The sequence below is a fragment of the Psychrobacter sp. genome, assembly GCF_030454045.1.
Classification (GTDB): domain Bacteria; phylum Pseudomonadota; class Gammaproteobacteria; order Pseudomonadales; family Moraxellaceae; genus Psychrobacter.
On record NZ_JAKDJE010000008.1, the window covers coordinates 1 to 57,671 of the forward strand.

Annotated in this window: 49 protein-coding genes (1 of these 49 running past the window's edge); 33 read left to right on the forward strand and 16 right to left on the reverse strand. The window is 43.2% G+C overall.

The window, feature by feature from the left end; translation table 11 throughout:
* The first annotated feature begins 109 nt into the window (after positions 1-109).
* The 10 genes from L0G63_RS02665 to kdsB all read left to right on the forward strand — a co-directional run bounded on the left by L0G63_RS02665 (position 110) and on the right by kdsB (position 12,782).
* Positions 110-1,237 (forward strand): CDP-glycerol glycerophosphotransferase family protein, encoded by a 1,128-nt coding sequence (locus L0G63_RS02665; RefSeq protein WP_301449270.1) that lies wholly within the window; start codon positions 110-112, stop codon positions 1,235-1,237.
* Entirely contained in the window at positions 1,227-3,692 is a 2,466-nt protein-coding gene (locus L0G63_RS02670) for a hypothetical protein (RefSeq protein WP_301449271.1), read from the forward strand. Before L0G63_RS02665 ends, L0G63_RS02670 begins: the two co-directional genes overlap by 11 nt.
* 32 nt (positions 3,693-3,724) lie before the next feature.
* Positions 3,725-5,371 carry a glycosyltransferase gene (locus L0G63_RS02675; protein ID WP_301449272.1) on the forward strand — a complete coding sequence of 549 codons (1,647 nt, stop codon included), beginning with the start codon at positions 3,725-3,727 and terminating at the stop codon, positions 5,369-5,371.
* A 55-nt stretch (positions 5,372-5,426) separates the two neighbouring features.
* Positions 5,427-6,596, forward strand: a complete 1,170-nt coding sequence (locus L0G63_RS02680) for a DUF563 domain-containing protein (protein WP_301449273.1) — start codon at positions 5,427-5,429, stop codon at positions 6,594-6,596.
* A 34-nt stretch (positions 6,597-6,630) separates the two neighbouring features.
* Positions 6,631-7,029 carry an HAD hydrolase family protein gene (locus tag L0G63_RS02685; protein ID WP_301449274.1) on the forward strand — a complete coding sequence of 133 codons (399 nt, stop codon included), beginning with the start codon at positions 6,631-6,633 and terminating at the stop codon, positions 7,027-7,029.
* 8 nt (positions 7,030-7,037) lie between these two features.
* Entirely contained in the window at positions 7,038-8,618 is a 1,581-nt protein-coding gene (locus L0G63_RS02690; protein ID WP_301449275.1) for a hypothetical protein, read from the forward strand.
* A 9-nt stretch (positions 8,619-8,627) separates the two neighbouring features.
* A complete protein-coding gene (locus tag L0G63_RS02695; RefSeq protein WP_301449276.1) occupies positions 8,628-9,353 on the forward strand; it encodes a glycosyltransferase family 2 protein in 726 nt (241 codons plus the stop codon).
* A gap of 285 nt (positions 9,354-9,638) precedes the next feature.
* Positions 9,639-10,607: an SIS domain-containing protein gene (locus tag L0G63_RS02700; protein WP_301449277.1), complete on the forward strand. Its 969-nt coding sequence runs from the start codon at positions 9,639-9,641 to the stop codon at positions 10,605-10,607.
* Positions 10,608-10,642: 35 nt separating this feature from the next.
* A complete protein-coding gene (gene kdsA, locus L0G63_RS02705; protein WP_301449278.1) occupies positions 10,643-11,482 on the forward strand; it encodes a 3-deoxy-8-phosphooctulonate synthase in 840 nt (279 codons plus the stop codon).
* Positions 11,483-11,504: 22 nt separating this feature from the next.
* A complete protein-coding gene (gene kdsB, locus L0G63_RS02710; protein WP_301449279.1) occupies positions 11,505-12,782 on the forward strand; it encodes a 3-deoxy-manno-octulosonate cytidylyltransferase in 1,278 nt (425 codons plus the stop codon).
* On the opposite strand, the gene L0G63_RS02715 is transcribed toward kdsB, so the two are convergent.
* Positions 12,761-13,741 (reverse strand): hypothetical protein, encoded by a 981-nt coding sequence (locus L0G63_RS02715; protein WP_301449280.1) that lies wholly within the window; start codon positions 13,739-13,741, stop codon positions 12,761-12,763. The genes kdsB and L0G63_RS02715 overlap by 22 nt on opposite strands.
* A gap of 215 nt (positions 13,742-13,956) precedes the next feature.
* Between L0G63_RS02715 and galE the strand changes: the two genes are divergently transcribed.
* The 4 genes from galE to L0G63_RS02735 all read left to right on the forward strand — a co-directional run bounded on the left by galE (position 13,957) and on the right by L0G63_RS02735 (position 19,044).
* Positions 13,957-15,000: a UDP-glucose 4-epimerase GalE gene (gene galE / locus L0G63_RS02720; protein ID WP_301449281.1), complete on the forward strand. Its 1,044-nt coding sequence runs from the start codon at positions 13,957-13,959 to the stop codon at positions 14,998-15,000.
* A gap of 73 nt (positions 15,001-15,073) precedes the next feature.
* Complete coding sequence (locus L0G63_RS02725) at positions 15,074-15,949, forward strand: UTP--glucose-1-phosphate uridylyltransferase (protein ID WP_301449282.1); 876 nt, start codon at positions 15,074-15,076, stop codon at positions 15,947-15,949.
* 3 nt (positions 15,950-15,952) lie between these two features.
* Positions 15,953-17,629: a glucose-6-phosphate isomerase gene (gene pgi / locus L0G63_RS02730; RefSeq protein WP_301449283.1), complete on the forward strand. Its 1,677-nt coding sequence runs from the start codon at positions 15,953-15,955 to the stop codon at positions 17,627-17,629.
* A 32-nt stretch (positions 17,630-17,661) separates the two neighbouring features.
* Positions 17,662-19,044 (forward strand): UDP-glucose/GDP-mannose dehydrogenase family protein, encoded by a 1,383-nt coding sequence (locus L0G63_RS02735; RefSeq protein WP_301449284.1) that lies wholly within the window; start codon positions 17,662-17,664, stop codon positions 19,042-19,044.
* A 71-nt stretch (positions 19,045-19,115) separates the two neighbouring features.
* Here the strand turns inward: L0G63_RS02735 and L0G63_RS02740 are convergent, their stop codons facing one another.
* Positions 19,116-20,603, reverse strand: coding sequence for a phosphomannomutase CpsG (locus L0G63_RS02740; RefSeq protein ID WP_301449285.1), 1,488 nt, complete (start codon positions 20,601-20,603; stop codon positions 19,116-19,118).
* Positions 20,604-20,837: 234 nt separating this feature from the next.
* Between L0G63_RS02740 and mazG the strand changes: the two genes are divergently transcribed.
* The 8 genes from mazG (at position 20,838) to yjgA (ending at position 28,394) form a co-directional block, all read left to right on the forward strand.
* A complete protein-coding gene (gene mazG, locus L0G63_RS02745; RefSeq protein WP_301449286.1) occupies positions 20,838-21,704 on the forward strand; it encodes a nucleoside triphosphate pyrophosphohydrolase in 867 nt (288 codons plus the stop codon).
* Between the two features lie 58 nt (positions 21,705-21,762).
* The gene (locus tag L0G63_RS02750; RefSeq protein WP_301449287.1) at positions 21,763-22,062 is read left to right on the forward strand and encodes a ComEA family DNA-binding protein; all 300 of its coding nucleotides are present in this window, start codon (positions 21,763-21,765) and stop codon (positions 22,060-22,062) included.
* A gap of 166 nt (positions 22,063-22,228) precedes the next feature.
* Positions 22,229-24,418, forward strand: coding sequence for a polynucleotide adenylyltransferase PcnB (gene pcnB, locus L0G63_RS02755; RefSeq protein WP_301449288.1), 2,190 nt, complete (start codon positions 22,229-22,231; stop codon positions 24,416-24,418).
* Position 24,419: 1 nt separating this feature from the next.
* Positions 24,420-24,944 carry a 2-amino-4-hydroxy-6-hydroxymethyldihydropteridine diphosphokinase gene (folK, locus tag L0G63_RS02760; RefSeq protein ID WP_301449289.1) on the forward strand — a complete coding sequence of 175 codons (525 nt, stop codon included), beginning with the start codon at positions 24,420-24,422 and terminating at the stop codon, positions 24,942-24,944.
* Positions 24,945-25,061: 117 nt separating this feature from the next.
* Complete coding sequence (gene panB, locus L0G63_RS02765; protein WP_301449290.1) at positions 25,062-25,862, forward strand: 3-methyl-2-oxobutanoate hydroxymethyltransferase; 801 nt, start codon at positions 25,062-25,064, stop codon at positions 25,860-25,862.
* Positions 25,863-25,914: 52 nt separating this feature from the next.
* Positions 25,915-26,826: a pantoate--beta-alanine ligase gene (gene panC / locus L0G63_RS02770; protein ID WP_301449291.1), complete on the forward strand. Its 912-nt coding sequence runs from the start codon at positions 25,915-25,917 to the stop codon at positions 26,824-26,826.
* A gap of 85 nt (positions 26,827-26,911) precedes the next feature.
* Complete coding sequence (rapZ, locus tag L0G63_RS02775; RefSeq protein WP_301449317.1) at positions 26,912-27,832, forward strand: RNase adapter RapZ; 921 nt, start codon at positions 26,912-26,914, stop codon at positions 27,830-27,832.
* Between the two features lie 49 nt (positions 27,833-27,881).
* Positions 27,882-28,394 (forward strand): ribosome biogenesis factor YjgA, encoded by a 513-nt coding sequence (yjgA, locus tag L0G63_RS02780; RefSeq protein ID WP_058023984.1) that lies wholly within the window; start codon positions 27,882-27,884, stop codon positions 28,392-28,394.
* 97 nt (positions 28,395-28,491) lie between these two features.
* Here yjgA and L0G63_RS02785 read toward each other — a convergent pair whose 3' ends face one another.
* Positions 28,492-29,112, reverse strand: a complete 621-nt coding sequence (locus tag L0G63_RS02785; protein WP_301449292.1) for a thiol:disulfide interchange protein DsbA/DsbL — start codon at positions 29,110-29,112, stop codon at positions 28,492-28,494.
* Between the two features lie 500 nt (positions 29,113-29,612).
* On the opposite strand from L0G63_RS02785, the gene ubiG reads away from it, so the two are divergent.
* The 4 genes from ubiG to L0G63_RS02805 all read left to right on the forward strand — a co-directional run bounded on the left by ubiG (position 29,613) and on the right by L0G63_RS02805 (position 32,589).
* Positions 29,613-30,461, forward strand: coding sequence for a bifunctional 2-polyprenyl-6-hydroxyphenol methylase/3-demethylubiquinol 3-O-methyltransferase UbiG (gene ubiG, locus L0G63_RS02790; RefSeq protein WP_301449293.1), 849 nt, complete (start codon positions 29,613-29,615; stop codon positions 30,459-30,461).
* A 69-nt stretch (positions 30,462-30,530) separates the two neighbouring features.
* The gene (locus tag L0G63_RS02795; RefSeq protein WP_301449294.1) at positions 30,531-31,241 is read left to right on the forward strand and encodes an HAD family hydrolase; all 711 of its coding nucleotides are present in this window, start codon (positions 30,531-30,533) and stop codon (positions 31,239-31,241) included.
* A 200-nt stretch (positions 31,242-31,441) separates the two neighbouring features.
* Entirely contained in the window at positions 31,442-32,179 is a 738-nt protein-coding gene (locus tag L0G63_RS02800; protein WP_301449318.1) for a YciK family oxidoreductase, read from the forward strand.
* A 143-nt stretch (positions 32,180-32,322) separates the two neighbouring features.
* On the forward strand, positions 32,323-32,589 hold the full coding sequence (locus tag L0G63_RS02805) for a DksA/TraR family C4-type zinc finger protein (protein ID WP_301449295.1): 267 nt from the start codon (positions 32,323-32,325) through the stop codon (positions 32,587-32,589).
* Between the two features lie 116 nt (positions 32,590-32,705).
* On the opposite strand, the gene L0G63_RS02810 is transcribed toward L0G63_RS02805, so the two are convergent.
* Positions 32,706-33,923, reverse strand: a complete 1,218-nt coding sequence (locus L0G63_RS02810; RefSeq protein WP_301449296.1) for a GTP-binding protein — start codon at positions 33,921-33,923, stop codon at positions 32,706-32,708.
* 79 nt (positions 33,924-34,002) lie between these two features.
* Positions 34,003-34,761, reverse strand: coding sequence for a two-component system response regulator OmpR (gene ompR, locus L0G63_RS02815; protein ID WP_058023990.1), 759 nt, complete (start codon positions 34,759-34,761; stop codon positions 34,003-34,005).
* Positions 34,762-35,137: 376 nt separating this feature from the next.
* Between ompR and L0G63_RS02820 the strand changes: the two genes are divergently transcribed.
* Positions 35,138-37,651 (forward strand): Tex family protein, encoded by a 2,514-nt coding sequence (locus tag L0G63_RS02820; protein WP_301449297.1) that lies wholly within the window; start codon positions 35,138-35,140, stop codon positions 37,649-37,651.
* A 131-nt stretch (positions 37,652-37,782) separates the two neighbouring features.
* Here L0G63_RS02820 and L0G63_RS02825 read toward each other — a convergent pair whose 3' ends face one another.
* The 3 genes from L0G63_RS02825 to L0G63_RS02835 all read right to left on the reverse strand — a co-directional run bounded on the left by L0G63_RS02825 (position 37,783) and on the right by L0G63_RS02835 (position 41,192).
* Positions 37,783-38,343, reverse strand: a complete 561-nt coding sequence (locus L0G63_RS02825; RefSeq protein WP_301449298.1) for a hypothetical protein — start codon at positions 38,341-38,343, stop codon at positions 37,783-37,785.
* A gap of 216 nt (positions 38,344-38,559) precedes the next feature.
* Positions 38,560-39,399, reverse strand: coding sequence for a hypothetical protein (locus tag L0G63_RS02830; protein WP_301449299.1), 840 nt, complete (start codon positions 39,397-39,399; stop codon positions 38,560-38,562).
* Positions 39,400-39,905: 506 nt separating this feature from the next.
* Complete coding sequence (locus L0G63_RS02835) at positions 39,906-41,192, reverse strand: trans-acting enoyl reductase family protein (protein ID WP_301449300.1); 1,287 nt, start codon at positions 41,190-41,192, stop codon at positions 39,906-39,908.
* Positions 41,193-41,599: 407 nt separating this feature from the next.
* Here L0G63_RS02835 and L0G63_RS02840 point away from each other — a divergent pair, with 407 nt between their 5' ends.
* Positions 41,600-41,755, forward strand: a complete 156-nt coding sequence (locus L0G63_RS02840) for a DUF1328 domain-containing protein (protein WP_021814049.1) — start codon at positions 41,600-41,602, stop codon at positions 41,753-41,755.
* Positions 41,756-41,862: 107 nt separating this feature from the next.
* Here L0G63_RS02840 and L0G63_RS02845 read toward each other — a convergent pair whose 3' ends face one another.
* From L0G63_RS02845 to L0G63_RS02860, 4 genes are all read right to left on the reverse strand, one after another.
* Positions 41,863-42,156, reverse strand: coding sequence for a 4a-hydroxytetrahydrobiopterin dehydratase (locus L0G63_RS02845; protein WP_058024891.1), 294 nt, complete (start codon positions 42,154-42,156; stop codon positions 41,863-41,865).
* 109 nt (positions 42,157-42,265) lie between these two features.
* Positions 42,266-42,559, reverse strand: a complete 294-nt coding sequence (locus L0G63_RS02850) for a GNAT family N-acetyltransferase (RefSeq protein WP_301449301.1) — start codon at positions 42,557-42,559, stop codon at positions 42,266-42,268.
* 224 nt (positions 42,560-42,783) lie between these two features.
* Positions 42,784-44,148 carry an acyl-CoA desaturase gene (locus tag L0G63_RS02855; RefSeq protein ID WP_301449302.1) on the reverse strand — a complete coding sequence of 455 codons (1,365 nt, stop codon included), beginning with the start codon at positions 44,146-44,148 and terminating at the stop codon, positions 42,784-42,786.
* 160 nt (positions 44,149-44,308) lie between these two features.
* On the reverse strand, positions 44,309-45,502 hold the full coding sequence (locus tag L0G63_RS02860; RefSeq protein ID WP_301449303.1) for a flavin reductase family protein: 1,194 nt from the start codon (positions 45,500-45,502) through the stop codon (positions 44,309-44,311).
* A 445-nt stretch (positions 45,503-45,947) separates the two neighbouring features.
* Here L0G63_RS02860 and ettA point away from each other — a divergent pair, with 445 nt between their 5' ends.
* Positions 45,948-47,609, forward strand: a complete 1,662-nt coding sequence (ettA, locus tag L0G63_RS02865) for an energy-dependent translational throttle protein EttA (protein WP_301449304.1) — start codon at positions 45,948-45,950, stop codon at positions 47,607-47,609.
* A 101-nt stretch (positions 47,610-47,710) separates the two neighbouring features.
* On the opposite strand, the gene plsB is transcribed toward ettA, so the two are convergent.
* The gene (gene plsB, locus L0G63_RS02870) at positions 47,711-50,515 is read right to left on the reverse strand and encodes a glycerol-3-phosphate 1-O-acyltransferase PlsB (protein WP_301449305.1); all 2,805 of its coding nucleotides are present in this window, start codon (positions 50,513-50,515) and stop codon (positions 47,711-47,713) included.
* Positions 50,516-50,763: 248 nt separating this feature from the next.
* Here plsB and ybaK point away from each other — a divergent pair, with 248 nt between their 5' ends.
* Both ybaK and L0G63_RS02880 read left to right on the forward strand, forming a co-directional pair.
* Positions 50,764-51,252 (forward strand): Cys-tRNA(Pro) deacylase, encoded by a 489-nt coding sequence (ybaK, locus tag L0G63_RS02875; protein ID WP_301449306.1) that lies wholly within the window; start codon positions 50,764-50,766, stop codon positions 51,250-51,252.
* 88 nt (positions 51,253-51,340) lie between these two features.
* Positions 51,341-51,715 carry a 5-carboxymethyl-2-hydroxymuconate Delta-isomerase gene (locus tag L0G63_RS02880; protein WP_301449307.1) on the forward strand — a complete coding sequence of 125 codons (375 nt, stop codon included), beginning with the start codon at positions 51,341-51,343 and terminating at the stop codon, positions 51,713-51,715.
* A 100-nt stretch (positions 51,716-51,815) separates the two neighbouring features.
* On the opposite strand, the gene L0G63_RS02885 is transcribed toward L0G63_RS02880, so the two are convergent.
* The gene (locus L0G63_RS02885) at positions 51,816-52,292 is read right to left on the reverse strand and encodes a hypothetical protein (protein WP_301449308.1); all 477 of its coding nucleotides are present in this window, start codon (positions 52,290-52,292) and stop codon (positions 51,816-51,818) included.
* Positions 52,293-52,422: 130 nt separating this feature from the next.
* Positions 52,423-54,243: an acyl-CoA dehydrogenase C-terminal domain-containing protein gene (locus tag L0G63_RS02890; protein WP_301449309.1), complete on the reverse strand. Its 1,821-nt coding sequence runs from the start codon at positions 54,241-54,243 to the stop codon at positions 52,423-52,425.
* Between the two features lie 384 nt (positions 54,244-54,627).
* Here L0G63_RS02890 and L0G63_RS02895 point away from each other — a divergent pair, with 384 nt between their 5' ends.
* Positions 54,628-55,752 carry an FUSC family protein gene (locus L0G63_RS02895; protein ID WP_301449310.1) on the forward strand — a complete coding sequence of 375 codons (1,125 nt, stop codon included), beginning with the start codon at positions 54,628-54,630 and terminating at the stop codon, positions 55,750-55,752.
* A gap of 113 nt (positions 55,753-55,865) precedes the next feature.
* Here L0G63_RS02895 and aroE read toward each other — a convergent pair whose 3' ends face one another.
* Positions 55,866-56,732, reverse strand: coding sequence for a shikimate dehydrogenase (gene aroE, locus L0G63_RS02900; protein ID WP_301449311.1), 867 nt, complete (start codon positions 56,730-56,732; stop codon positions 55,866-55,868).
* A 422-nt stretch (positions 56,733-57,154) separates the two neighbouring features.
* Here aroE and L0G63_RS02905 point away from each other — a divergent pair, with 422 nt between their 5' ends.
* Positions 57,155-57,671, forward strand: the 5' portion of a protein-coding gene (locus tag L0G63_RS02905; RefSeq protein ID WP_301449312.1) for a hypothetical protein. Its footprint extends 113 nt past the window's final position; only the first 517 of its 630 coding nucleotides appear in the window; its start codon is at positions 57,155-57,157; its stop codon lies off the right edge, out of view.

Below are 57,671 nucleotides of genomic sequence, written 5' to 3' on the forward strand. Positions count from 1 at the left end.
GGAACATTATAATTTGTAAAAATGTTATTAATATTTAAAGAGTAGATCAAACAATCAGAGCTTAGAATTAGCCTGTTTAAAAACAAAGAAACTTTGGAGTTTTACAAGAATGAATAAGTACAAAATAGCATTTATAGGCTGGAATCCTTTTCAATTTATACATATTAAATTATTAGCTAGCAAAATTCCAGGAAGCGTTTTTATATTAGAGAAGAGAAGGGATCATCTTAATGATTTTACAAAAGAAATTCTAACCAATCAAGAAGTTCCTGTTGTCGTTTGGGAGACTGGAAAGATTAAAGAATTAGATGGCGTTTTTGACGTTATTGTATGTCAAACGATGTTTCTACACTTACCATTATTTGAGAAAACAAAAATTGTAATGCTTCAATATGGTTATGCTAAAGAGCCACACAACTATGGCACATGGAGAGCGTTAGCAGATTTATGTCTTGTATACGGATCCTATCCAGAAAAGAAATTATCTACTTATGCGCCATCTGAGGCTGTTGGTAATCCTAGATTACAGTTATGGTATGATGAAGATTTCCATCTGATTGCAAAAAATAAGTATATTCATAGTATAGATGATGGTTTGCTAACAGTCTTATATATGCCAACTTGGGGAGAGTTGTCTAGTATAGATGAGTATATAGGTGCAGTTCTTGGTTTATCTGAACGTTATAATGTACTCGTTAAATTGCATCACAATACAGATCTTTTGGAAGATGGTAGATTAGAAAAAATAGAAACTGATAGGATACATTTCTTTGGTTCCAATGACGATGCTCTAGAACTTCTTAGTATTTCTGATATCGTCATTTCTGATTATAGTGGTGCGATTTTCGATGCTATTCATTGCGAAAAACCAGTTGTTCTTTTAGATAAGAATGAAAATGAAATTTTAGAAGAAGCTAAGATTGATACGCATAGTCTAGAGTTTAATAGAAGAGATGAGCTCGGATATAGAGTAGCTAGACCATCTGATCTGATTGACGGTATAAAACATATAGAAGAAAATTATGATTATATAGTTGGTGAGAAAAAAGCTATAAAATCTGAATTATATGAATATAGTGAAAACTCTGTAGAGAAATGTATTGAAGCGATAAACAGTCTAATATCTGGTGATATCGTGCGTAATCAAATGCAGTCTTATATCCATGATTCAGTAAAAGAGCTATACCAGTTAAAACGTCAATACAATATTTTAAAGAAGAGTAAAAATGGCAGATAAATCACTTTTTAGTATGTTTTCTATACTTAATATTAAAAATGTTCATCCTGATTCTATTAATGATAAAGTTTTGAATGTTTTACCATTAGATAAGATAAAGCTAGTTTATAAATTAGCTATCAGAACAAATAATAGTGTATTACAGGAAAAATGTATTGCACACGCTAGGAGAAGGTTCCCTCAGAATACTTTTAGCTATATCGAAGAGGCAAAAACTAAAATCAAGTACGAAAAATTTAACGAAGCTTGGGAAATTCTAAACAAAGCCCCCCATAATAAAGAAATTGATGCATTAAAGAAAAATGTAGCATCAAAGAGAAATGTAGCATTAGCTGACAAGGAAAAACCATCTTTAGCTTATCTTGATATTGCTGAGTTAGAAGGTTCTACATTGAGTAAACTGAAAAAAGTCCACAGCTCAGCTGTTGATGCAAATAATGTGAGATTACAAGAAGAGTGTATAGCAAGGGCGATAACTGATTTTCCTCAACATACTTTCGGTTATGTTGAAGAAGCGAAAATTCAAATACAACGTAGGCAGTTTAATGACGCTTGGAAGGTCTTGACTAAATCACCTAACAGTAAAACAGTTGAGTCATTAAAACAGAAGATCCTTTCTCATGATGGTGCCCATCTAACTACTATGCTAGAAGAAGAAATTATGAGAATAAGTAAATTAATTAAATTAAAGCCTTTAAACTCTAAGTACTATGACGATTATATTTTATTTCTAAGCAAATTGGGTAGGAATAAAGAGGTTGAAAAATTAATCAAATGGCTCCCAGTTGATGTAGATTCTTTTACCATGAAAACTAGGTTTGCCATTATTGCAGGCTATGTAGATTTAGGAGATCAAAAAAGCGCTTTAGATCACCTACTTTTGATGCAAAAGAAATACATGATGGATAGAAGGGTTTTACATAGAATATCCGATATATATAAGTTCGATAAACAGACAGATAGAGCCTATTCGTATCTGTTGCTTGGTGAACAGACCTATCCAATTTATGGTGCGATCAGAAGATTAACTTTTGAGTCTGATCACAATATGATCGACAATGGGAATGAGACTCTAGATAGAGTACTAGATTTTAAAGAAGCCGAGTTGGCAAGATTTCTTAGCATGATTAACAGGGTGTCTTGTTTTTACCCTGAGAGAAAGGATGAACTTGTTGAATGTAGGATAAAAGTTAGAAGGGTTATTATACAAAATATACTTAAGAACAATAGTGAATTTAATAAAAATCTTAAGTTTTTACTTGCTAATAGATGGTTCGCCGACGCAATGGAGTTTATGAGCCAAGGCTTAGAACTTGGTTTTCATCTTGATGAGAACGTATCAGCACTATATAAAAAAATAGAAAAAAACCTTGTTTATAGTGACTCGAAAAACATTATAGCTTGGCTAGAAATAGCAGATCAAAATGAAAGGTCTGATGTTTTGCTAGGAATGATGAATGGCTTTCCAGTTGATGTTAATAAAATAGAAAGAGAAGCTGTAAAAATTGAACTGTTTATACCTAGTGCTTTTTTTACTCCGCCAGAAAAAGAAAAGCCGTCATTTAAGACAGCGCAGGAATATTTTAGAGAAATATGCGAAATAGTATCGTCATATGAAGATATAATAATTATTCCAAGACATCAGTATCACTGGAAAAACGTATCTAGAAAAACAGATTTTAAGGCTATTAGCTATCATACTTTCAATGAAGTGGATAACCCTAACTGGTTGCATGTGCAAGAGTCTACACTGGCAGGTCGTTGCTCTGTTGATACGAAAGGGTTTGCAGGTTATGCCAAAATGGCGACTGATTTTTCAGAGATCGAAGAGTATACAAGTAATATTGACCAATCTACTTTAGATGAAAATTTTAACTATTTGTATCAAGAATACGTCGTTAATAACGTATCTAAATATCATCAAAATGAGAAAGTATTTGTCTCCGAAGGTGAGTATGTATTTGTAGCACTTCAGGTTCTAACAGACATAGTAGCAGATATCGCATTTTTTGATGGGATACAAATGCTCAAAACGATTGCTGAATATTATAAGAATACAGCTACTAAGGTGGTTGTAAAGCGTCATCCTTACTGTAACTCACTTAGTATGCAGTTATTGATTGAAAATCTGTTGAATGAAGGTGCTATCATAGTTTCAGATGCCTCAATTCATAGTATTATAGAAAATGCTAACGCTGTATTTGTCGTCAACTCAGGTGTTGGATTTGAAGCTCTTATGCACTTAAAACCTGTGATAGTATGCGGACAATGTGATTATGAATATGCGGTATCTAGCCAAGTAAAAACCCCACAGGAATTGTTACAGTATCTAGAGAAAGATGAGTTTTTAATTGATACGCAAAAAGTGAAAAAACTGCTGTATTATTATGCAAACGTATATAACCCAAAATTAGATGAGTTGCCAGCGCTTTTAAAAAAATGGATTTATATTTAACAATTTTAATGTTTTCTTACTAAGGTAGCGCTATGAAAGTTATATCGGTTTTAAATAAGATATCTGAGAAATCAGGTGGCATGACAAGAATTTCAATGCATAGAACTGAGTCCTTTGTAGATACTGGTGTTGACTCGGCTGTTGTTACTTTAGCTCTTGACAATAAACTGAATGATACAATAAATAACTTAATTTCTATTTCGACAATTAGTACTAAATTGAAAGTTATTAATTTCTATAGCTCTTTGTCTTATGCTTATAAGCATGGTGTGGATTTATCAGCGGTATTCTCTATTCATCATCAAAAAAGCTTAATGGAGAAAGTAAAAAAAATAAGAATAAACCCAAGAGATTCTAATTCAACTCTAATTAAATACTTTACTTCTAGTAATGATTTGTTTCTTGAAGAATATCTTAATGAAGATAATGTTTGTACTTGTGTGTTGTACTACCATCCACAAAAAGGCTGCTTACAATTTCCTTCAAAAAGTTCAATCCACGCTCATTGGTTATCAGAACTCAAGGGCACTTCAGATTGTTACTATATTGCAGATGCTATAAGGATGGCAAAGTCTGTTTGTATGGTCTCAGATAAGAATGCTTATAAAATATTGGTGGCTCATGGCAACCACTTATTAATGCCAAGAACTGTAGGCTCAAAAATAAACCCAATATATAACAATGTTTTTAACTACAACAAGTTGTGTGATGCTTTCGTACTCCTTACTAATCATCAACGCGAAGATATAGAAGCTCAATTTGATATTAATAATTGCTATGTGATACCTAATCCTGTTAAGAGTGTTAATAATGAGCAATTAGATAAAAATTCAGAAAATTTTGCTATTATTCTTACACGACTAGCGAGCGTTAAGCAAATCGACAAAATGATTAAAGCCTTTAGTCATATAGTGTCTGCAAATAAAAATGCCATTTTAGAGATATGGGGAGATGGTGATGAGCGAGATAATCTTGAAGCTTTAGTCAAAAAAAGTAAATTAGAGAATAATGTCAAGTTTATGGGGTTTTCCATAAATCCTCATAGAGAGCTATCTCGTGCTACCGTGACATTGAGTATGTCTTCAGCTGAAGGATTTCCAGGTAGTATGGTCGAAGCCTTAGCATGCGGCACACCCGTAGTATCCACCAAAACCAAATATGGACCAACCGATATTATCACAGATGGCAAAGATGGTTTTTTGGTCAACAATGAAAAAGAGTTTATAGAAAAGGTTTCATATCTATTAAACAATCCAGATATAGCTTATGAAATGGGGAGAAATGGTATAGCTAGCTCTTCAAGATTTTCGTCTAACCAGATAATCAATAAGTGGATGAGTTTGTTTAGTGAGTTAAAAGAAACTAAAGCTCATGAAAGTGGATATGAATTTTCTGGAAAGATAATCAAGAATACTATTGGAACGAAGCTAGGGTGGATTTATTTAGATAAAGATATAAAAAAAGCAGCTTCTCTTGAAGCCTCTGGTTCAATATTCATTAAAAATATTGATAAGAATAAAGAATTTGGTGGAGTTTGTGAGTTAGAGTCACAAGTTTATGATATTGAGAAAGTAAACTTTGATACTAAAAAAGAGGTTTACCGCTTTAGAGTAATTTACAAAGGCGAAATTTACAAAGGTAGTATTCCTGCTAAAAGTATAGAGTTTGTTGTTTTATAGCAAGTCTACTTATAGTCAGCTCAAAATAAAATTGAAGGTAAACATGATATACACATTGTTAGACAAATCTGAAACCAGACGTGTTGAACCTACTGAAGTGAACGGTGATCTGAAATGCTACTTACAAAGGTTAAATCATTATAGGATTAAAGTTAGTTCTTTCGAAGAGCATTGCTTTGAGAGGGAAATTTGTGATTATCGGCATAATTACCAACCAAGAACCTCTAAAAGAGTAAAGAAGATAGATTCATTTGATTTGATCAAGTTTAATAATGCTATATGTTTTGGTGATGGAGCGATAAAGACAGCTAATAAAAAAATTTTTTTAAGTCATATGCTGAATGAAAGTATATTTTATCCATTAGATAAGATTCGGTTTAATGGTTTCAAAGGTCTTATTAAAAATAGGCTAGGATTAGAGCTTCTAGGTGATGGATACGTAAAACTAAACGATAATATTAATAATTACTCATATACTAACGAAACTGTATTACTAATGACACGGTTAAAAGATAATTCGTATAGCCACTTTGTTTGGGATACGATACCATTACTAGCCTACCGTGATTTTCTAAGGAAAGAGCTGGGAGAAGATGTAAAGATATTGATACCATATGAATCAATATCTTCTTTTAAATTAGAATTTTTGATGAGGTTAGGTGTAAAAAAATCAGACTTAATCGTTAAGCCTTTATCAATATCAATGTTATTCAAAAATATATATGTTGGAAGCCGTACGTCAACTAATAATGTTTCGATTTCAGACTTTTCTTTACCTGTTCTAACAAGTTTAAGATTAGAGAAAAGAAAAACGAATAAAAAAAATCTATATTATTTTGATCGGAATGATGAGCGAAAGGGTATTCGAACAATTATAAATGAGTCAAAGATTATAGATATTTGCAAGAAGCATGGCTTAGAAATAAAAACTCCAGGAAAAATGACTTTATCAGAAAAACAAGAAATATTTTCACAAGCTGATTTAATAGTTGGGCAATATGGTGGAGGAATGCAAAATCATTTTCTATGTAACTCTGGGACTCATATCTTGTTACTGCAAAGTGAAAATTTTTTCCGAGAAATTCATTATAATACAGCGACAAGATTAAATCATTATGTAACATCCATTATAGGTCCTGCTCTCTCTACGGGTAATAACAGTGATTTTAGTATCGATGATGCTGTTTTTGAGCGCGAACTAGTTAAAATACTCGGAAAATTGTAGTTTATATTTACTTAACCTAAAATGGATAATCTGAATGAAGAGGTTAATTGTTGATTTAGATGGTACTGTGACGTTGGGTAATACATCCGACTATATAAATGTATTGCCTAACCTAGAGCTAATTAAATCTTTGAATAAGTATCAACAAGATGGCTTTACTATTGTAATAGCAACAGCAAGAAACATGCGTACTTATGAGGGTAATGTAGGGAAAATTAATATTCACACTTTACCTACTATCATTGAATGGCTAAATAAACACGATGTTCCTTATGATGAAATTATTATCGGTAAACCTTGGTGTGGCAATGAAGGGTTTTATATTGATGATAAATCTATTCGACCTTCTGAATTTACTTCAATGGGTTATGAAGAGATTATGCAGCTATTAGCAAAAGAAAATTCGTATACTGATAGTGGCAACGAACTCTAGGTATTAATATGTTTTTAATTATGTCAGGTGCTTATATAGGCCAAGAATTACAATCTGAATTCGGGAGAATTCCTCCTAGTTTTTTACCTTTAGGGAATAGACGACTTTTTCAGCATCAAGTGAAGCTCGCACCTGTTAATACAAAGATTTACCTTTCTGTTCCTGAGAGCTACCTTATTTCTCAGACAGATCTTAAATCATTATCTGAAAACCAGGTTGAAATATTAGCATTACCTGATAGTTTAACATTAGGCGAATCACTAATTGCAGCGCTTAACATATCCGAGCATAATTTTAGCAAGCCATTACACCTATTATTTGGAGATACTTTATTTAGTAAGCTGCCTGAGGGAGATAATTTTGCTTCACTTTCAACGGTTGAAGAGAATTACCATTGGGCTCTAGCGACTGAAGATGAAAATAATTGGTTACAACAAGCACAAGGTGACTTAGATATTAATGGTAGCCAAATTGTAAATGGTTACTTTAAATTCTCAGAACCTCGTGCATTATTAAGAGCATTAACCAAGTCTAACTGGAACTTTTTGGATGGTGTAAATTATTATCGTAAATTGACAGCTTTTTCTAGTCAATTATCTGATGACTGGTTGGACTTTGGACATGTCAATACTTACTACTCATCAAAAGTTAACTTTACAACGCAACGAGCTTTTAATGATTTGGCGATAACCTCTTCTTGGATTGAAAAGTCTAGCAGTAAAGATATTAAAATTGTAGCGGAGTCTAATTGGTTTGCTAAGCTACCTTACTCTTTACGCCGTTATATCCCTCAATATTTAGGTGAAGAAAACAATAATGGGCGTACAAGTTACCGCTTAGAGTATCTGCATAATACCACATTAAATGAGTTATACGTTTTTTCAGAACTTCCTCAAAAAGTATGGAAGCGTATTCTAAATGAGTGTGTTGATTTTCTTCTTGCATGCAGCCAAGAGAAAGCGCCAGATGGTGCTTTAGCTAACTTACTCCCAGAGCTTTTTGGTAAAAAAACTAACCAAAGACTTGAGGAGTTTTGTACTTTAAGAGGCTATAAGTTGGGACAGCTATGGAATTATGAAAATGATTTGGTGTCATTAAATGATATCTTATTATTATCTAATCAAAATCTTCCTTTTGATGATAATAATATCTCTATTTTACACGGTGATCTTTGTTTTAGTAACGTGCTGTATGACTTCCGCTCCAATAGAATTAAAGTCATTGATCCACGTGGCTTAACACCTGATGGTCAATTATCAAATTATGGGCATGTTTATTACGATATCGCTAAATTGTCACATTCTGTTATTGGATTGTATGATTGGATCATTGCTGGGTATTATCATGTTGATATTTCTGAACAGAATATAACACTTTCTATTGATACTAACAGAAAAGAGCATGGAACTCAGACCTACTTCATTGATTTGATTTATAAAAAATTTGGAATTTCTGAGGAAAATATTATTGCAATGCAAATACAATTGTTTTTATCTATGTTGCCTTTACATAGCGACGATCCAAAGCGTCAAGATGCCTTTTTTGCTAATGCATTCCGCCTTTATAAAAGACTGAAAGAATTAAAATAGGTAATAATTATGATTGTTATTCCAATGGCAGGTTTAAGTTCTCGCTTTTTTAAAGCGGGTTATGAACTACCAAAGTATATGTTAGAAGCACATGGTGAAAGTTTATTTGATCATTCAATAAAAAGCTTTCAAGCATATTTTGAAAATATCCGCTTTGTTTTTATTGTAAGAGATGTGTTTAATACTCCTGAGTTTGTTAAGCAAAGGGCTGTTGCCTTAAACATAAAAGATTATGACATTGTAGTGTTGAATGAAGAAACAAGAGGTCAAGCCGAGACGGTTACTTTAGGCCTAAGTAGTTACCGTGAGGGTATTGAACCTATTACAATTTTTAATATCGATACATTTAGACCAAGTTTTGAATATCCTAACTTAGAGCAACTTGGCGACGGGTATTTAGAGGTATTTAAAGGATCTGGTGATAATTGGTCTTTTGTTCGCCCCATAAGTGATAGCAGTACACAAGTAGACTTAACAACAGAAAAGAATCCTATTTCTGACCTATGTTGTACTGGCTTATATCATTTTAAGAGTATCCAAGATTACTTTGAGGCTTACGACTACTATCTTTCTATTCCAAAAGAACGGTGGGAGAAAGGGGAGTTGTATGTTGCCCCTCTATACAATTACCTAATAAAAAAAGGGAAAAATATTCATTTTCATAGAATCGATAATGATGACGTCATATTCTGCGGCACTCCGTCGGAATATACTTCATTTGTTGAAAAGGTATAGAGCTTGTTGTTCTATAGCAAATCTACACAACAACTAAAAAATATGGCAGTGAGGGTTTTCAAAAAACCAGAGATCTATTATTAAACTATTATAGTCGATACACTCTAAAAATGTCATAGCGCTACTGGGATGAATTTTGCGCAGCCTCTGGGAACGCAGCACGCAAGTAAAATTTATACCAGTAGCGCGTTTAAATCTATAACAGTTTTACATTCAGCTAACTATATAAGAAATATGAGCAGGTAGCCTGAGAGTAAATAAATTTAACAAAATGGGGAAGTTGTAGTGCATCTACAAACTAATAAATATTTAACATCTGCTCAAAGAACTTTTGACATTGAGCTTAAAGCATTGGCATTGTTACAGATAGATTTAGATCAGAGGTTTACGTTGGCTTGTCAGACCATCTTGAGCTGTCAAGGACGTCTAATCATTACGGGAATGGGTAAGTCAGGTTTAGTAGGTCGTAAAATAGCGGCGACGATGGCTTCTACTGGTACCCCAGCTTTTTTTGTCCATCCTGGTGAAGCCGGTCACGGCGACCTCGGGATGATCGTAAAGGGTGATGTCGTTTTAGCGATATCCAACTCAGGTAATAGCGATGAGATCAATGTCTTATTGCCTGTGATTAAAAAACTAGACTTACCTTTAATAAGTATCACTAAAAATTTATCAGGTCGATTAGCTCAAGAAGCAGACGTAGCTTTGACACTTGGCGACTTCGAAGAAGCATGTCCAATGGGTCTAGCACCTACCTCTAGCACCACAGCGACGATGGTACTGGGCGATGCACTGGCTATCGCATTGCTTGAAGCCCGCGGCTTTAAGTCAGAGGACTTTGCCCTATCGCATCCTGCGGGTGCGCTGGGTAAAAAACTCTTGACCCATGTTTCTGATCTTATGAAATCCGGTGATGAGATTCCTTTGGTGACAGGAAAGACCAGTATCATCGAAGCCCTATTTGAGATTACCGAAAAACGACTCGGTATGACTGTGGTCGTAGATGACAAAAATCGTTATGGGGTACTGACAGATGGTGATATCCGTCGACTGCTCACAACGAATCAAGATATGAGCCAACCTATTGCCAGTGTCATGAAGACAGCACCGATTACTACTTCTCCTGATATAAAAGCCTCAAAAGCCCTTGATATTATGAGACAAAAAAAAGTAAACCAGCTTATTGTTTTAGATAATGATGTACTAGTTGGTGTGCTGGCCTTACGTGACTTGGTTCAGGCTGGTATTAATTAAAAGTGACTAGTATTTTATAGTCTTGAGGAACACAAATGAAAATTACGGAAAACATAACAGTTGGCAATGATAAGCCTTTTGTATTATTTGGTGGTATCAACGTCATAGAGTCACGAGACCTAGCTCTAACAGCATGCGAAGCGTATGTGGAAATTACGCAAAAGCTTGGTATACCCTATGTATTTAAAGCCAGTTTTGATAAAGCGAATAGATCATCTATTCATTCGTTTCGTGGCCCAGGTATGGATGAAGGTCTAAAGATCTTACAAGAAGTTAAAGATACTTTTAATGTACCAGTGATATCTGATGTGCATGAGGTTTATCAGTGCCAGCCAGCAGCCGAAGTGATTGATATTTTGCAACTGCCTGCCTTTTTGGCACGTCAGACAGATTTGGTAAAAGCGTTAGCAGAGACTGGGCGACCAATTAATATCAAAAAGCCGCAGTTTCTCAGCCCAGAGCAGATGAAAAATATCATCAATAAGTTCAATGAAATGGGTAATGATAAACTCATGCTATGTGAGCGAGGTAGCTGTTTTGGTTATGATAATCTAGTGGTCGATATGCTAGGTCTGGGCGTAATGAAGCGTATCAGTAATGACTTACCCATTATCTTTGATGTGACGCATTCATTGCAGACTAGAAGTGCAGGCAGTGACGCATCAGGCGGCCGCCGAGATCAAATTATCGAGTTGGCCCGCTCAGGGATGGCAGCTGGTCTTGCAGGCTTGTTTTTGGAAGCCCACCCGACCCCTGATGCTGCTAAATGTGATGGTCCGAGTGCTTTGCCACTTGATAAGCTAGAGCCTTTCTTACAACAAATGAAACAAATCGATGACTTGGTCAAGTCACTGCCTGATTTAGATATTCAATAAAAGCGCCTTAAAGGTATATTAAATGCAGTCTGTTGCTATCGTTATCCCCGCACGTTATTCGTCTTCACGCTTTCCTGGTAAGCCGCTTGCAGATATTTTGGGTAAGCCCATGATTCAGCACGTGTATGAAAAAGCGGCATCTATAAAAAACGCCACCGTCGTTGTAGCCACTGATGACGACAGGATTCTGTCGGTAGTGCATAGTTTCGGTGGTAAAGGTATGATGACCAGACCAGATCATGCTTCAGGTACTGACAGGCTGGTAGAAGTCATGAATGAGATAGATGCTGATTTATATATCAATTTACAAGGTGATGAACCTTTGGTTCGTGTAGAGGATCTTGAGCTGCTTATTCAAGCCATGACAGCAGACAGATCCATTGAAGTGGGAACGCTGTACCATGCTATCAATGAACGCCAAGCTCAAGATCCCAATACCGTTAAAGTGGTGACATCACATAGCGGCCGTGCATGTTACTTTAGTCGCTCTCCAATACCTTTTATTCGAAACAATGAGATACAAACTAACTATAAGCAGCACGTTGGTGTATATGCCTATCGCAAGTCTGTTCTAGAACGATATACGCAGTTGCCTGAATCTAATGTCGAATCAGCAGAACAATTAGAACAATTAAGATTATTAGATAGCGATATAGATATTTATGCATTTGAAGTAATGAAGACAGGGCCTGGTGTAGATACCCCTGAAGATCTTCAAAAAGTAATCGCTATTCTTCAAGGTAAACAGTCAGAGAGTGAAAAGTCTTTACTCTCTAATACCGAACTTGTTATTACCGATATTGATGGCGTATTAACAGATGGTGGTATTTACTATGATGAACATGGTGAATGTATCAAGCGCTTCCATGTGCGCGATGGTCTAGGTATAAAACTGTTGCAACAGGCAGGTATTCAAGTAGCAGTATTATCAGGTAAAGATTCAAAGCCATTAAGGAAGAGGATTTCTGACTTGGGCATTGATATCTTTATGCTAGGTATCAAAGATAAAGAAGTAGCCTGTAAGGAAATTATTCAGCGGGCAGGCACTACCAAAGTGAATACTGTGTATATCGGTGATGACACCATTGATTTACCAGCTTTCATCAGTTGTGGTGTTGCAGTGGCTGTCGCTGATGCTCCTGAATACGTCAAAGCTAAATGTGATTTAGTGCTGGAGACCAAGGGTGGTTTTGGCGCTTTGCGTGAAATAGCTGATAAAATTTTGATTGAGCAAGGTAACTTTAAGTTGCTCGATGACCCTTCAACATTCCTAAAGGTTCATGCAGCTGTAACACAGTAATTATATTGGCAGTATAAGTAACACAGTAAAAAATATTTAAACTTCTCACAGTTGTTTTGACAAAGAGAGTGATAAAAAGGTCGCCCTAATACGGTGACCTTTTTTCCTCTCAGTAACGCCTCAAATCCACCTAGTGACGTAATCGTATAGACGTGATCGATGGTTTCTAATGCATCCACCAAATGAATAGATTGGGTAAGGATTAGACATTCTAAATTGTTTAAAGTGTCAATAAGAGAAGTATCGTCTAACGTCATCGGATGTGGTTTTACGATGATTTGCGCATCAGGATTGTCGTCGATGGCCTGATTGACCACATCCAGCAATGTGATACCTTCACCGCCACCGTATTTTAATGAATCATCATGCGGCACTTGTCCTAGTACCAATACCCGCTTCTTAGTTTTCACCCCATAGATGGGTGCGACATCGACATAAGGCTGATGATTGTATTTGCTCACCCGATGCGAGATATAATAATCTAGCATTTCTTGCGCCCATTCCTCATCATAGCTGTCTTGCTCAAAGTCAAAATTAGCGATGAGGTCAGTCAGGTCATTAGGTCTAGTGGTATCGAAGTAGGGCGCTTGACTGTCCATCACGATAGAGAGTGGTGGAGTATTGCTATCATCATCAGGCCCTGAACGAATAAAACCATCCTCTAAGAAGAAAACATCCAGCCCGTGCTCACGGGCATAGTCAATCAAATAATCAGGCGCTTTATAGCCCCAGATATAGACGACAGGATTGACCCGACTGATAAAGGGTTTGAGCCACTGTTCAAAATAGCGCTGAGTAAAGTGCCGCTGAATCTGGATATGAAAGGACTCAAACACCCAGTCTCCCACCATATCTCGCCACGGCCACATACCGACGACCAAGGCTAACCGTTGTTCAGGCTGGCGATAGTGTTTGTAGTAGCCTGAGAGTAGTGGCTGGATATAGGCTTCAAATTTCATAATATAATGGATAGCTTGAGTAGGTAGAAGACAAATACCAGTATAACGTGCTTCAACCACAATGTGCTAAAGTCAGCTTTGATCTTTATGGCATTTATAGCTGGCGATAGCTGTATATAAGCTATTGATGTTGGTAATATTGATTGGTTACCAGTATAGTTGCATTTATAATCAAAAAAATGAAATAACACACAATAAAATTGTTGGTACTGTCTATGAAACAAAAAATCCTCGTCACAGGCGGCGCAGGCTACATCGGTTCTCATACTTGTATAGCCTTGCATCAGGCAGGCTACGAGATAGTTGTTTATGACAATCTATCTAATAGTAGCCGTGAAGCGATCAATCGTATCTCTCACCTTATCGGCAAGTCTATTGAGTTTATTAAGGGTGACATCCGTGATGTCAAGGCATTAAGACAAGTGTTCGACGCGCATCAATTCTTCGGTGTCATACATTTTGCGGGATTAAAAGCCGTCGGTGAATCCGTCGCCAAGCCCTTACTTTATTATAATAACAACGTCGGTGGCACCATCACCTTACTCGAAGTCATGGCAGAGTACGACGTTAAAAACCTCGTGTTTTCCTCATCAGCTACGGTTTATGGTGATCCTGAGACACTGCCTATCGATGAGACTGCCCCGCGCTCCTGTACCAATCCCTATGGTCAGAGCAAACTGACCGTCGAGCATATCCTAGAAGATCTAGCAGTCTCCGATACTAGCTGGAGTCTAATCTCTCTGAGATATTTTAATCCAGTAGGCGCGCATCCATCAGGGCAGATCGGCGAAGACCCAAACGACATTCCAAACAATCTCATGCCCTATATCTCGCAAGTCGCTGTCGGTAAGCTGGAGAAACTGAGCATCTTTGGTAATGACTATCCGACCATCGATGGCACGGGCGTGCGGGACTTTATCCATGTCACTGATCTGGCATCCGGTCATGTCGCGGCATTGAATTATTTACAGCAGCAAGTTCATGTACAGCAAAGCTCAGCAGGGTTTTTGCCTATTAATTTAGGGACTGGCACAGGTACGTCGGTGTTAGAGCTGGTTAATGCCTTTACTGACATCACCGGGCAACGCGTGCCGTATCAGTTTGTCGCGCGGCGTGCCGGAGATATCGCCAGCTGCTATGCCAGTGCCGATAAAGCCAAAGCGTTACTGGGCTGGCAAGCTAAGCTGTCTGTCGCGGAGATGTGTGCAGATACCTGGCGCTGGCAAAGTCAAAATCCGAGTGGCTATAATAGCCACTGAACGAAATGTACTCAGTACGAGTAAAACCCTATCGTGCTTCTACTTTATAATAAATCGATTTGAATAAACCACTATGAAAAACATCATCCACGCCGTTATCCCCGTCGCAGGCTTTGGCACCCGTATGCTGCCATTGTCAAAATCCGTACCCAAAGAGCTGCTGCCGCTTGGCAATCGTCCCGCTATCCATTACGTGGTTGAAGAGGCCATCGCTGCTGGTATCAAACATATTGTCTTGGTTGGTCATGCGCAAAAAAGCGCGATTGAAAACTACTTTGATATCAATGCCGAATTGGATAGTCAATTACGTCACAAAGGCAAAGATAAGTTGGCTGATAGCTTAAATTGGTTGCCAGAAGACGTAACAGTATCGATGATACGTCAAGGTAAAGCGTTAGGTTTGGGTCATGCGATACTAGCGGCACGTCCTATCATTGGCGAACACGACTTTGCTGTATTATTACCTGATGTCGTGCTTGACCCATTTACCACTGATATGTCTGCTGATAACTTAGCTTTTATGCTGGATGCTTTTGCCAAAGATGCGCACTCACAGATATTAGTCGAGTCAGTAGCTGACGAACATGTACATAAATATGGTATTGCTCAATTAAGTAAAGACTATAGTGATATCGAAGATCAAGTAGAAGTGAATGCCAGTTTTGAAGTTGCTGGTTTTGTGGAAAAGCCAAATCTGGCTGATGCACCTTCTAGGCTCGCGGTCGTTGGTCGTTACGTTTTTAATAATCAAATATTCGATTATTTAGCTAATACCAAAGCCTCGGTCGGTGGTGAGATTCAGTTAACTGATGCGATTGATGCCTTGATTAGCGGGTACGGAGTAAATGTCACGACCATGCGTGGAAACAGCTATGATGCAGGAGATATGCGCTCATACATGCAGGCGTTTATCTACTTTGCCGAGCGCCAACTCGCGGATGATAAGTAACCCATGGACGATAGACAGCAAGATAGCGCTTATCGCAGCGCCCGCCACTCGGTATATTGGTCGCAGCTACAGAGTGTAGCGGCGCAGCGCTGGTCGGTGGCGGATTTGTTTGCGCAAGATGCCACGCGCGCCACGCGTTTTAGTACGCGGGCAGGGGCGCTATACATGGATTATAGCAAGCAGTGTATCGATACGTCGGTGTTATCCGCTCTGTTAGGACTTGCTGATAGCTGCGATCTATCGGCTCGTATTGAGGCGCTGCTACAAGGCGCGATGGTCAATACCAGCGAGCAGCGCGCGGCACTGCATACAGCGCTACGTCTGCCAGCGACCGCCGCGCTACAGGTCGGCGAGCAAGACGTGGTGGCTGATGTGCATCACAGTTTGGCGCAGGTGGCTCGCCTATCAGCGCGGGTACGCAATGGCACGTGGCGTGGGTTTTCGGGCAAGGCCATGACTGATGTGGTCAATATCGGTGTCGGCGGCTCAGATCTTGGGCCTTTGATGGCGACGACGGCGCTTGATGAATGGGCTGATACCGATATCGACGTGCATTTTGTCTCCAACATGGACGGCACCCAGCTAGATAACCTACTCAAGCACCTCAATCCTGAGACCACTTTATTTATTATCTCGTCCAAATCCTTTGGTACGGTAGACACCTTATCCAATGCTAAGACCGCCTTATCATGGCTGCTCGCTACTGCCAAGCGCCATGCAGGGACAGAGGGCAGTGTGCTGCGTCGGCATTTCATCGGTATCTCTGCCAGTAGCGAAAAGATGCGCGCGTGGGGGATCCATCCTGAGCATCAGCTACAGCTATGGGAGTGGGTCGGCGGGCGGTTTTCGATGTGGTCGGCGATCGGCCTTGCGCTGGCCATTCGGATTGGGATGGCAGGGTTTAAGGCGCTATTGGCAGGCGCGCACAGTATGGATGAGCACTTTGCTCAGGCTGATTTTGCAGAGAATTTACCGGTGTTATTGGGTTTGATTGCTGTTTGGAACAGTACTTTTTTACGCGTCAATGCCCACACGGTACTGCCTTATGATGGGCGTTTGAGCTATCTGCCAAGCTACTTAACCCAGCTGGAGATGGAGAGTAATGGTAAGTCGGTGACGCAGTATGGTGATCATATTGATTATGATACTTGTCCGATTCTGTGGGGCGAAATTGGTTCAAACGCTCAGCATGCGTTTTATCAGCTGCTACATCAAGGCACGCAGCAAGTCTCTTGTGATTTTATCGCTTGCGTACGTCGCTATAGTGATCAAGCGCAAAATACGTCATTACAGCAACAGCATGAACTATCTTTAGCCAATTGTCTGGCGCAAAGTCGGGTATTGGCATTTGGCAATGCTGCGGTTAGGGATAGATCAAACACGGGTGTTGAGCGGATATCTAGTGCCGATAAATACAAATATTACCGTGGTAATCAACCCTCAACGACCGTGCTAATTGATGAGCTGACGCCTCATAGTTTGGGTGCGCTGATTGCGCTTTATGAGCACAAAGTTTATGTGATGGCCAGCATTTGGGATATTAACCCGTTTGATCAATGGGGCGTTGAGATGGGTAAGCAGATGGCGGAGTCTGTATATCATGCCATGCAAGACGAGCGTGAAGGGCAGTTTGATAGCTCCACCGATCAGCTACTACGCCACATCAATCAGCTGTCTTAAAGCCTATAATCATCAGTTTACAAGGTAACACCATGAGCACGGATAATAGTGATAAGCGTTCATCTGACCCGCGGGGCTGGCAAGCAAAGCCAGTAAAGGAACCTAATGTCTGTGTGCTGGTCGGCCATAGTATCGAGGCCATCACCAGTGCGGTGGTGCTGGCAAGCCTCGGTCAGTGCGTGCATCTGTATGCGGATAAAGTCCTACTGGCTCAGCAGATACAGCAATATGGCTTTGAGCATCACTTGCAGGCGCTATGGCAAATGTATGAGCAGCAGCAAGTTATTATCAGTAAGTCATTACCAGCGAATGCCGATACATTAATAACACGCTATGAAGCCGCCGATCATAACGAAACCAATGCTCAAAGCACGGTGACGCTCTATTGGTTGTTTTTAGACAGTATTAAGTCTGCGTGGACAGAAGATGGTTGGATTCGGGCTTTTAATCAAAGCCATCAGCAGGCGCTACCTGTAATAATGAGCGGAATTGAGGAATTAGGCGCTGTCTCAGCACTATCTGAGCGTCTACAGCGAGCGTGGGTCTATTATGTACCGTTTGTTTTTTTGCAAGATGGTGATGCTTATAACTCCATGTTAAACCCTGCGCTATGGTTGCTGGGCGAAAAAACAGCGAACAGCAGCCAACATTTAGACGTCTTGAACCCATTAATGCAGCATGCTCGCGCTGCTCACCATGCCGATATTGCAACGATAGAGTTTGCTCGTAGCAGTATCATGGCCATGCTGGCAACTCGAGTGAGTTTTATGAATGAAATGTCTCGCTTGGCCGATAGTCAACAAGTGGATATTAGCCAAGTCAGCCGTATCATGGGCTTAGATCAGCGGGTGGGCAGTAGTTACTTACAAGCAGGGTGGGGCTTTGGTGGCAACACTCTGCCAAGTGAGCTGCAGCAATTGCAGCAGTCGAGCCAAGCGCGTAGCCTAGATATGCCGCTCTTAGAGTCGGTCATACACATCAATGAAGATCAAAAAGAGCTGATATTCCGTAAGTTTTGGCAGTACTTTGATGGGTTTATCGATAATAAAACCGTCATGATCTGGGGCGGCAGTTATAAAGCAGGCTCAGGACGCACCTCAGGCTCGGCCATTCATCCGTTACTCGCTTTACTATGGTCGTACAATATCCGCACACTGGTCTATAGTGATAAAGCGCAACATGAGCTGACTGTGCTGTATGGGCAGCAGCCGCTGCTGGAGCTGGTTACCCAGCCTTATCAGCATCTAGCAGAGGCGCAGGCTATTTTTATCATCAGTTGGTCGCCGCGCGATCAGTTAGATATTGGCAAAATCAATCAGTACGCCATGCCGATCTTTGATGCGCAAAATGCCATGAGCCGCTCACAAATTGCAGCCTTGGTAGGGAGCTATATGGGCATCGGTCGTGCGAAATAAAGGCACGCTCATATTCACTAGCGAGCCTTTATTATCTGACCATTAACACTCTTTGTACCAAGGTAAAGGCTTTATGCTGGCATCGCCCCTTGTGCCGCCAGCCACTGCTCGATCTCTTGTATCTTATCCGCCAAAAGTGGCTGATCACCGCGCGTTTCGATATTGAGCCGAATGAGCGGCTCGGTATTAGAAGCGCGCAAATTAAAGCGCCAGTAGCCAAAGTCGAGGCTTAGGCCGTCAAGGGTGGTTTTGCTGGGGTTTTGGCTGCGATACTTGTCTTCAATGGCTTTAATAATAGCGGGCGCGTCATTTGTGGTTAGGCGAAAGTTCATCTCCCCTGAGCTGGGGTAGGCATTGATATAGCCGGTGACCAGCTCCGACAGCGTCTTACCGGTGATGGATAGCAGTTCAATGGTCAGTAGCCACGGAATCATGCCGCTGTCGCAATAGAAGAAGTCGCGGAAGTAGTGATGTGCCGACATCTCGCCGCCATAGACCGCGCCCGACTCGCGCATGACTTGCTTGATAAAGGAGTGCCCAGACTTGCTGATGACCGCCTCACCTTGATGCGCGTCAATCACCGCTTCGGTGTTGTATATCACTCGTGGGTCATAGACGATTGACTCGTTTGGATATTTATTTAAAAAGGCCTGTGCCAGCATACCCACCACATAGCTACCATCGATAAACTCGCCTGTCTCGTCGAACAAAAAACACCGATCAAAATCGCCATCAAAGGCAATACCCAGATCAGCTTTGTGAGTCAAAACCGCTTGCTGCGTCGCGGCTCGGTTGGCGGTAATCATCGGATTGGGGATGCCGTTGGGGAAGCTGCCATCTGGTGTATGATGCAATTTAACCACTTCAATCGGTGCACCTGCTTGTGATAGCTTATCAATTAACAAGTCAACGACTGGACCTGCGCTGCCATTGCCAGAGTTGATGACCAGTTTAAGCGGCTTTAATTTATCAACATCGATAAAAGTCATGACATGATCGATATAAGCACTTTTATCAGTCAATAATTGCAACTTTCCTAATTGGGTACTGGTAGCAAAATTCCCTGATTCTGCCAATACTTGAATCTCTGCCAGACCATCATCAGCACTGATGGGTTTTGAGTGTTCTTTGACCAGTTTGAGGCCATTATAGTTGATAGGGTTGTGACTGGCTGTCACTTCAATGCCGCCCAATGCTTGATAATGACTGGTGGCAAAATACACCTCTTCTGTCCCTGTCATACCTAGGTCAATCACATCAATCCCTGCATCCATGATACCTTTGATAGCCGCTTGTTTTAATTGCTCACTAGAATGTCGAATATCACTACCAATGACAATAGCTGGTTTTAGGTCTGTCATATCATTGTTTTGGGTGTTAGCAGAGGCCTGATAGCGCTGATATAAAATCTGTGCAAAAGATCGTCCAATCCGATAAGCAATATCTTCATCGAGATTGACGCCAAGCTCACCGCGTATATCATACGCTTTGAACGAGTTGATAGTCATGGGGCTAAACGCCATCGCAGGCTGGTAGGGAAGGGGCGCGGAAATCGACATAATAATGAAATTCCTTACTGGTGAGCTGTCATAAAGTAGATAGCCTTATTATAAGACAACGAGGATTCAATGATACACTAACGGCTACATGAGTTAAGTAAGTCTCAATAGTTTAGACTCAAATTTATAGCGATTTATGGCTAAGCAGTACGTCATGCTGAGTAATAAGACAGTAGCCTTTGAACCAAAAACACGAGCAAGTAGCCTAAAAGACAAAAGATAAGAGCATTCCTTATGAGTATTTTAAATAACAATGTCACCGTACCCGCGCCTGTAGAGGATACACCAGAAGCAAGCGGCGAGCTTGATGATCTGCTGGCTTTGATGGCTCGTCTACGAGCAGATTGTCCGTGGGATAGGAAACAGACCAATCATAGCCTGATTCCTTATGCTATCGAAGAGGCCTATGAGCTGGGCGAAGCGGTGCAAAGCGATGATGATGAAGATATCAAAGGCGAGTTGGGTGATGTCCTGTTACAAGTCATCTTTCACTGTCAAATGTATGCTGAGCAAGGCCGTTTTGACATGAGCGATGTTATTGCTACCTTGCAAGAAAAACTGGTTCGCCGTCATCCCCATGTTTTTGAAGCGGAAACGCTCAAGGATGATGCGGCAGTAAAAATACGCTGGGATGAAATCAAGCTCGAGGAGCAGCTGGCACGCGAGGCACGTGGCAAGCCGCAGCGCCGCTTAGATAACGTGAAAGCCGGTAGTGCTCTCATGCAGGCACAGGATGTACAAAAACAAGCGTCAACGCTGGGTTTTGATTGGGAGGGTATTGCTGGTGCCGTCGAAAAGCTAGATGAAGAGATTGCCGAGCTAAAACATGAGCTGACGAACAAATCCAAAGCGGAGACTAAGGCCAATATCAGAGAGGTAGAAAAGGAATTAGGCGACTGTATATTTGCGCTCGTCAATGTTGCCCGCAAACTGAACCTTGATGCAGAAGCGGCTACCTTAACCTGTGTGCATAAATTTAAATCACGCTTTGGCTATATCGAAGCGCAATTAGCCGCAAGTGGTAAGCGTTTGGAGGACAGCGACACTACCGAAATGGATGCATTGTGGGAAGCGGCGAAACAACATGAACGCTCATCATAAAATCTCGTCTCGCAGCTACACAGCAATGTCTATTTTCGGTCTTTTATGGGCTCTGCTGATGCTTAATAGTGCCCACGCTGCTCCTTGTTTTGACAACCCTCAGCGCGCTTACGATTATCTGTTGGCACAAGAAAATGCCAAAATACAGGCACGAGATGAAGCCACCGTAAATATCAATCGTGCCAGTGAAGGCGAGCTGGTATCGCTAAATGGTATTGGCAGCAGTAAAGCCCAAGCAATTATTTTATATCGTGACATGTTTGGTGAATTCAAAACAGTAGATGAGTTGGCAAAAGTGAAAGGTATTGGTGCAAAAACGATTGAGAAAAATCGAAGACGTTTAAGTGTGCAAGACTAATAGCAGTATTTTGCATTAATCAATCCCAATATTGACAAAATAGCATGTAAGTAAATGTCATAACACACCCAGCACGTGCAAAATTTGTTAAACTAGCGGGTACATCCGCCTGATAAACGCTGTGTTATTCAGGGGTGGTTAAAGAATACCGGCGAGGAGTAGATGCATGGCCGAGCGTGCCGCCAAGCAGTTAGAACTGAATAAATCTGAATTACCCAATTCCATTACTGAAGTGATTGCCACATTGACCCGAGCTGGGTTCGATGCGTATATCGTTGGCGGTGGTGTGCGTGATACCTTATTGGGTCTGCGCCCAAAAGACTTTGACGCTGTGACTGATGCCAAGCCGCATGAAATCAAAGATGTCTTTGGTAAGCGTTGCCGCATTATTGGTCGTCGCTTTCAGTTGGCGCATGTGTACTCAGGTCGCGAATTGATTGAAGTGGCTACCTTTCGTGGGCCCCCAACGAGAAATGCCAATACCAACCAAGACGGTATGATCCTGCGCGACAATGTCTGGGGCGATATCAAACAAGATTTTGCTCGTCGTGATTTTTCTATCAACGCGCTTTATTATCAACCGCTCAAAGGCGTGGTGCATGATTTTTGTGGTGCGCTTGAAGACATCGATAATAGAATTATTCGTCTACTGGGTCATGCGCCAGTGCGTATCGAAGAAGATCCGGTAAGATTATTACGTGCCCTTCGATTCAAAGCCAAATTGGGCTTTGAGTTTGATGAGGCGTTGTCGGATCAATTTCATGATGGTAATTGGGCGCTGCTTGAGCAGATATCGCCACATCGTCTCTATGATGAAACACAGAAGATGTTTACCGGTGGTTATCTAGTACCATTGCTGCCATTATTGTTTGAGTCTGGGGCGATCGATAGCCTCATCATTTACCCGCCAGCCGAGCCAAGTGCCTTAGTCAATCAAGTGGCAATCAATACCGATAAGCGTATCGCCGCAGGCAAAAGCATCAATCCGGCGTTCTTTTATGCCGCGCTATTGTGGGAGAACTATCTGCATCAGCTGGCAAAAGCCAAAAAGCGCAATATGCCATTTGCTGAAGCACAAATGCATGCCGCGGGCAAAGTTATTGACCGTCAGCGTATTAAAACCGCCATTCCTAAGTTTGCTGAGCAGTTTATTCGCGATATCTGGATATTGCAGCCAAAACTGGCCGCACCGCGTAGCAAGCAAATTGTTCAGCTCTCTGAACATCCCCGTTTTCGCGCAGGTTTCGACTTTTTATTATTGCGTGAACAGTGTGGTGACGCGGAGCACCCACTGTCAGAATCGACGAATGATATGGGCGAGTGGTGGCAGACGTATCAGACATTGTCTGAGCGAGAGCAGCAGCAAGCGATTAATGATTTTGATGAAAATATCCGCCGCGGCGCTTATAAAAAAGGGCAGCGTGGTCGCGGGCGCAATCGTCAAAAACCAGAAGCCAATGCCACTGATAACGTAGCGTCTAATCAAAACAGCACGAAGCAAAACCGCGCCAGTGAGAGTGCTGAACAAGGCAGAAAGGATCAGACAATGGTAAACGACTCGTCAAATATCCCAGCACGTCGTCGTCGCGCGGCCAGTCAGACCAAAAATACTGGTAAAGAATATGATACGCAGCAAGTCAAGCAAGACAGTAATGAGCTTGCTCAGCTACAACAGCTATCGCTTGCCAGTAATAACCAAGCGATAAACAAACGCCATCACTCTAAGCCTGCGCCACTGTTTGTGATAGAGCACGAAAAAGTCGTACCGCCGCTACAGAAGCAACTATCAGATGAGCAAGCATCGCAGCCGACACGTACGAATACTACTGTGCAGACGCAAACATCGACAGGTAGCAAGGCACAAAAGCAAACGGATAAAGCTGATCGTGCAGATAAAACGCAGATGTCGCGAAATGATTTTTCAGAGGTTAAGGTATCATCTGATCAGGCAAGGCCAACTCGCTCAATCGCGAGATCGCCAGCGCTTGTCAGTATGAATAACGAGCCGATTCCGCACAAGCGTCGCCGTCGTCAGCCCACTGTTTATAGTGCAAATAGTGTCGAGTTGCAAAGCAAGGCTGATAAAGCGCAATCAACAGCGAAGTATACGAGAAAAGCACCCAAGTCAGTAGCTAAATCAGCTAGTTCAACTGCTACTACAGAAGCAAAAACTGTAGCGCGTGAAGTGACAAAGAAAGTGGCTACACCAGCAAAGGCCAAGCAATCAGTCAAAGCAACCACAGCAAAAACTGAGAAAGCGGCTAGTAATCAAGCGCCCGCTGTTAATGTGACCAATGACAAAGGCCCTGTGCCATCAAAGCGTCGCCGCCGTCAGCCTAGTACTGAAAGTGCCTGATATGAATAACCGTACGAAGGATAGTCACTGGGTTACCTGTTATGTGGGTTTAGGTAGCAACTTGGCTAATGAGCTTGGGTCACCTGTAAATCATTTACAGCAAGCGCTTAATAGCATGAAAAAAAATGACGACATACTCGAGGTTCGGGTGTCTTCTTTTTATGCCTCAGCGCCGATGGGGCCACAAGACCAGCCAGACTTTGTCAATGCGGTGGCTGGGTTTGAAACGACGATGACGCCTTTTGAGTTGCTTAGCTTTTGTCAGCAATTAGAGACTGAGGCCAAGAGGGCACGTTTGCGCCGCTGGGGTGAGCGGAGTTTGGATGTTGATATTTTACTCTATGGTGATTTGCAGTTGACGGAGCCTCAGCTGACGATACCGCATGCTGGGCTGCGAGAGCGTAATTTTGTATTGATACCACTGCGAGAGTTGGCACCAGATTTGTTTATATCAGAAACATCAATAGATGATTATCCGCACAGCCATGATTGGACAGGCTTACGCTTGTTATCGCCAGCTGACTGACATTTAGTGAGTGATAATAGTATTGAGGGGTTAAAATCGCTTTAGTATTGCTAATCAATTTTAGCCAAGATGATAGGTTTTGAGAATTTAAGGCATTGCAAGTTAATTAAGGGTCATATGACAACGTTATCCACTTTGAATAAATTTAAAAAAGACGGTACTAAGTTTACGTGTTTGACGTGCTATGACTCAATGTTTGCACGGATGATGGATAAGGCTCAGATTGATACGATTTTGATCGGAGACAGCTTGGGGATGGTTGTGCAAGGCCATGACTCGACACTGCCAGTGACGGTTGATGATATGGCGTATCATACTGCCAATATCGCTCGTAGTAATCAGCATGCGCTGATCTTAGCGGACTTGCCGTTTATGAGCTATGTGACGTTGCCAGAAGCCGTTGCCAATAGCCGCCAATTGATGCAAGCGGGCGCGCATGTGATCAAAATCGAAGGCGGTAGTGAGCTTTGTGATTTGGTGACGACTTTAGCGCAAGCCGGTACACCAACTTGTGTGCATCTGGGTTTGACCCCTCAGTCGGTCAACGTTTTTGGTGGCTATAAGATTCAAGGCCGCGGTGATGAAGCCGCTGATAAATTGCTCGCTGATGCTAAGGCAGTGGTTGATGCTGGGGCAGCGCTACTGGTGTTGGAATGTGTCCCAGCGGCACTGGCAAAAGCGGTGACAGAAGCGGTCGCTGTACCAGTCATTGGGATAGGGGCGGGCCCAGATACTAATGGTCAGGTATTAGTGATGCATGACATGCTGGGTATGGTGCATGGTCGTGTTCCCCGCTTTATACATGACTTTTTGACCGATGAGCGCAATCATGCACGCAGTATTGAAGGGGCATTTGCGCTCTATCAGCAGTCAGTACGCGAGGGCAGTTTTCCAACTGAACAGCATCAATTTAGCTAAGCTTGTTTGAGCTTTTACACATCAAAATATGCAAATATAAGAAAACATCATCATGTCTCCTATCATTCATCATCATATCTCGTCACTACGCGCCGATTTGCTGCCATATCGTGGTTACCAAGCCAGTAAGCAAGAGCGCGCCCAACGTATTGCGTTAGTGCCAACGATGGGCAATCTGCACGAGGGCCATCTTGAGCTGGTAAATATCGCAAAGCAACACGCTGATGTGGTGGTCGTCAGTGTTTTTGTCAATCCTACTCAGTTCGGTGTGGGTGAGGATTTTGACAGCTATCCGCGTACACTAGACGAGGATGTGGCAAAGCTTGCCACTGTTGGAGCAGATTATGTCTTTGCACCAAGCGTTGATGCGATGTACCCAGTACTGCCACCACCTACTGCTGTTTTGGCGGGTGCTATAGCTGATCAATTATGTGGCCAGTCACGCCCCGGTCATTTCGATGGTGTGGGAATTGTGGTCTCCAAACTTTTTAATATTGTACAACCAGATTTGGCCATCTTTGGACAAAAAGATTATCAGCAGCTGGCTATTATCAAGCAGTTGGTGCGCGATTTGAGTTATCCTATTGAGATTATTGGTGCGCCCATTATTCGCGCTGATGATGGGCTAGCGCTCTCCTCACGTAATCAATACTTAACCGAATCTGAGCGACAAGTTGCGCCCATACTGCATCGAGAGCTACAAGATTTGGCAGAGCAGTTGAAAGGTGGTGGTATTAGTCAGCAAGCGTTTGAATCATTACTAAAAGACAAGCGTACACGCATTAGCGATGCAGGTTTTACCATTGATTATTTAGAAGTAAAAACTGAAGCACTAGAGGCACTAACGACTGATACAGCATCTTTTAACGCCGAAAATCAAAATATCGTTATTTTGGTCGCCGCATGGCTAGGACGCGCCCGTTTATTAGACAATCAAGTGGTCGTCGTAGGCTCGCCTTTGTGACCATATCATGTACCAGTAAAATCACCTAAATGAGTAGACCATGGATATCAGTCTGGATCAAAGCGATAACAACGCTGTATCGGTAATGCCAAAAATATCAACGGATAGACTCAGTATTTTAGTGGTATCAGGACGTTCAGGCTCAGGAAAAACCTCAGTACTGAATATCTTAGAGGATTTAGGTTACTACTCTATTGATAATCTACCGCTGTCTTTATTGCCGAGCGCCGCTCACAAACTGGTAAAAGAGAGCGGTATCAAGCGCATTGCCCTTGGCGTTGATATTCGAACGCCGCGCGCGGATCTGTCCAATTTTGCAGCAACCTATGCAGCATTAAAAGACACTTACGGCAGTCAAGCTGTTCAAGTGTTATATGTGACCGCGCAGGAGAGCACCCTGATAGCGCGTTTCAATGCGACGCGCCGTGTACATCCACTCATGTCTCAGGATGTCGATAGTAACAATGCAAACCATGTCGTATTCAATCTACCTGCCGCGATCAAAAAAGAAGTTGAGCTGTTAAAGCCCATCTCCAGTCAAGCAGATATCAAGATCGATACAACGACTTTAAATATTCATCAGTTAAAAGATCGATTGCGCGAACATATTGGCATGGACAATCAGATTGTGATCAATTTGTTATCCTTTGGCTTTAAACATGGCAGTCCGATTGATGCTGATTTTGTGTTTGATGTTAGGATTTTACCCAATCCACATTGGAATCCTGAGCTGCGTGCCTCAACAGGGCTTGATGCTGAAGTCAGCACGTTTTTTGCAGAGTATCCCGAAGTGGCTGAAATGCTAGATGATATCGATAAATTTTTGACACGTTGGCTACCAGAGTTTTTGCACAATAATCGCCACACGGTGACCGTTGCGATTGGCTGTACGGGCGGTAAGCACCGTTCAGTATTCATCACGGACCATCTACAGCGTCGTCTCGCTAAGGCAATGCCATCAGGCGTCAAAGTATTGGCAAAGCACCGTGAAAAAAGCCGTTGGTAGTCATATTCGGCATTATTAATTTTATTACTTATTATTTTGGAAAGCTTTTATGATTGACTGGTCAGAACAAGATATGCGCGTTTCGCGCACAGAGCTCAAAAAAGCCCACGAGCGCTTACAGCAGTTATCCATACCACTCGCTAGCCTCTCAAAAAAGCAGTTAAAAACGTTGCCAGCCAGCGATTATTTTATGGCTGAACTCATGGCATTAGCTGACATTACTAGCGCCAATGCCCGTAATCGCCAGACCAAAAGGGTGGGTAAGCTCATCAGTGAAGAAAATCGCCATGAGCTGGTCAAGGCATTGTTTGATGCGTTTTTCCCTAAGGAGCAGGTGTCTAAAATCGAAAGTTGGTACGATCGCCTAAATATCAATGATGAGGGAACGCTCAAGCAATTTGTCAAACAATACAAAGCCTCTGAACATAATAGTATGTATCAGTTACTATTGTGGATTGAATACGCCAAGCATATGCAAGATGATGAGCTGATGGCGGAATCAAAAGAAGACTTGGCAACTTATATTCGCGAAGTGGCCATTTTATCGCAGTTAAAAAAATAGACCTCTCAGACGATATGGACGTGTAGCCCAATACAAAAAAGCCAATCAATGACTGATTGGCTTTTTCATATGCGCTGTATAAGCTTGTATATAGAGGTTATTTTTTCTCAGCGCGGGCTTTATCGACCAAGTATTCAACCACTTTGGGTACTTTAGCATCTTCACCTGTGACCACATATTTGCCTTGTACGACTACAGCAGGTACGCCAGTAAGCTGATAGCGCTTAGCGCCTTCTTGTGAGCGACCAATTTTGGTACCGACAGCAAATGAGTTGTAAAGACTGTTGAATTTCTTCTCATTCACGCCTTTTGATGCATACCATTTGCTCAATGATGATTGATCAAACAGTTTTTTGCCATCTTTATGAATCGCATCAAACAAGGCAGAATGGGTTTTGTCTTCAAACCCTAAAAGCTGAGCGGCATAAAAACCACGAGCATTGGCTTCCCAAACAGGGTTTAGTGCTGCTGGTGTTTTGAAGAATACGACATCTTCGTCTTTGGTTTTTGCCCATTTTTCCATGTGTGGATCAAGAATATTACAATGCGGGCAACCGTACCAGAAAAACTCACGAACAATAATGGCATCACCGCTGATGGTCTCTGGATTGTCTAGCACACGGTAATCTTTTCCAGCGACATAGTCTGCAGCTTGTGCGCCCATAGAAGCAAGTCCAATGGCCATTGCCAGACCAGTCAATGTAATGACACGTTTCATACTTTATCCTTAAGATGTAGGGATTTAGAGTTTGTTAAAGGGTTTGTGTATCTATGGCGCTTATAATACATGATATCTGAGCGAGAAGAATTTCAATATACTTAAGTGACATAATATTGAGGTATCGACTATGATAACGTAAAACGTGGGCGCTTGTGAATCGGATTCTTAACCGACAGTTGTAAAGCTGTTAGCTATTATTTAAGGTATCTTACTTACGCGGCTTTGTATTTTTATCAATATTATCCGCTCATTTATATTTTTAGATCAGAACTCTCTATACTAGGAGTAATTGTCGATAATATGAATGAATATTTTTATAATAGGCCGTGTAAGGGTACTATTACAAAGCAGCTGGCACACAAACTTAGGTGCTTGCCCAGTTTATTCACAATCAGTGACGATGTACCTACGACAAAGAAGCTGCGCTCATGATAATATTAAACACATAATCGTGCACCTTCTACGATAATAACGATAACGACAACAAAGGAAATACTATGAGCTCAGCCTTATCTTCTTCGCCAACATCGAGCGATACAACCAAAAACCGCTTCGATGAAACAGCAACGGATACGATAAACGTCGATCCCAGCGAAGTCGAAAAATTTAACAACTTGGCGAGTGAATGGTGGAGCAATACAGGTGCATTTGCAACGTTACATGAAATCAATCCATTACGCTTAAATTGGATAGAAGAAAACGTCAAACGGGGCTATCAAAACGACGCTAACAATGGCAACAACACTGGCACGATCAAAACAGCAGAGCAGGGGCTCTCTGGTAAAAAAGTACTGGATGTCGGCTGCGGCGGTGGCATATTGTCGGAATCTATGGCGCGCCGCGGTGCGGATGTGACAGGAATTGATTTGGGCACTGAAAACCTCAAGGCCGCAACCGTACATGCCTCACAGGGCGGGTTAGAGAACACATTGCGCTATCAGCATATTCCAGTTGAAGAGCTAGCAAAAACGCATGCAGGTCAATTCGATGTGGTGACCTGTATGGAGATGCTGGAGCATGTGCCTGATCCTAGCTCAATTGTACAAGCGTGTTATGAACTACTAGCCCCTGGCGGCGTCTGCGTGCTCTCAACCATCAATCGCAACCCAAAATCGTATTTGTTTGCCATCGTTGGGGCAGAGTATGTATTGCGATTGATTGATCGCGGTACGCATGATTATGCCAAATTTATCACGCCAGCTGAGCTAGACAAAATGGCCAACAATACAGGATTTGCACGCCAAGATATCATCGGTTTGCATTACAATCCTTTGACCAAGCGTTATTGGGTTGCTCAAAATGTCGATGTCAATTATATGATCGCTGTTCAAAAGCCACTGGGTTAACATTGTCAGTGACCAGCGATATCCATTGTATTTTTGTTAAACATGTTATCAATCTCAAGAGCATCCACTATGAGCCAATTTGTAAAAGCTGTTTTATTTGACCTTGATGGCACGTTAATCGATACTGCCGCGGACTTTGTGCGTATCATTGGTAAAATGAGCCTTGAAAATAATTGGCAGGCGCCGCCTGAGACAGAAATCCGCGAGCAAGTTTCTGCGGGTGCATCCGCTATGGTGCAATTGATGCTCAGACATAACGATCAGCTAGAGGTTGGCGAGGACGAGTTACTTAATTTTCGTCAACAGTTCCTAGATGACTATGAAGCCGACATCTGTGTCGATAGCTGCTTGTTTGATAGCCTTGACGCGGTGCTGGCAGATCTAGAGAGCAAAGGCGTACCGTGGGGTATTGTCACCAACAAGCCCCGCTATCTGGCAGAAAAACTGCTCAATAAAATGCAACTTGATGAGCGCTGTGCCGCTTTGGTCTGTCCAGACGATGTATCACGCTCAAAACCGGATCCTGAGCCGATGTATATGGCCCTAGAGAAACTAGGTATCCCTCGCGGTGCCGCTGGCTCTGTGCTCTATGTGGGCGATCATATCCGTGATATCGAAGCGGGCAACGCCGCTGGTATGCCAACCATTTTGGCCGCTTATGGTTATATTCCACCTGAAGATCAAAAAACGCTCAAAAAGTGGGGAGCTGACTATATTGTTGAGACCCCTGAGCAGTTGAACAAATTACTGCTCGCGTCTGGCAAATTTGAGTATTTATAGATGACGGTTTTTTGGTAGTCAATTATCCGTATGAGTCATTTTTGACTCATCACCCTAAGCATATATTTTCAACGATTCCATGATAAGTAGTGAGCAATACCATGAGTGACAACCTGAATCAGCCAGCTGGTCATCAAGACAACCAAAAAAAGACGCAACATTTTAGTCAACCTCTGAGTCATGATGATATTCGTAACTTTATGCCATCTGAGAACTGTTTAGAGGGAAAAACTATCTTAGTAACGGGTGCAGGCGATGGTATCGGCCGTGTTGCGGCACTGACTTATGCTCGTTATGGTGCTACGGTGTTACTCTTGGGTCGTACCAGCAGTAAGCTTGAATATGTCTATGATGAGATTGAAAGCTTTGGTGGTAAGCAGCCTGCTATGCTGCCGATGAACCTAGAAGGGGCGACCTACACGGAGATGCAGCAATTAGAGAGACTGATTGATAAAGAAGTGGGCCAATTAGATGGCATTTTGCATAATGCGGGTGTGCTTGGGCAGCTGACCCCACTTGAGATGTATGATGTAGATACATTTGCTCATGTCATGAAAGTCAACTTTACAGCAACTTTTATGCTGACCCAAGCGTTATTGCCCTTATTGAAAGAGTCTGATCATGGTTCTATTGTCTTTACGTCTAGCACTGTAGGTACGCATCCTCGTGCGTTTTGGGGCGCTTATGCGCTCTCTAAGCAAGCGGTTGAAGGGATGAGTGATATCTTTACGCAAGAAACTCAAAACACCACCAACCTGCGCTTTAATTGTGTCAATCCGGGTGCTACTCGCACCAATATGCGCGCTCATGCTTATCCAGGGGAGAACCCGATGAGCTTACAAACGCCTGAAGATATTATGGCAGGCTACGTCTGTTTGATGAGTGATGCCAGTGTTGGCGTGCGCGGGCAAGTTGTTGAGTTGCAGCCAAAAGATTAGCAGTGATATTTTTGCGTTATGTGGTCATGTTTTATTTATGATATTGCGACGATTGTTAGGTTGCAATCAGTCGTATCTATCCCCATCTATTTGTTATTAAAGAAGTTATATACAGAATAATGATTAACAAATAGGACAAAATTATGGCAGGTGGCTGGTCAAGAGATGGTGCTGAGCATGAGCAAATGGATGCAACGGTCAATGATGCGTTGGAGCGCGCAAGACGCTCATTGCCAACAGGTGTGAGTGCAGAATTTTGTGACGAATGCGGTAATTCTATTCCGGAGGCGCGGCGACTAGCGGTGCCTGGTATCCAGCATTGCGTCAGTTGTCAGACAGCGCTTGAGCAAGAGGCAAAGGCGGCGGAGCTATTTAATCGTCGCGGCAGTAAAGACAGCCAATTGCGCTGATGAAAAACTGAGGAAACACTGAGTCAGTGACAACATAAAAAAGTGAACCCTGCCATATGGTAGGGTTCGCTTTTTTGTTGCACAGGTTTGAGGGATGTCTGTTTAAAATAGGCTCACTATATAACCATTGCCATGAGCTCACGATCGCAATCCTCCCAATTTATATAAGCTGCTGACGCTTTGGCCTCATTCTCACTTTCTGTTTTTTCTGTAGCTGTATCGACAGCATTTGTATCTACAGCGCTGCCTAGTTGCAAAATGATTTCTAGCCGACTGTCGATCTGGGGGTCAATGGTTTTGGTGGTCAGACTATCAGGATTAAAGTTGATCTGCAGCCAGCCATCACAAGTATGTACCACGCCTTTAATGCGTTGCCAATTTGGCAAATTCAATAACCAATTCTGCAAATCGTCAGCGTTTAGTTGGTAATGGGCGGGTAGTCGCCATCCAGCCAGCTGAAAATCTTGCTGCTCTTCATGGTAGCGATAGGGTAGCCCCTCATTAGTATTTTCCTGATCATCATTCTCAGTTATAGATGGGTTTGCTAATGCCACCTCTCTCAGAGAATGGCTTTGAGAATGCGAGCCGATCATCGGTTTGTGAAGATGAGTGATACTGATTTTACGTTGATTTGCAATGATATGGCTGGGCTTGTCGAGTTGATAGTTTAACCCTGCTATGTATTCCTTGGTTAATGGGGTGTTTGATGCGTCTGTTGTCTCAGCTACCGTTAGTTCAGATACTACCCAAATGATTTTTGCATGTGAGTTTAGCGTGGCTATCCACTCTATCAAGGTGTGTTTTTCGCTACTACTTAGTTGATCATAGCGATTGACGATCAGCACATCGGCATCACGAACATGCGCCTGAAAGCCATCATGATCACGGTATTGAACCTGTTGCCACTGTACGCCGCTCAGCACAGTGATTACGGCATTCATTTTTAGGGCAGTCTGCCAATGCGTGGCACTGAGCTGTAATATCAGCTCGCGTGGATGTGCCAATCCTGTCGGTTCAATCAATAGTCGCTGCGGGTGATGCTCACTGAGCAGACGGCTGATTGCGATTTGTAAGGGCAGCTGACTGGTACAGCAAATACAACCGCCACTGACTTCTCGAATGGCGATATTCTTTTGCTCAAAATCGTTATCTTGAGAGCTTGCTAGGAGTGCGCCATCAATACCGATACGGCCAAATTCATTGATTAAGAGCGCCCAGCGCTCGTCATTAGGTTTTGTGGCAAGCAGCTGATTGATTACTGTAGTTTTGCCAGCACCTAAAAACCCTGTCACTAATGTGCAGGGTATGTTTTGGAAAATAATAGGGTTTTTCACAGGTATGCTCATCATATCGGCACGTGTTTGTGAGTAAACAAACACGGCCTATATTAAAAGAAATGTCATCAGCCAAAGGTTATTCACTCTTGACGGTTTCTACCTCAGCTTCATCAGGAACGAACACATAGCCCACACCCCAAACCGTTTGAATATAGCGGGCTTGTGAAGGATTGTCTTCAATCAAGCGACGTAGGCGTGATACTTGCACATCGATAGAGCGCTCCATCGCACCCCACTCACGACCACGGGCAAGGTTCATCAACTTATCACGGGTCAACGGCTCACGTGGATGCTGTACCAGAGCCTTCAACACCGAAAACTCACCTGTCGTCAAAGTGACGACGTTACCGTCACGTTTGAGCGTGCGAGTCGATAGATCTAGTGTCCATGGACCAAACTCAACCACTTCTAACTGGTGACTTGGCGCCCCTGGAAGCTCACGGTTCTGACGACGCAAGACGGCTTTGATACGCGCCAATAGCTCTTTTGGGTTAAATGGCTTAGGCAGGTAATCATCTGCACCCGCCTCCAAACCTGCGATACGGTCAGCATCGCCACCTTTAGCGGTCAGCATAATGATTGGAATATCCGCATTGTCTTCACGTAGGCGCTTACAGATGCTAATACCGTCTTCGCCCGGCAGCATCAAATCTAGTACGACTAGAGAGAAGAGCTCACGTTGCATGAGTTTGTCCATCTGACTACCATCATGGGCAGTACGAACGACGAAACCATCGTCTTCTAGGAAGCGCTGTAGTAAAGAGCGCAGGCGAGCGTCATCATCGACAACTAAAATACGCTGAGTCAAAGTATCGGGGCTGTTGTTATCAGTCATACAGGCATCCTCTTATAAAAATTATTGTTAGCAGAAATGACGAGTAAAAAGCGATGAGTAAAACACTGCCATTAATTATCGTTATTTAATGATGGGTCAAAATAAGCACGTCATAAAATCAAAAACTATTGTTCAATATATCAGCACATCTCAATATTTGTGCTATTGATACTTTAGTGTATAAGATTGCACCGCGAATTGCATCACCCATAAGAATAAATGCTGTATGCGTTTGTTTAACAAGGCTACAGAACGTTTGATATAAACCGTTTTATGCCGCAAAACAGGCGATAATTAACGAAAAGATAAAAAGGATTTTTATTCATGCAGCTTTTGCTATAATGCAAAACTACATTTCTCAACGATTGATACGTATATGAGTAGCACTGATACCTTAACGTCATCTCAAACCTCGACAAATGCACAGGTTTTGGATGCAACCACACACGCGAATATTCACGACAAGCTTGCTCGCGCGCTTGGCATTAAGACTGCTCAAGTCAATGCGTTTGTGAAGCTTTATGATGAAGGCGCAACGGTTCCGTTCATTGCGCGTTACCGCAAAGAAAAGACGCAGAACCTTGACGACGCGCAGCTGCGTGCTTTAGAAAAATCTCTCAATTATGAGCGTGACATGGCCACCCGTCGCCTCAAAATTACTGAGTTACTGAGCACACAGGGCAATCTGACCGATGAGCTACAGATGCGTATTGATAACGCGACGTCTAAGCTTGAGCTTGAAGACATCTATCTGCCATATCGTCCGCGTCGTCGTTCACCGGCTGCCAAAGCACGTGCTGCTGGTCTTGACGCTGCCGCGCAAGCGGTCTTGACGCAAGAAATCACCCCGACAGAGGCGCTGGCTGATTATCAAGTTCAATCAAGTATCACTGATGATAGTGGTAATGAGATCGACGTTGATTTTAGCGATATCGAAAAACAGCTTGCTGGCGTACAAGCCATTATCGTCGATGAATGGACACAAGCATTGGGTTTGTTGGATAACTTGCGCAGTGGCTTTGCCAAAACTGCCAGTATCGTATCGAGCGTTGCGAGTGAAGAAAAGCGTGAAGTCGGCGAAAAGTTCAAAGACTATTTTGAACATAGTGAAAGCCTTGCCCGTCTGCCTAACCATCGTCTATTAGCGATGTTACGTGGTCGTCAAGAAAATGTCTTGGGTCTAAAAATTGAAGGCGAAGACGCTCCATTTATCGAAAAAATCATCAGTCATTTCGATGTCGATGCCAAAGCACCTGCCGCACGCCGTGAGTTTTTGGCAGAAGCAGCCAGTAGCTTATGGAAAGAGAAATGGCGTCCGCATATCGAGCACCGTTTATTAACTGAAAAGCGCCTAGCTGCAGAAGCAGATGCGATCGATGTGTTTGCTAGCAATCTACAGCATCTGCTGATGTCTGCGCCTGCAGGACCTAAAGTGATCTTGGGCGTTGATCCTGGTATCCGTCATGGCGTAAAAATGGCTATCGTCGATGCGCAAGGTCATGTGATGTCAGATAGTGAAGAGAAACCTGTCATCGCGACGGTTTATCCATTTGCACCTGACAACAAAATGACTGAAGCCAAAAAAGTAATTGATGAGCTATTAAGCACTTATAATGTTGATTTGGTCGCTATCGGTAACGGTACGGCAAGTCGCGAAACCGATGCAATGATCAAAGAGATTCTAGCCGCGAATGATGCACTCAAAGCCAAAGCCGTCATTGTGAATGAGTCGGGCGCCTCTGTCTATTCTGCCAGTGAGCTTGCCAGTGATGAGCTTGCTAATCTAGATGTTTCTGTGCGCGGCGCGGTTTCTATCGCACGTCGCTTGCAAGATCCATTGTCAGAGCTCGTTAAGGTGGATCCAAAAGCCATCGGTGTTGGTCAGTATCAGCACGATGTGAACCAAAATCAATTAGCTGATAGCCTTGATAAAGTCACTCAAGACAGCGTGAATGCGGTTGGTGTTGATGTAAATACAGCGAGCCCAGCTATCTTGGCTCATATCGCTGGTCTTAACCGCAACGTAGCACAGCAAATTGTTACTTATCGCCGCGAGCACGGTGCATTTGATAGCCGAGAAGCGCTCAAAAACGTCCCACGTCTAGGCGCTAAGACGTTTGAGCAAGCAGCAGGTTTCTTACGCATCCATAATGGCAGCAATCCACTAGATGCGACAGGCGTGCATCCAGAGAGCTATGCGTTGGTCGACAGCCTGTTAGTACAAGCCGACAAACCGCTGTCAGAAATCATCGGTAATGACGCTGTGCTAAATACTATCGATACCACGACATTGGCCGCCAATGACGATAATGTCAGCGTAAAAGCGATTATTGAAGAGCTTGCCAAACCTGCGCGTGATCCACGCCCTGAATTTAAAACGGCTAACTTCCGTGATGATGTCAATAGCATCAAAGATTTGAGTGAAGGCATGATGCTCGAAGGCGTGGTCACAAACGTAACGGCTTTTGGTTGTTTCGTTGATGTGGGTGTCCATCAAGATGGTTTGGTCCATATCTCACAAATGGCCAATGACTTTGTGGCTGATCCTATGAACCGTGTCAAACCAGGTGACATCGTATCTGTGCGGGTGATCTCTATCGATGAAGCGCGTGGTCGTATTGGGTTTAGTATGAAGCCTGAATCTGAGAAACCTGCGCGCACGAACGCGAAACCTAAGGCAAATGCTGACGGAGACCAAAATACTCGTCCGCGTCCTAGTCGTCCAGCGAGTGATAAGCGTCTAGCAAAGCCACGCGCGAAGCGTCAGGACAAAGACAATGCTACCAGTCGCAGTAAACCAGCTAAAGCGAATAAGACTGATACCTCAAGTAAAATGGGTACGTTTGGCGCATTATTGCAAGAAGCTGGCGTGACCAAAACCAAGAAATAAACTGCATTACTTTGTATCAGTGAAGTTTTACTGTATCAATAACGTTTCAATAAAAAGGCAGCCATTAGGCTGCCTTTTTTATGTGTATTGCTTTCTTTTAAAGTCTAGGGTTTTTAAATTAGAAGGCTATGTTAGCGATTTACAGCAATGCGGCGGTTTTCTTTAAATTGTACATTGGCTGGCTGAGTGGCCAACAGCTCTCCACGTTTGTCCTTTGTTTTTTCTCTCAAAGTACTTGCGGTATCGGCGACTTTATTCTGAGTAACGGCTTCACCTGAGATCAAAGGCTGATAGTCTGAGCTGCTATGCTGCATATTTGACGACTGTGTACGGGTATCTTGAGACACATTAGCTTCTGGTGATACGCGCATATTGTTCATGGTATCGCCCATATTGCCCATGTTATTGTTAGAGGGTTTGGCCATATTGTTGTTCATTGGCGCGCCCATATTGTCTCTTTCGTCATCCACTTCGCTGTCCATGTCCGCATCAACATCGATATCAACGGCACCAGGTTGAGTAGCACGTAACTCGCCATTTGGCCCTTCTATTTCAGCTTGTATGGTGCTTTTGACAGGGGCATTACGCTTATCCGCTGGCATAAGATCAGTATTATTAACAGGGGCTGCCATTGCAATGCTTGGTAATACGAGTGCTGTGCCCATGACTAACGTTAAGATATTCTTTTTCATTAAAAACTCCAAAATTTATAATATTAGAAGCTGTCATCCATCATCAATAAAGGATTGATCAGCGTTGAACTATTGTTGCCAGTATTTCAACGCTCACAGTATCAGCTATGTGCTTACTATTTCAGTAGTAAACACATTAAACACCTAACAGCTTGATGTACACTTGTGACGTTATGAAACCAGCTTCATAAAGTTTGGTGCTGAAGTTTTTGTCTATTATTCGACGATCATATATTCACTAGCATCAGCGTCAACCGTACGTGGTAGTGAGTCGCTATCAGAATCATCAGATAGATTTACAACAGGATAAGTCTGCGTGACTTCAGTATTCTCAACGACATTAGCATCGGCTTTTTTTCCAACGATAACGGTGTCATTAGCCTCGTTTTCAATAGCGATGGCAGCACCTTTAGCAGTATTGATGCTTTTGACTTGATCCTCTGGCGCGATGATAACTTCTTTGACTCTGTATTTAGCGGGACGAATGACGCGCGTCGTCTCAACCATCACTGGCTCTACAACACGAGCTTCGGCGATGGCGATCTGTGCTTCTGGCGCTGGGGCTTCACTCATAATAGGCATTGGGAACTTATCACTGAAATGATTATCGCATTGCTGCATGCTCAAACGTACAGGGTTGCCCGCACGGTCCATATAGACGTTGACTGGCATATCAGCTGCGATAGGGACGTATTTGCCGACCAATGCGCCTGAAACACCATAACGTCCATTTGCCTGACCCACCCCTAAATCACAAGCCCCTGCCGAATAATCATTCGTGTTCAGGTTGTTGCTGTCAACGACACTTTGAGGAATCATGACTTCAGACAAACGCATTTTTTTGACTGTGGCTTCGCCAGCTTGGCGTTTTGGATTTTGATACGTGTAAGGTGTATAAAACCTGGCCGAACCATCTTTGACAGCAGTGACGCACTCTTCATACGTGTCGTAACCCACATTGCCATGGTTATCGGTTACCATAGCCGCGCTCGCCGAGCTGGCAAACATGGCAAAGCCTGAACCTAATACAGCGGCTGTTAATATATTTAATTTCATTGCGATATCCTTTTTAGTTATGAGTTCCTATTTGTTATTCAGTGATCTGACTATGCTTATACTGAAGCTTATATTGAGGCTAATATCAAGTGCGATCTATTTGAGTATTGTTGATCGTATATAAATGTATTGGTGGCTCAAAGATCTTCATGCTCTTCCTTAAAAAAATGCTCGCTAAAGAAGGTCTTATGGTATTTAGATCAGCTTTTTAATATGAATTAAATGTGTCTATAACGAGGCTACAGCCTGTTTTATCCTAACGTACTGATCAAAAGATGGCTATGACATTAAGCTAGGAGTGTGTAGCATAATGTAGTGAAAAATCGAAAAGCCGCAACACTGATTACCAAAAACGTACGCTATTAGTATTTGTTAACATGTCCTGCAAAAAGTCAAAATCTACATAATAAAAAACCGTATCCTGCTATCAAGATACGGTCATAAAAATCATCAGTATTAATATATCGCTATGTAAGCGCTTTACTATTGAATCACGGTAAGCTCGCTTAACCCTCGATAACCTCAAAGCTTAGGCCTGAATGCTCTTCTAAGCGAGCTATGAGCTTATCTCCCATTGCAGAAGCAGGTGTCCAAAAGCCGCCACCAACGTCCTCTTTACTGATGTCTTGCGCTAGACATAATGCCGCCTGCGAGAGCATGCGAGAGGTGCTGCCATAACCAGGATCTTTGTCGCCTGTGACTTTGACCGTGATAGTGTCATCTTTGAGAGTTTGTCCAAAATGTCGAATATCAAAATAGCCGTTTTCTTGCTCCTCTTTAGAAGGCCCTGAGCCTGATTTGGGCAATACGTGTTTGGACAACAAGTCACGGCTTGGCTTGATCATCATAGCTGTGGCAAAGCCTAGCAATCCTGCGCTCATGGCATAGCTTGATAATTTGCCTTTGACGCCATCTCTCATCCACATGGCTTCGTCATATTTAAAGTCGCGGCCGTATTCATAACCAAGTAGCTGGTTACTGCGATGGACAATACGTGTATTGATACTCGCCATCACAAAGGGTGCCAACCAGCGTTTGTGAGTGCTGTCATATTCTGGTTTACTGACGTTATCTTGGCGGACATTGGGTGCATCTGTGTCATCGTTTAGCAGATAGGGGTTGGCTACTTGTTTGCGGCGAGCCTTGTCTTCACCAGCCTCTTCAAATATCGTCGCCATCGAGGCAATCGTACCACCAGAGATGCCGCCTTTTGCCGCTTTCACTCGCATGTGAATTACATTACAAGTCTCACCGAACGTCTCTTCTGCTTTGGCCTGCGTAAAGTAAACGCCCAAGTCTGATGGAATAGAATCAAAGCCGCAAGAGTTGACAATACGGGCGCCGCTTTGCTTGGCAGTCTCTTGATACTTGTCCATCATGTCTTTGATAAAGATTGCCTCGCCAGTAAGATCGACATAATCGGTACCATTTTCAGCACAAGATTTGATCAAAGGCTCACCATATTTGAGATAAGGGCCGACGGTTGAGATGATGACTTGTGTCTGTTTGGTCATCTCATCAAGGCTGGCAGGATTGTTGCTGTTGGCAATGACGATATCTACTTTGCTCTCAAGCGTTGACTGTAACTCATTTAATTTCTTTTCGTCACGCCCTGCAATGGCCCACGTGACGTTAGAGCCGTCTTTATTCTTAGCATTGGATAAAAAATTGGTTAAATAGTGAGCGGTGATCTGTCCAACGAAGCTTGTTGCGCCATATAAAATGACGGCATAAGGGCGGTTGTCGCTACTGTTTTGTTGTGCGGGTTTTGCGGTATCCGTCTCAGTACTCATAGTATTATCCTTAATAGGTTAGGTAATTGTGTGACCTTAAACTATAAACTAAGTGATTCAATTAGGTTAGGAGTTTGTGGGGTCGCGACAGTTTTCATTGGCAAATGCTTGTGTTACAAGTCATAAAACTATCGATAAGGCGCTATAAAGTAATCCATAACTTATCAAAACTGGTTCGTATAGCGCTAGAGATGGTCTATATAGAGACAAGAAAAAATAAAAGGTATTAAAACTTGCTACAAAGTTTACATAACCTACCGCCATCATTACCAAAATGCACGTTCTTTAAAGAGGAATATTGCTAATTTATGTTTGTAAGCAGATATGACTGGTTTTATAAAAAAAGTTAAATCAATACTATATAAAGTTTACTATCTGATTTTTAACAATTATTTGAGGAGAATATTATGTTTCGTTGGGCTATTATCTTTGCAGTAATCGCACTGCTAGCAAGTTTACTAGGATTTGGCGGCGTCGCAGGATTATCTGCTAATTTGGCGTACATCTTCTTAGCAGTCGCTGTGATTTTATTTATTGTGGCATTTGTCAGTCGCAAAATGTAAATACAGTTTATTGCTATAAAAATCCAATAAAAAAAGACCCTCAATCGAGGGTCTTTTTTTATATTCAACTAAAGCACTTCAGTTACTCATTTAACAGAAATATAAGGCTATAGACGTTTGGGTTGAACGATATGTTCCATGCGTTTTGCAAGGCGAATGTCCAAACTAGAAACGCCGCCGGTGTCCTGATTGGTTAGGCGTACCTCGACTATATTGTATATATTACGCCATTCCGGATGATGTTCGAGTGCTTCAGCATAAAATGCCGCTTGGTTCATAAAACTCATGGCTTCGATAAAGTCACTGAAGTGATAGGTCTTGACGATACTATTACCATCGCGCTGCCAACCAGCAAGCTCTTCTAACTGTAGATTGATTTGTTTGTCAGATAAACTACTCATATTAATAACCTTTATTGTTATATGGATTGGTTTATTAAAAGTTATATTGGGATGGATCTCCTAATCTAAAATTGCTGCATACCAGTTGTTTGGGATAAAGGGCGGTAAGCTATACCAAATCTTGGTACTCAGGGTGCTTGCTGATATATGAGGCCACAAACGAGCATTGCGGCACGACTTTCTTGTCGTGTTCACGGGCGTAATCTAGTGCATGCTTGACTAGGGCAGAACCGATACCGCGGCCCCCTAATTGCTGTGGGACGATGGTGTGATCATAGACGAGAGTGTCATCACGGTCTTGATAGCTGATATAGCCTGTCTGACCATCAACGGTGGTCTCAAAGCGATTCGCTGCTTGATTATGTGTGATATCTAGTGCTGATTTAGTGGTTTGGTTACTCATGACACAACTCCTTTTATTATTATAAAATTTTTAATAACGGCCCTATTTTCTAAGGATTAACGAAAAAGGCAGATTCATTAAATACTGTGTTGTCAGTAAATACTTTGTACTGGGTTGAGTATGTAGGATCGATACCAAACAATCTAGTCGCTTACCGTAATAGTCTATATGACGATTGTTAATAGTATTAAAGTCTTTTAATCTGTGTTAAAAATGTGAATATATCACCATGCGTAAGCTATTGCTTTACGAACGACAGGTGGCAAGAATCGACTAAGACCCTTTGCTGTCTCGCTCTCTGTTGTCGACTTATGTATGTGAGTAGTATCCGCAGCCGATACCGACTGGTAGGCTTGCCACTCTTGCTCGCTGGGCTTACTAAAGTGATGAATACGTCCCAATACTTGTCGAAGCTGTGTGCTAAAACGCCCAGTGTTGTAAGGCAAATCATATTTATGACAGATGGCTTTTACCTGTGGGGCAATACTGGCATAGTGGCTGGCTGGCATATCGGGGAATATATGATGCTCAATCTGATGAGACAAATTGCCAGTTAAAATGTGAAACCACTTATTACCTTTGATATTACTAGAGCCAAGAATCTGACGCACGTACCAGTCGCCTTTGCTCTCATCAGCATCGAGATGGGTATAGATATGTGCTTGCTCAGTGAAATGGCCACAGAAAATCACCGCCCACGTCCATAGATTACGAATCGTATTGGCTGCTATGTTGCCACTCAGTGTACTCATAGCGCTACGACGACCTAGGGTCAAGGCGGCTATGGCTGGCAAGGCAATATAATCTTTGCCTACTTGTCGGCCGATTTTGGCAAATAGTGCGCGAGATTTTTGCTGCATAATTTTATGCAAGTCAGGGGAGTCGGCGTATTCATCGACACTGATCTGAATATCATGAAAGGCAACTGCCCATTCAAATCCAAATGCCAGCACTGCTGTACTAAACATAGTGTAGCGATCTTCTGGCGTCCAAGGCTGCTCATCTGTGACCCGAATCAAGTGATAGCCGACATCATGGTCGCGCCCAACAATATTGGTAAACGTATGATGTAAGTAGTTATGCGAGTGTTGCCACAATGGCGCAGGGCAGACAATGTCCCAGTCAAACTTTTGACTGTTCAGATGCGGATGCTGCATCCAGTCATATTGACCGTGCATGACATTATGCCCAAGCTCCATATTGTTGAGTATTTTGCTAAAGCTTAGCATTGACGTACCCAATAGCCAAGTACCTATCTGCGAGCGGCGTGATGACATGCGTCCTGCGACAGCCAGTAAACCACGGGCGACAAGCTCACTATAAACCACAGTCGCATAAATTCGCTGAATGTATTTGGCGTCATCGCTACCTAATGAGTCCATCACACCTTTATATAGCGCATTTAATTCTACCGCCAAGGCATCACTTTTTGCTTTGAGTAAAGGCGCCTGCGTCACAGTGGGATAAGGCGTTTGCTGCGATGACGGGGCTGGCTGCTCGCTACCATCTCTTGCCAACTGTGCATCGGACAATAGCGTCAACATAGGTGCGGCAGAATGTGCTGTGTCAATAGGTGGTAATAAGCGCATATATAATCCTTAACCGAAATGGCACGAATAAGCAGCACTGGGTTCGGTTTGATGAGTCATCTGAGTTTTAGCATACAATATGAGTTAACATCAGTCTATTTTTTGGTTTTAAGAGGTCGATAGTCAGGGGTTAGTGGTCGTATTTTTAATTACAGTAGTGTTAAACCTCTAACACCACATCGGTCATGGCGATATTGATACAGGTTTGGATAGATTCGTACCCATCGTGGCTTAGCTTGCCAGTTTGGATGTTTTTGACCACGCCGCTCATTTTATTGCAGCGGCATAACTGGCAAATTCCTTGCCTACAACCATGCGCCAGTCGTATACCTGCATTTTCAGCAGCAATCAATAACGTCGTATCACTATCAAACTGCCGTTGCCGTGAGCGTAAGTACACCGTATGCGACTCTGTCTGTAGTGCATTATCTAGTACTTGATTGCCGCCGCTATCAAAATCAGGCAATGCATTGCCAAAATTTTCTACGATAATATTGTCACGTAGCTGATTGCCCTGCGGTAAAATGATTTCTGACACTGCTTTATATAAGCCGGCTAATAACGCTTGTGAACCGCAGGCAAATATCCGAGTATCAGCCAGTGGTAGATTGAGTGACAATAAACCCTCTGCACTTAAATATCGTACGCCAGCCAGATAGGTAGCAGGGTTATCAGTGTGGATCAAATGATAGCTGAAGGCTGGATAGATATCGCTCAGTTGTTGCCATTGGCGTTGAAGCTGAGGAAGTTTCGACCGACTATAATGTAGCAAAGTGACCTGATGTCCGTTTGCTAGTGCCTGCGTGATAAGTCCTAACATGGGCGTGATGCCGCTACCGCCAGCGACAAATAACAAAGTATCGGGTTCTCTACGATCTAACCTTGTCTCTGCTTGTACCAATGTAAAATCACCCAGTGGCACACTGGTATCAATAACGCTCGCTAGTGGCATTTGCTTGGTCAGATAATGGGAGACCACTCCTTGTGGTTTAATGGCGATAGTAAGCGTATGGCATTGGTTTTTCGCCAGCTTATGATTGGTATTATCCTCATGCCACCATAGTGGCTGATGCGCCAATCCTACGAGTGAATAGCTACGCTGATGATAAACCCCATCGATAAAGACACGTAAATCGAGGTGCTGACCACCTTGCCAACTATTTCTCCCTTTGAAGCTCTGCTGTCGAAATGCTCGATTGGTCTCAAATTGCAGTGCGATCAAATCATCGCTCATCTCATATCGAGCGATCAAGCGTAACTTAGGCGTCGTCAATGACCAAAACGGATGTAAGCGCGATCCGATAAAATCAACAAATGCGCGTTGAACCATTTCAGGGCGATAGCCGTTGGTCATATGATCAGTACCCTTATAAATGTTATTGAAAAATATGTGAGAAAGATGTGCTCAGCTTGTGGCTTATTTTAGTGATAATGTCTCAGATAAGCCTTATCGGTGATTTGTTCGGCGCTGTTAAGCCACTCTAACATGCTAACGGCTATTGATTAACTTTGCGAAACTTTTGATGCTATTTTTTGTGGTTTTTATAAAACAGCAATGAATCAGAATGTTAAGCGCGTAACCTCAGAAAAATATTTTTACCCGCTTTTGTGCGAAAACGGCATTGCTGTATGACAAAAGTCGTAAAACAAGGGGTAAAACAACCTGTTAGCTTGCAGGGTATGCGTCACAATGCGATAATGACCTATAATTTGTAACCCTGATTTTGAGTTACGGCACGCTTGGCAGCAGCGCTGAGTGGTATTTGCTGTTCTCTTCTATGCAGTCTATCGGAGTGTTAATGGCTCAATATATTTACACGATGAACAACGTGTCAAAACTTGTTCCACCCAAGCGTGAGATTCTCAAAAACATTAACCTATCGTTTTTCCCGGGTGCCAAAATCGGTGTTCTTGGTATCAACGGTGCGGGTAAATCAACCTTGCTACGCATCATGGCAGGCGTGGATACGGAATATACGGGTGAAGCGCGTGCACAGGCGGGCACCAAAGTCGGCTACCTACCACAGGAACCACAGCTTGATGACAGCAAAGACGTGCGCGGTAATGTCGAAGATGGTATGCGCGAAGCACTAGATGCGCTCGCTCGTCTAGATGCCATTTATGCAGAATATGCAGAGCCAGATGCTGATTTTGATAAACTTGCTGAAGAGCAGGGCAAAATGGAAGACATCATCCAGTCATGGGATGCACACAATCTAAATAACCAGTTAGAGAAAGCTGCGGATGCGCTACGTCTGCCACCATGGGACGCGGACGTGAGTAAACTGTCAGGTGGTGAAAAACGCCGTGTGGCATTATGTCGCCTGCTACTATCACGTCCCGATATGCTGCTACTCGATGAGCCTACCAACCATTTGGACGCCGAGTCTGTTGCATGGCTAGAGCAGTTCTTGCAAAACTATAGCGGCACTATCGTTGCCATTACCCATGATCGCTATTTCTTGGATAATGTGGCTCAGTGGATCTTGGAGCTGGACCGTGGCCATGGCTATCCGTATGAGGGCAACTATACTGAGTGGCTCGAGCAAAAGAATACCCGTCTAGAACAGCAGAACAAGCAAGAAGAATCATTTGCTAAAGCGTTGAAAAAAGAGCTTGAGTGGATTCGTAAAAATCAAAAGGGTCAGCAAGCGAAGTCTAAGTCGCGCGTACAGCGTTTTGAAGAGCTGAACTCAAAAGAATTCCAGCAGCGAAATGAGACCTCAGAGATTTATATTCCACCTGGCCCACGTTTGGGTAATAAGGTGATTGAAGTCAATGACATCTCCAAGTCGTTTGGCGATCGTTTATTGTATGAAAACCTAAGCTTCAACGTCCCAGCGGGTGCTATCGTTGGTATCATCGGTCCAAATGGTGCGGGTAAAACCACGCTATTTAACATGATTACTGAGCGTGATACCCCAGATACTGGTTCGGTTGATTTGGGCGAAAGTGTCAAGGTTGCCTATGTCGGTCAGGTGCGTGACAACCTAGACGACAAAAAGACCGTCTGGGAAGAAGTATCAGACGGCCTTGACATGATTACTGTCGGTGACTACACCACGCCAAGCCGTGCGTACATCGGCCGCTTTAACTTTAAAGGTCAAGACCAGCAAAAGCACGTCGGTCAGCTGTCAGGGGGTGAGCGTAACCGCTTGCAATTGGCGAAGACGCTAAAGCAAGGCGCAAACGTATTGCTCCTCGATGAACCCTCGAACGACTTGGACGTTGAAACCTTACGTGCGCTAGAGGATGCGATTCAAGTATTCCCAGGTACGGTCATGGTCGTCTCGCATGATCGCTGGTTCCTTGACCGTATCGCGACTCATATCTTGGCGTTTGAAGAAGAAGGCCCAGTGTGGTTCGATGGCAACTACACTGAATTTGAAGCCTATCGTAAAAAGACAATGGGTGATGACGCCACGCCTAAGCGTGCTAAGTATAAGAAAATTACCAACTAATACCGCTGTTTAGTAGTGTATTGAAGCTGAATAAAAAAGACCGCTAATCATTAGCGGTCTTTTTTTGTTTGGCTTAATTGTTTAAAAGTCATGACTAACGATTAACGCTTACGCCCAAATTTACGCTGCTTTTTATTACTAATCTCAGTAATGGCGTGAGTGATTTCTTCTTCGTTTAAACTTGCGACTTGCTGCAAGATTTGCATCATATCAGGCGTCAGCACATATTTGGCATGACTGGCGATGTCATTGATACGATGGTCAAAGGTCAATATGCCCGTTTCATCATCTTTTTGTAGATAATCAAGACGGGTCAAGGCGCTGATAAAGCTAGTAAATAATGCGCGATCAAAGAAGTCAGGAATATCATCGGCATACAGTACAGACAAGCGTTGTCCAAGCAAATGGCACAGGTCAACGACTTCGCTTTCTGTCAAATTGCCAGAGCCTTGCTGAGCGAGTAGGGCAAGCGTCATAAAATAACGCTCAAGACTTTGCCCAACGGGTGTCGCCAGTACTTGTAGCTGTTGATAGCGCTTGCTATTAGACTCAGGAACACTAAGCGTGTCATCACTCAACTCAACAATCAACCCATGAGAGAGTAAACTATCGACTTTTTTGTTGAGCGTCTCCGCCAAACCATGCGCTGGGTAGTATAAGAACAGTTCACCTTGCAAGAATGGGTATAACTGCTCAGCGATACTATCTAAGCGACTGCGCTTGATACGGCCGTTACGTGCCACTAGCGCTGATAAGAAAGACAGCAAGATAAAGACGTGTAAAATATTATTGCGGAAATAGCTGAGCAATGCCGCTTGCTTGCCAGCGACCTGAATGATATCGCCCAAGATGTGCGGCGTACGCTCTATGAGTTTTAACTTGATGCCATAATCAATGATTTCTTGCGGGCTCATATCTGTGATGACAGTGTCATCTGCATAAGGAAGCTGCTGTGCAAGGCCTTGGTACAAAGCGATTTGTTCACGGCAACTACTTTCATCCAGTGCCGCTTTTGGTGCAGATAACAATACCAGTGACAGCAGTGACACAGGCGTTATCACGGCAGCTTTATTGATATGCTGCATGACTTTTACACCGATGTTATCGACCATCGCACTGGTTTTTTCATCAAGCGGAGAATCGGTGCGATCAGACGGTAAGCTATTGGCTGGGACATCGAATTTTGTCATAAAATCGCTAAGATGCAGCGGCGTACCAAAACTCAGATGCACATTACCAAAAATACGCTCAATCTTACGACCCACTTTGAGTAGGCCAATCAAAGATTCTGACTCTTTAGGTTTGCCCTTTAACTCACCGATATAAGTGCCGCCTTCCATAATACGCTCATAACCAATATAAGTTGGGATGAACACCACAGGCTTATTGGTTTGACGTAACTGGCTATGTACCGTCATCGCCAGCATACCCATTTTGGGCGGTAGTAGGCGACCTGAACGTGAGCGACCACCTTCAATGAAGTACTCGATCGGCGTATTACGCGTGATAAGGGTATGCATATATTCACGCAATACGGCGGTATAAAGGGCATTGCCACGGAAGCTACGACGAATATAAAAAGCGACAGCGCCGCGTAATAACGGTCCCAATACTGGCACATCTAAGTTATCACCTGCTGCGACATAAGGGATACTCAAACCGCGCTTGTAGATGACATAGGACAGCAATAGATAGTCAACATGGCTGCGATGGCACGGCACATAAATCAGCTCATAATCGGTCGCAAGATCACGTACTCGCTCAAAGTGATGAACTTCCACGCCGTCATACAACTGTGTCCATAACCATGTCAAAAACTTATAAAACCCACGAATAATAGAATGAGAGTAGTCGTTAACCATCTCATTGGCATAGCCACGGGCTTGGCTACGAGCGTCGCGTACGCTAGTGCCTTTTTCGGCAGCTTCCATCTCAATCGCGTGCTTAATCGCTGGCGAGTAGACCAGTTTATCGACCAAATTACGTCTATCTGACAAATCAGGGCCCAGCATACTGGCGCGTTGCTTATCTAGATAGATCGTCAATTGCTGCTGGAGCATTCGGACGAGTTCACGATTGCCATCAGCGGCTGCAACCAAAGTATAGCTAGGTACTACCTCGGTATCAGTTTCTACATCATCGTTAGTAGAGGCGTCTTCAACACTTTTGGTGTTTGTTGGTGTTAGATCTGCCGTACCCAAGTCTGTAGAAACCGAGTCAAAGATAGCAGGTCCTTCTACATCGCCTTTAAGACTGTCATTGATGATGGTACGCAAGTCTTGCGGTGGATGAAATTGTACAAAGGTATCGCGGCCCATCACGCCAATATTAAATAACTGCTTGCTGATACTTGGATCTTGCCAATTGTCAGCAGTTAACAATTTAAATAGCGAGTCTTCCTTTTCAGGAGCGCGTCCCCACAGGATAGATACAGGGACTAGGCGCACCTTTAACTCTGGGTATTGCAAAACCGCAGAGACTAAGCGAGACAGTCGCGGAGACAACTGATTGTCTTTGGCGCTCGGATGGTTCAAGAAGATGATGGCTGCGTTTTCTTTGACATTGTGAGCTGCGTCATTTACCCCAACTAGTGCAGGGGGCAGGTTGTGCTCTTGCGTCTGCAAGTCGATCAAAATACTGTTGGAGCGGGAATAGTCCTGTAGCACATAAAATCTAAGGATCTGATCATCACTATCAAACTCAGGCAACTCACCCAGCAGTTTAGGCTTGACCGCCACGTCGAGTAGCTGCCCTGATAGCTTACGATACAGCTGATTGATCGGCGCGTTAGCGTAAGGCTTAGAGACGATTGGACCCGCATCAGTTTCAGACGTGTTATTTTCAGACGTGCTATCGGCTGTAACAGGTGCTTTAAAAATCCGTTTTTTTAGGAACTTCGGTATCATAATCAGTATCAAAAATAGTCAAATATGTTGCGCTTATGATGCCATAAAAGCCATCAAAGCGATATATGGTGTCTGTATATACTGCTAATATTAATACGCACTAGTGAGGCTCTAGTAAACGAGAGAACAGATAAAATGGTCAAACATTTGAAAGTTACAATATTTGGCGTAATAATATATTTGTATGATTTGTAGAGCAAACCTCTAGCACGCTCACTTTCTCCTTTCTTTTATCGAGCTAAAATATTATGACACCAGCCATCGATCTTGCCAAAAAACGCGGACTGGATTACCAGATACACGAATATACTCATGACAGTCAAGCCGCCTCTTTTGGTTTAGAAGCCGCAGAAAAGCTTGGCGTGGCAGTAACGCAAGTGTTCAAAACTTTGGTGGTATCGACCGATACTGGCGACCTTGCGGTTGCGATATTGCCAGTTGACAAAACTCTTAATTTTAAAAAAATGGCCAAAGCACTATCCGCGAACAAACTGCTCGCCTGCAAAAAAGTACAAATGGCTGATCCCAAGCAAGTAGAACGTAGTACCGGCTATGTGTTGGGCGGCGTCAGTCCGCTGGGCCAAAAAAAGCGCCTAAAAACGGTCATCGATAGCAGCGCACAAGACCAGACAACGGTCTATGTCAGTGGCGGTCGTCGCGGTTTGGAGATTGAGTTGCCACCAGCACAGCTAGCTCAGACACTGGATGCATGCTTTGGCGCTATTACTGATGAATAATACAAATAAACCTTTTACGGCGATGAGGCGGAGCGCGTAAACTGATAAGCCAACTGATTTCTTACTTTCTCTATTTAAGGATGTTCTCATGCCGCATTTAACCATTCAAGCGACGCCAAATGTCACTATCGCTCACGAAGAGTCATTGCTCAAATCACTTAATAAGGCATTATGGGACAGCGGATATTTTGGTAAGCCGACGGATATCAAAGCACGTATCATTCCTATGGAGACGTTTTTGGTGGGTGTGGAAGATGATGAGCAAGCATATGGCTTTATCTATGCCAATCTAAAACTGATGAGCGGCCGCGATATAGAGAATCGTAATCAGCTGGCTGAGCTACTGGTCGCTACCATCGAAGAAAAGATCGGCGGCGAGCAGTCAGGACGCGCCGCGCTACAGGTATGTGTCGAAGTTGAAGAGATTAGTGCGGTCTATCATAAGAAGATGCTGGGTAGTTAAGCATCAAACACCTTCAGATATCTCGAAAATGATGAGCATAGACGGACGCCATGCACTATCCATGATCAAGCACCTTTTTATAATTAAGCATTTTTTGTGATCAAGTGTCCTTGCACAAAGACTGACTAGCAACCTTTGGTAATATCATGACCTCAACTTTATAGCCTGCTGTTTTGCTATGAGTGGCCATAAGATTGCGGGCGATACGGAGTCGATATTCTCCTGTTTGTGGCAGACAGCCTTGATAAATGATACCGCCTTTGGTGCCGTCTTGCGTGCCATTTGGCATATAAAGCACACCGATATTGGCAGTCTCCGGCGTGCCTGCAAGCGGTGCAATGTTGATGACAGCATATTGCTGACTTGCAGCATCGAAACGATACCACTGCTCATCGGTATGAGGAGCAAGTTTACCAGTGACGACGCTAGTAACAGTGCCTTTTGAAAACTGGATGGTATCATCACTGTTTTGAGCAAGAGCGCTGTGCATGGCAATACCAACGAGCGCGCTGCCAATAGCCAATGCTCGCATTATTCGCCCAGACAGTGACGTGTTTTTGGGGTTGAATAGTGGCATCGTGGACTCTTAGCATTGATGGTTACTTTTACTATCATTTATCAGCACATTAAATTAGTTAAGCATAGTTAGTTAAGCATAAAAAAGCGCCTAAGTAATAGGCGCTTTTTTATGCGTTATTGATACTGTATTAGTCTAGAAAGGCGAAGTTTTCGATATCCATCGCTGTCATGCTTTCGCTTGGCGCAACCATCGCCTCAGCGTGACCTGAAGTGCGTGGCAACAGCTTATCAAAATAGAATTCTGCGGTTTGAATTTTTGCTTTATAGAATTCTGGCGCTTCTGTACCGCCATTTTCAAGCTTATCATAAGCCACGGCTGCCATGCGCGCCCAGTGATAGCCCATCATGACGTAACCTGAGTACATCAAGAAGTCATCTGATGCGGCTGAGATGATCTCACGGTCTTTACGGGCCATGAGCATCAAGCGTACGGTCAATGTGTTCCACTCAGCACATAGCTTGGTAAGTGCCCAAACAAATTTACGCATGTCTTTATCAAGGGCATACTCGCCGCACCATTTCATGATGCTTGAGGTATAGTCACGGATGATCTTACCTTTAGATTGTAAGATAACTTTACGGCCCAGTAGATCCAGCGCCTGTACACCCGTGGTACCTTCGTACATGGTTGCGATACGGGCATCACGAGCAATCAGCTCCATCCCCCATTCTTTGATATAGCCGTGGCCGCCATAGACTTGCTGACCGTGTTTGGCCGCTTCGATACCAAGCTCAGTCAAGAACCCTTTTAGGATGGGGGTATAAAAACCTAGCTTGTCATCCCATTTTTCAAACTCTTCTTCATCGCCATTGGCGATGCCTTGTGCCATTTTGTCCGCATAGCGCGCTGAGTGATAGATCATCGAGCGTCCACCTTCAGCAAAGGCTTTTTGCGTCAGTAGCATACGGCGTACGTCAGCGTGGTGGATGATCGCGTCAGCTACTTTTTCAGGGTCTTTAGTGCCTGATAAGGTGCGCATAGAGCGGCGTTCTTTTGCATAGGGCAATGCATTTTGGAAAGACAGCTCCGTATGTGCCAAACCTTGGATACCTGTACCGATACGAGCAGTATTCATAAAGGTAAACATGGCTTTTAAGCCTTTATTTGGCTCACCGATAAGATAACCAGTCGCACCGTCAAAGTTCAATACACAGGTCGAAGACGAGCTGATACCCATTTTGTGCTCAATTGAACCACAGACGACTGCATTGCGTTCACCGGCCTCACCTTCAGCATTGGGCGTGAATTTTGGTACAATAAAGAGCGAGATACCGCGTGTGCCCTCTGGCGCATTTGGTAGGCGTGCTAAAACAATATGAATGATATTGTCCGTTAGATCATGCTCACCACTTGAGATGAAGATTTTGGTGCCACTGATTTTGTAGGTACCGTCATCCTGCGGGATGGCTTTTGACTTTACCTGACCCAAGTCGGTACCACATTGAGGCTCGGTCAAACACATCGTACCTGCCCACGTTCCTTCGACCAATTTTGGTAAATAAAGGTCTTTTTGCTCATCTGTACCATACTGAAGCAGCGTGTTGATACAACCTGTTGAGAGGCCAGAGTACATCGCCCACGGCCAGTTGGCAGTACCGATCATTTCAGCTTTGATTAAGTTGATTGATGTGGGTAGGTTCATTCCGCCGTACTGTTCAGGGTATGAGATACCTTGCCAGCCGCCTTCTATAAATTGGTCATAAGCTTCTTTAAAGCCCTTTGGTGTGGTGACTTCGCCATTTTCAAAATGACAGCCTTCTTCATCGCCTGATTGATAGATAGGAGCAAGGACGTTTTCAGAAAAATCTGCCATACCCTGCAGGATCATATCTATGGTTTCAGGATCCGCGTTTTCGCCATTGTCTAGGCTTTTATAGTGGGTTTGGTAGTCAAAGACATCATTAATCAAAAATTTGATATCACGTAAAGGTGCTTTGTAAGTTAACATAATCGCTCTCTTTGGTTGGTTCGCTATCATAGACTTACGACGCAGTATTTGAGTCAAAATTCATGTCAGCGATGTGTCATTATTTTAAGTGAGATAGACAGTATATCGGTCGTCATATGGGTGGGTTATAAACAGCGAGTCCATAATGAGGGTCGTTGTTGTGATGTCCTTATCAAATATCGGCTGTTATGGCGTTGATATGATTATAGATATTATAAAGCGATAAATATACAATTCATAACTATTATTCATGAATTTATATTATATTTATTACCTTTAGTTTTATTACGGTAAAAGTGTATCGTCAAAAACGATTTAGATAGACGCTTTAAGATGAGTAACAAGCCAAAGAGCAATAGACAAAATACATAAGGCAGACCCTCTATGAGCGAGTCAAAATCACACAAACAAACCTCCTGGTTGACCACGTTATTCACGCGTATTAAGGGGCTCATTGATGGTGAACTTGGGCATTTACTAACCGTCAATCGTAGCCGAAGACCCTGGCATATGCCTATTATTGCAGCGATTGCGATCAGTTTTCCTGTATTTGTGGGGGCTTACTTTGGTGACTTGTCTGCTGGAATCAAAGCATCACTGGGTTCGATGATCATTCTCAATTTGCCCTTGGTCGGTGGATTGCCTTATCGGTTAGTGACAGTGATGGCTTGGGGATTTGCCATGATACTCAGCTTTGCGCTGGGTTTGATGGCGCAGCAAATCCCTGTACTCAGGCTGCCAGTCTTTATGCTCATTGCGCTTAGTGTGGTGATGTTCGGTCGCTACTATAAGCAGCCGCCACCAGCAGGGCTGTTTACATTGATGGCAGGTGCCATTGCGCTGTTCATTCCTATACCTGTAGACCGAATACTCTCAGCAATAGGTCTGGTCTTGCTGGGTAGTGGGTCGTCGATGTTGCTCGCGCTACTGTATACGCTGTTTTTGCTCGCCACACGTCCTATTGCCCCTGCGCCTAGTTATCATTATGAGACAGATATGATCAGCGACAGTCTCATCGTGGTAGGGTTTGTGAGTGTGGCAATGGTCATCGCTGTGACGTTAGAGATGCAATATCCATATTGGGTGGCAATGAGCTGCTTTATTATTATTCAAGGCATCCAGCTGCGAACCATGTGGATCAAGCAATTGCACCGTATGTTGGGCACATTGGTGGGTATGGTGGTTGCCAGTTGGCTGCTGTCTTGGGGGCTGTCGACATGGGGTGTTGCCGTGGCTATATTATGTATGATGCTATTGATTGAGTCATTTGTCGATCAGCATTATGGGTTGGCGGTGATTTTTATTACACCCTTGACGATATTTATCGCAGAGTACGGCAGTACGATGGCGGTGCCACCCGTGGCAGGAGATGTGATTCAGACGCGCATGATTGATACGGCACTTGGCTGTGTGATCGGGCTCAGTGGCGGCTTGGCAATCCACTCTACACGATTGCGTGAGCCACTGCGGCGTTTTGAGCACTGGTTATTGCTGCGCTTTAATCAGTAAAAAGCAGCACAGTTTAAAAAGCAGTACACTTTAAAAAGCAGTACACTTTAAAAAGCACCATACTTTTGAATGCTGCTTTTTGTTCAAGGCTAATATTTATTAAATGCTGTTATCTATCCAGCATTTTGACTCAGTGCTTCTGTTGCTTTTGAGACATCAATTGTAAGACCGGTCCAGCGCTCAAAGCTCAAGGCTGCTTGTCCAATGAGCATACCGTAACCTTCAGACGTTTGGGCCTCACGCGCCGCGAAATGCTGCAAAAAGGGTAGTTTGCGCCCGTACATCATGTCATAAGCGTATTGGCAGTTTAGATGTTCATTCAGTGGCAAAGTGTCGCCTGATAAGCCAATAGAGGTGGCATTGATAATCATATCAAACGTGCCGCTCAAATCCTTGGTGGCACAGGTCTGAATCTGATGCGCTGCAATCACCGAACTTGCTGCGCTCAGCTCGTCCACCAAATCTACCGCTTTACTCACGGTGCGATTGGCAATAGTCAGTGAGCCAATACCTGCTTCAATCAGCGGTAGTATGACACCGCGTGCCGCGCCGCCTGCGCCAATAAGGGCAACGCGAGCACCGTCCAGTGGCCAACCTAAGCGTGTTATGTGATTGATGAGCCCTTGTCCGTCCGTATTATCGCCGTATATGGCCTCTTTTATCGACGCGCCTTGTTGTAGTAGCGCCTCATTTATCATGAGGGTATTGACCGCGCCTGCTGTTTTGGCATGCTCTGACAAGCCGCCGCGTGCCGCACAGCAGTCATAAGCGACTTGCTTAAAAGGTACGGTCACATTAGCACCCATACCGCCACCATGAAAAAACGCCTCAATGACCGCTGTAAAACTGGCAGCATCGTCAGGGCAATACTGGCGCTGATAGCGAATATCAATACCTGCCTGTAAGGCAAACTGCGCATGAATTTCAGGAGATTTGCTGTGGGCAATCGGATTGCCAATAACGATGAAGTGTTGGGTCATAAAGGGTCCATTGGCTAAAAGAGACAAGGCATCGTCAACATGCCTCGTTGATGGTCAATTATCATAAGCGATAACCTAATAATTGACAAACCAACGGCTCATCTAGGTATGCTGCTGCTAAGTAAGGTTTCTGAGGCGTTTTTTTTTAACAAATATGTACCTTCCTGGAACGTTATGTGTAACCTAAAAGGTAGTCAAGCGCTGAGCAGTTGGGTAAACTATGGATTACATGTTAATTAGTATAATATGCTCTAATGACTGCTAGGTTATAACTTTTATTACATACATTCTTTATTAAAAAATCCTTTGTTATCGGTGGCTTCTGGGCCAGCTCGTTAATATTCTTTTAAGATCAATCTAAAAGTGTGAGTAAATTATCTATGTGGAACCATAACCTTCAGACTCTTCTAGTTGGTACGATAATGGCAGTTAGTGTGACGCTTGGCGGCTGTGATAGCACCAAAGAGGATACGCAAAATCCAGAGACAAACGCTGAGAGCAGCGAGCAGGCTGTGGCCGAGGCTCCTGTAGAAAACAGCGCGGTAGACAATCCTGATCTAGATGGCGCGACCGCCCAACAAGGTACACCAGTAAAATACGATGTCTCGGCATGGTCAACGGATAAAGTAGAGCCGCTTAATACTGATGAGCTAGAGGGGATAAAATCGGCATTTGGTCAGGTGATGAGCACCGATGAAAACAGCCTAGACTACGCCAGTAATCCTGCCGCCAAATATCGCTTTATGAAGACGGACGCGCCTTATCTAGATATTATCGACTCCGAAAAATATCTTGAGCTTGGCTGGTATTATGCCAATCCGACCGATTCTGATAAAGAAAAAGAGTTGAGCCAAGAGCATGCCAAAAAAGCCTACCAACTATCGCGCCGACTGATGGGTGATGAGGGTGGTAAAATGGTCGCTGAGATGCTCAACAATC

Excerpts from the sequence above, each read along its gene's own strand:
- aroE (WP_301449311.1), bottom strand. The coding sequence starts at position 56,732 with ATGACCCAACACTTCATCGTTATTGGCAATCCGATTGCCCACAGCAAA.
- ubiG (WP_301449293.1), top strand. The coding sequence starts at position 29,613 with ATGAGCTCAGCCTTATCTTCTTCGCCAACATCGAGCGATACAACCAAA.
- L0G63_RS02845 (WP_058024891.1), bottom strand. The coding sequence starts at position 42,156 with ATGAGTAGTTTATCTGACAAACAAATCAATCTACAGTTAGAAGAGCTT.
- L0G63_RS02785 (WP_301449292.1), bottom strand. The coding sequence starts at position 29,112 with ATGAAACGTGTCATTACATTGACTGGTCTGGCAATGGCCATTGGACTT.
- L0G63_RS02840 (WP_021814049.1), top strand. The coding sequence starts at position 41,600 with ATGTTTCGTTGGGCTATTATCTTTGCAGTAATCGCACTGCTAGCAAGT.
- L0G63_RS02665 (WP_301449270.1), top strand. The coding sequence starts at position 110 with ATGAATAAGTACAAAATAGCATTTATAGGCTGGAATCCTTTTCAATTT.
- kdsB (WP_301449279.1), top strand. The coding sequence starts at position 11,505 with ATGCAGTCTGTTGCTATCGTTATCCCCGCACGTTATTCGTCTTCACGC.
- L0G63_RS02855 (WP_301449302.1), bottom strand. The coding sequence starts at position 44,148 with ATGCGCTTATTACCACCTATTGACACAGCACATTCTGCCGCACCTATG.
- L0G63_RS02880 (WP_301449307.1), top strand. The coding sequence starts at position 51,341 with ATGCCGCATTTAACCATTCAAGCGACGCCAAATGTCACTATCGCTCAC.
- L0G63_RS02805 (WP_301449295.1), top strand. The coding sequence starts at position 32,323 with ATGGCAGGTGGCTGGTCAAGAGATGGTGCTGAGCATGAGCAAATGGAT.
- rapZ (WP_301449317.1), top strand. The coding sequence starts at position 26,912 with ATGCCAAAAATATCAACGGATAGACTCAGTATTTTAGTGGTATCAGGA.
- L0G63_RS02850 (WP_301449301.1), bottom strand. The coding sequence starts at position 42,559 with ATGAGTAACCAAACCACTAAATCAGCACTAGATATCACACATAATCAA.
- L0G63_RS02885 (WP_301449308.1), bottom strand. The coding sequence starts at position 52,292 with ATGCCACTATTCAACCCCAAAAACACGTCACTGTCTGGGCGAATAATG.
- L0G63_RS02860 (WP_301449303.1), bottom strand. The coding sequence starts at position 45,502 with ATGACCAACGGCTATCGCCCTGAAATGGTTCAACGCGCATTTGTTGAT.
- L0G63_RS02750 (WP_301449287.1), top strand. The coding sequence starts at position 21,763 with ATGCTTAATAGTGCCCACGCTGCTCCTTGTTTTGACAACCCTCAGCGC.
- folK (WP_301449289.1), top strand. The coding sequence starts at position 24,420 with ATGAATAACCGTACGAAGGATAGTCACTGGGTTACCTGTTATGTGGGT.
- L0G63_RS02835 (WP_301449300.1), bottom strand. The coding sequence starts at position 41,192 with ATGAGTACTGAGACGGATACCGCAAAACCCGCACAACAAAACAGTAGC.
- L0G63_RS02800 (WP_301449318.1), top strand. The coding sequence starts at position 31,442 with ATGCCATCTGAGAACTGTTTAGAGGGAAAAACTATCTTAGTAACGGGT.
- L0G63_RS02820 (WP_301449297.1), top strand. The coding sequence starts at position 35,138 with ATGAGTAGCACTGATACCTTAACGTCATCTCAAACCTCGACAAATGCA.
- kdsA (WP_301449278.1), top strand. The coding sequence starts at position 10,643 with ATGAAAATTACGGAAAACATAACAGTTGGCAATGATAAGCCTTTTGTA.
- yjgA (WP_058023984.1), top strand. The coding sequence starts at position 27,882 with ATGATTGACTGGTCAGAACAAGATATGCGCGTTTCGCGCACAGAGCTC.
- pcnB (WP_301449288.1), top strand. The coding sequence starts at position 22,229 with ATGGCCGAGCGTGCCGCCAAGCAGTTAGAACTGAATAAATCTGAATTA.
- panC (WP_301449291.1), top strand. The coding sequence starts at position 25,915 with ATGTCTCCTATCATTCATCATCATATCTCGTCACTACGCGCCGATTTG.
- pgi (WP_301449283.1), top strand. The coding sequence starts at position 15,953 with ATGGACGATAGACAGCAAGATAGCGCTTATCGCAGCGCCCGCCACTCG.
- L0G63_RS02735 (WP_301449284.1), top strand. The coding sequence starts at position 17,662 with ATGAGCACGGATAATAGTGATAAGCGTTCATCTGACCCGCGGGGCTGG.
- L0G63_RS02685 (WP_301449274.1), top strand. The coding sequence starts at position 6,631 with ATGAAGAGGTTAATTGTTGATTTAGATGGTACTGTGACGTTGGGTAAT.
- plsB (WP_301449305.1), bottom strand. The coding sequence starts at position 50,515 with ATGATACCGAAGTTCCTAAAAAAACGGATTTTTAAAGCACCTGTTACA.
- L0G63_RS02695 (WP_301449276.1), top strand. The coding sequence starts at position 8,628 with ATGATTGTTATTCCAATGGCAGGTTTAAGTTCTCGCTTTTTTAAAGCG.
- ybaK (WP_301449306.1), top strand. The coding sequence starts at position 50,764 with ATGACACCAGCCATCGATCTTGCCAAAAAACGCGGACTGGATTACCAG.
- ompR (WP_058023990.1), bottom strand. The coding sequence starts at position 34,761 with ATGACTGATAACAACAGCCCCGATACTTTGACTCAGCGTATTTTAGTT.
- L0G63_RS02690 (WP_301449275.1), top strand. The coding sequence starts at position 7,038 with ATGTTTTTAATTATGTCAGGTGCTTATATAGGCCAAGAATTACAATCT.
- mazG (WP_301449286.1), top strand. The coding sequence starts at position 20,838 with ATGAGTATTTTAAATAACAATGTCACCGTACCCGCGCCTGTAGAGGAT.
- panB (WP_301449290.1), top strand. The coding sequence starts at position 25,062 with ATGACAACGTTATCCACTTTGAATAAATTTAAAAAAGACGGTACTAAG.
- L0G63_RS02670 (WP_301449271.1), top strand. The coding sequence starts at position 1,227 with ATGGCAGATAAATCACTTTTTAGTATGTTTTCTATACTTAATATTAAA.
- L0G63_RS02725 (WP_301449282.1), top strand. The coding sequence starts at position 15,074 with ATGAAAAACATCATCCACGCCGTTATCCCCGTCGCAGGCTTTGGCACC.
- L0G63_RS02715 (WP_301449280.1), bottom strand. The coding sequence starts at position 13,741 with ATGAAATTTGAAGCCTATATCCAGCCACTACTCTCAGGCTACTACAAA.
- L0G63_RS02895 (WP_301449310.1), top strand. The coding sequence starts at position 54,628 with ATGAGCGAGTCAAAATCACACAAACAAACCTCCTGGTTGACCACGTTA.
- L0G63_RS02675 (WP_301449272.1), top strand. The coding sequence starts at position 3,725 with ATGAAAGTTATATCGGTTTTAAATAAGATATCTGAGAAATCAGGTGGC.
- ettA (WP_301449304.1), top strand. The coding sequence starts at position 45,948 with ATGGCTCAATATATTTACACGATGAACAACGTGTCAAAACTTGTTCCA.
- L0G63_RS02830 (WP_301449299.1), bottom strand. The coding sequence starts at position 39,399 with ATGAAATTAAATATATTAACAGCCGCTGTATTAGGTTCAGGCTTTGCC.
- L0G63_RS02825 (WP_301449298.1), bottom strand. The coding sequence starts at position 38,343 with ATGAAAAAGAATATCTTAACGTTAGTCATGGGCACAGCACTCGTATTA.
- L0G63_RS02795 (WP_301449294.1), top strand. The coding sequence starts at position 30,531 with ATGAGCCAATTTGTAAAAGCTGTTTTATTTGACCTTGATGGCACGTTA.
- L0G63_RS02740 (WP_301449285.1), bottom strand. The coding sequence starts at position 20,603 with ATGTCGATTTCCGCGCCCCTTCCCTACCAGCCTGCGATGGCGTTTAGC.
- galE (WP_301449281.1), top strand. The coding sequence starts at position 13,957 with ATGAAACAAAAAATCCTCGTCACAGGCGGCGCAGGCTACATCGGTTCT.
- L0G63_RS02890 (WP_301449309.1), bottom strand. The coding sequence starts at position 54,243 with ATGTTAACTTACAAAGCACCTTTACGTGATATCAAATTTTTGATTAAT.